A 46732-nucleotide genomic window follows, 5' to 3' on the forward strand; every position below is an offset into this window, starting at 1 on the left:
CTAGATACTTTATGTCCCGGACTCTTTTAATTTGTAATCATTAAGGGTAAATATAATATATAGTGAGATAAGGAGTTGTGAAATTAATGAAACAATCAACGAAAAGAGTTATCATGACGGGCGTTATTGGCGGATTATTAAGTGGTGCAGTTAAAATGGGATGGGAAGCACTCATCCCTCCTAGAACGCCACAACGTGAAGAAGAACCACCACCAATGACATTACTGCATAAATTGAATTTACCTGACAATGTTAAACATGCTACGTACCGTTATAACGAGAACGATATACCTATAACTGTCATGGGTGTTCATTATGGCTTTTCAATTGCAAATGCTATGGTATATGGATTACTTGCTGAAAAGTGTCCAAAAGTGGCGACATTAAGAGGTACATTCTTCGGTATTTTGATTCATATTGCTTTTCATGAATATATACTGCCTAAATTAAATCTAACACCACAAGTTAAAGATTTACCTAAAGAAGAACGCATTTCAGAATTATTAGGTCATATTGTTTGGATGAATACGATTGATTTAATACGAAATAGTCATCGATAAATAAAAAAGGAAGCGCGTGATAGTCACGCGCTTCCTTTTTGATATAATTGATCTTATCAATGGTTAGAAGTGCTTGAGGATGTTTCTGAAGTAGTTTGACGCTTTGTTTCTATGCGTTGTCTTAATTTTTCTCCCTCAATTTTACCCACTTTCGCATAATGGCTATGAGCAAAATGCATTTGAATAATTAAAAAAGTTGCACTTATAGCCCAATATACACTTAACGCTGATGCTGAATGTAATGATGCATAAGTAATAAATAAAGGGGATAAGACCATCATGACATAATAAGATCGACGTTCATTTTTAGGATAATGAATTGAGTTGACAAGAGGTTGTATAAAATACATCACAGCTGCAATGATGGTCATGATTATGTCAGTATGCATTAAATTAAACCATAAAAAATGAGGATGCTGAGTAATACCACCACTTGTTGGATATTTAATTGACGTATATAGTCCGAGAAGAATTGGAATTTGAATTAAAATTGGAAATGTGCCAATTAAATTTTTAAAAGGATTGATTCCATACTCATTATATTTTTTCATTAATAATTTATTTGCTGCACGTCGTTCTTCAGGCGATTGAGCTTCTTTAATTTTTTCTTGAATTTTATTAATTTCTGGTTTTACGACCTCTGTTTTGCCACGAATAACATGAATATTTTTTACTTGAATACACATGAGTGGCATCAGTATTAAACGCAATATAAATACAATGACGATAATAGCTAAACCATAGTTTTCATTGAATGCATGTCCTAAGACATGAAGTAAAGCATCCATCGGTTTTACAAATACAGTATAAAATAGGCCGTGTTGTTCTTCTTTATGAGAATAGTCACAGCCTGCAAGCATTATTAAGGCCATCAGTAATAAGAACCATTTCTTTTTCATATTTAAACTCCTATACACTGGTCTTTAATAATCTTAGTCTTAGTGATATAAGCTTAACATAATAATGAAGAAAAGAAGAAATACATGTTTTAATAGATTATATTGGTCGTTTGGATTGCGTTATGATGTTTAGGATAAAATAACTCCATAGACTTGTCAGTAATAAGACGAAGCTAAATAATGTTATTTTCGCTTGTAATGGTAACCATGACATCATAAAACACCAATCAGAATTTGATAATAAGAGTGTTGGAAGTAAGTGGAGAATCGCTAAAATAAGTGTAAAAGTTAACAGCATCATACTTATTTTGATGAGTAATCCACGAGACATCGTTTTAAAATGAATAGACTTAAATTTAAAAATTAAACGATAGATTATTAGAAAAACACTTGCTACAGCTATTAGCAAAATGATAGTGATGATGATAAATAGGATATTCCACTGATTAATAAGATATTGTAACGTTTTAATATGTTGACCATTACTCATTTGTGTATTGAGATGCTGTGCAAGTTCGGCTACATTTTTTGAATAGCTATTAGCAAGGACTACAATGCCATAATCTTTTTTTGGATTTAAAATAATATATGAAGAATAGTTTTCAAGTGTGCCAGGATGATATACAATTGTTTCTGAATGATTATCATCAATAAACCAACCTGTTGCATAGTGAACGTCTTGAGAATTATCTATTGCTTTAACTTTAGGTTGATGTGTTAGTTGAACTAATGATGCTACCTTTTTTGGCGGATTAAGTTGAAACTTCAACCAAGAGGCTAAATCTTTCGTGTTAGTCATCATATAGGCAGCTGGATTATCTCCTAAATTAAATTCAGGACTATCAGCATAAGCTTTTCCTTTTTTGGTTACATACCCTTGAGCATCATTGTTCTTTTTCATATTACTTTCCTTTACAGTTGATTGTGTCATATGTAATGGAGTGAAAAGATGTGTGTTTAAGTAAGTCGCATATGATTGATGTGAAGCCTTTTGAACAATCAAACCTAAAATATCATAATTCATATTGGAATATTCAAATTGCTTGCCAGGTTTAGCATCTAAGTTACGTCCTTTGATACTATGAACAAGGCCTTCTAGACTGTTTGTGTCTTTTGTGATTTTGTCATCATTTGTGATGTCTCCTGAAATACCACTTGTTTGAGCAATCAATTGATCTACTGTGATATCTACTTTTTTATGATTATATTTCATATAGAAACCTGAAATATAATGACTGACTTTATCATTGAGATTGATTTTATGTGCCTCAACAAGTTGCATTATTGCATAACCCGTAAATGCTTTGGTATTTGAAGCAATTTCAAAACGCGTATTTGGTGTGACTTTGGATTTCTTTTTAATATTTGAAAAACCATAGCCTTTATTAAGAATCGTCTTATTATTTTTTACAATAAGAATGGACATTCCTGGAATATGATCGTCTTTCATTTTATTAACAATCATGTTATCGATATAACTTTGTGACGATGGACTAAACATTGAATAACTAGGTTTTAATTTAATAGCTATGGAAAGAATAATGATTCCTACTAATAAAATCATCCCAATCATGATAAAATTTTTTCTCATTTTCCCTTACTTCCTTACTTAATACTCCTTAAAATTAAACCTCTAAAAATAGTATAGCAAGTTTAAACTTAAACCGCTCTATACAAATATTAAATACTGTTGATACCTCTTTATAACTATTAAAAAAAGATATACTCTAAAAATATAATTGTAAAAAGTTACTTAAAATGTAATTTATACTATATTATTTCCACGTAAATGTATACTTTTTCACTAAATAGGAGTATATTTTATCCATTAAAAATGAATATAAAAAGAGGTAAGGATGGATTATGTTCACTCAATTTAAAAGACTTATTATTGGTAAGCCAAAAAAAAATAGAGACTTAAAAAATGAAAAAATAAGTAACTTTAAGGCTTTAGCAATTTTATCTTCTGACGCATTATCTTCAGTAGCTTATGGTCCAGAACAGATTTTAATTACTTTATCTATGGTTGGCGCTATTGCATCTTGGTATACATTACCTATTGCGGCTGCTGTTTTAGTGCTACTTGCAGCATTGATTCTATCATATCGTCAAATTATATATGCTTATCCTAAAGGCGGAGGAGCGTATATGGTTTCTAAAACAAATTTAGGAGAAAAATGGGGATTGCTTGCAGGTGGCTCTTTATTAGTAGACTATATTTTAACCGTCGCAGTAAGCATTTCATCAGGTGCGGATGCTTTTGTTGCAGCATTTCCAGGGTTATATCACTATAAAGTATTCATTGCATGTTTATTGGTACTATTTATTCTAATAATGAATTTACGTGGTTTAACAGAGTCAGCAACTGTGCTCTCTTATCCAGTTTATTTATTTATAATTGGATTAATAGTCATGATTGTTATTGGAACATGGCAAGTGGCAACCGGACAAGCAGAACCTCATATGCAGGCGACAGTAGGAACCGCAGTGCCAGGTGTCACATTATTTTTATTACTTAAAGCATTTTCTTCAGGTGCATCATCTCTAACAGGTGTAGAAGCCATTTCGAATGCAGTAACAAACTTTAAAGATCCTGGATCTAAAAATGCAGTTAAAACGTTAATTACTATGGGAATGATATTAGCTTTCTTACTTGTAGGTATTGTGGGATTAGCATATTGGTATGGTATTATGCCACAGACTGAAACAACTGTATTATCTCAACTTGCAATGAATATTTTAGGGCATAATGTAGGATATTATTTTGTACAAGTAACGACTGTCATGATTCTTGTCCTAGCAGCTAATACTGGATTCACAGCTTTTCCAATGTTAGCTGCAAGTATGTCAAAAGATAAATATATGCCACGTATGTTTAACGTAAGAGGAGACCGTTTAGGTTATTCAAATTCAATTATTACATTAGGCATTTGTGCAATGTTGCTTATTATCTTTTTCCATGGTAAAACTGAAAATCTTATTCCTTTATATGCAGTAGGTGTGTTTATTCCATTTACACTAGCTCAATATGGAATGGTTTTAAAATGGATTCGTGGTCGTGAAAAAGGATGGTCTACTAAACTTATTGCAAATGCTATAGGGGGTACTATTACTTTTATCGTATTTATGATTTTCTTAATTACGAAATTTAACCAAGTATGGCCAATCTTAATTTTTTTACCGATTGTTGTATATATATTTACGCGTATTAATAGACATTACAAGGATATTGCTGAGCAACTTAGCACAACTAAAATTGTTCAAGATATGCCAGTGGTCGATAAAAATCTAGCGATTGTACCCGTTAATACGATCACTACAGCATTAAATAAATCTATTTATTATGCACATATGATTGCAGATGATGTGATTGCTGTACATGTATCTTTCGGAGATCAAACTGATAATTTATTTATTGAAAAATGGAATAAACAATATCCAGATATTAGACTAGTGACGTTACACTCAGAATATCGCAGTGTCATTCGTCCGATTTCTCGATTTATCGATAAAATTAATAAAAAAGCGAATGATCAAAACTATGTCATCACAGTGGTTGTCACTGAATTTATTCCTAAAAAACCATGGCATAACTTTTTACACAATCAAACGAGTTTGCGATTAAAAATGCATTTATTCTATCAAAAAAATGTTATTTTAGCGACGGTTCCTTATAAATTACAAAAGTAGAAGAAAATAAAAAGAACTCGAGAGATACAGGTCTCTTGAGTTCTTTCTATATATTAATGATTTAATTCCTTGGCAAGTACAATTTCATTATAGTTAATATTTTCACGTAATTGTGCGGCAATTTCATTTGTAACTTTATTTCTAGAAATCAATTCATCTAAAATTTGACGTTGAGTATACAATGCATCTAATTTGGCATCATATTGTTGTTGAGTATTTAATTCATACATGAATTTATTTTCCTCACTTTGACGTTTTCGATTATGATGTTGTCTTAACTTACGTGATAATGCATAATATTGGTTGATAATTAAACTGACTTCGAGAACATTTGTGCTATTTTGTTCTTCTTGAAGTCTTAAAGTCACCTGACGATTAACAATACGTATGATGTGTTGTACTTTTTTAAAGTTATGTCTTAATTCTTTTCTGTCAGTATAGCGTTGTTGTTCAAATGATGATTGATTCACACTTTTACGTGAATCTTTTCGCGCTTTAAATCTAAGTATGATTAACTTACTAAAACGATTCAATTTCTCAATAAAAGACATTTCTCTAAATGATTGTGTCAATTCCATTACTTTGCGATAATCACTTAAATCTTTTTTAGTAATACGCTCCTGTTTAATTAACTGTTGAAGCGTCTCAGTTTCAACATCTTCTGCAATGTCTCTTAATCGATGTAATTCTTTCGTATTTTTATCATCACTTTCCATGTCGATTAAAAATGATAATTCATTAAAATATTGATTCAGAATAGGTCGATAATCAATATCTTTGTGTGTATCTGCTTTTTCTTTTAATGTGCGAATAACATGTTGAATCATGAAAATTTTAGCTGATTGATAACTCATACCTTTGAAGTGTGATTGTTGTTCGGATGGCGTAATGAATGGAAGGATCATTTGTGCAAAAATTAAACTGATAAGTACCATCATTGAAGCAATAAAGAGTAAATCATTTCTATGATCAAAGTTCTGATTGCCGTTAATAATGAATGGTAATGTTAATGCCATTGACAATGAAATCGTTCCATGAATGCCACACAAAGTCATAATAAATGCATAACGACTCCGTTTTGGTGGTTGTGTTTCTTCTTCGTCATCGAGATATGCTTCAACATTTTTCGGATAGTAAAAATCTTTGAACAAAACATAGACCCAAATAAATCTAAAGATATAGATGGCAAATGCTATAAGGAATGCTACCACAATTAGAAAAACTAAATTTTGTGGTTCATTACGTACAATTTCCAAAATAACTTCTGGCACAATATATCCTAAAACGACGAAGACAAAGCCATTTAATGCATAACTTAATGTATTCCAAATTTGATTATAGTTCATTTGTAATTCAGTTTGGGCGCGAATGAGACGATCTCGTTCTAAACCATGAATCAACCCAGCTACCACAACTGCAATAATCCCAGAAGCATGAACTTCTTCAGCAATAAAATAAATGACAAAAGGAGTAAGTAATTGGATGAAAGTCAATGTATTACTATCTTTTAAACCTTTATTAGAAGTGAGGTAAACACGTAAACTGACGACTAAAGCGCCAATTATTGCACCTACTAAAATACCAAGAAATGTTGAGAGTAGAAATTGACCAATTGCATTTATAGCTGAAAAACTACCTGTCACCAGAGCAGTCACTGCAATTTTAAAAGAAATAATACCTGCAGCATCATTTAATAGAGACTCTCCTTCTAAAATTGCCATAGACCCCTTGGGTAATACTTTACCTTTAGTAATGGCTGATACAGCAACTGCATCTGTCGGACATAAAATAGCTGCAATAGCAAAAGCAGCTGGCATCGGTAAATTAGGCCAAATCCAATGAATGAAAAAGCCAACCCCAATCACAGTTGTAAATACTAATCCCATGGCCATAAGCACGACAGGTTTTCGGTATTCTAAAAGCTTTTCTCTAGAAACATGTGTCCCTTCCACAAATAAGAGTGGGGCAATGACAGCCATCATAAAAACTTCTGGTTCAAATTTAAAATGTAGTGGAATGGGTAAGATGAATAGCGCTACACCTAAGGCAATTTGAATGAAAGCTGTTGGAATGTTGGGGAAGCGATGATAAATAATAGAACTAATGATAACGGCAAGTATAAATAATAAAAAAGCTTCTAACAATTCCATATGTATTGTGACTCCTTTCTTTTTTAAATACTTAATATTTTACCATGATTAAAAAATAATAAGAAATTTTAGTATATGTCATTCTTAAGACATAGAAAAGCGAAACTGAATTCAGTTCCGCTTAATAAAATATCTAATGATTGATTGATTCTCGAGGTTGCTGACGTGTTTTTTCAGCTAAATATTCAGCATTTTTCTTATACTTTTTATAGAACAAGAATAAGAATATAAACCAAACTGGTGAAATAAATATGGCTACTCTCGTATCAGCACTAAAGAACAATAACACAAATACAAACAAGAAAAATGCAAGAATAACATAAGCCAGTGCTTTACCGCCTAGAAGTTTAAATTTATTGTGTTTATGTTCTTCAGGATTTTTTCGTACATATATAATGTAAGAAATAATAATCATTGCCCAAACAACTATAAATAATACAGTTGAGAGTGTAGTGACATAAATAAATAATTGAATTGCATCTGGAAAGATAAAATTTAATAATGCGGCTAAAAGTAATGTCCCAGAAGATACAAGCATTGATAAGTAAGGCACACTATGATGATTTGTCTTACTTAACATTTTGGGTCCTAGTCCTTGTTTAGATAATCCAAATAAAATACGACTATTTGAATAAATACCACTGTTCGTTGCAGAAGCGGCTGCTGTTAATACGACAAAGTTAACAAGTCCTGCTGCAAAAGGTAAGCCAATCATACTAAATAACATTACAAATGGACTTGCATCAGGGTTAATCTTATTCCAAGGAATCACTGACATGATCACAAGTAAGCTTCCCACATAGAATAATAAAATTCTAACAGGTACATTATTAATTGCTTTTGGAATCACTGTGCGAGGATCCTTAGTTTCTCCAGCTGTAACACCTATTAGTTCAATACCGATAAATGAGTAGACAGCAATTTGGAATGACATTAAAAATCCAGCTGGTCCATTTGGAAAAATACCACCATGATTTACAAGATTACTAAAAGACGCATGTCCATATGACGTTTTAAATGAAAAGAAAATCATAACTAAGCCAACGATAATCATAGCAATAATAGTAATAATTTTTATAATAGAGAACCAAAATTCTAACTCTCCAAATAATTTTGCACCAAGCATATTAAATGAAATAAGTAAGAGTACGATAAATAATACAGTTAGCCAGTGAGGAACGTTTGGAAACCAAAAACTAAAATATTGTCCCATTGCCGTTAAATCAGACATACTTGAAACAATCCAAGATAACCAATATGTCCAACCAATGACAAAACCACCGAATGGTCCCAAATATTCGTTGGCAATATCTACAAATGAATTGAAACGTGTATTACTAAGTAATAATTCTCCAAGTGCTCTCATGAAAGCAAATAACACTATACCAATAATTAGATAGGTGATTAGTAGGGATGGCCCTGTTAACGAAATCGTTTGTCCAGAACCTAAAAATAATCCTGTGCCAATAGCACCACCAATTGCAATTAATTGAATGTGTCTATTACTTAATTCTCTTTCTAACTGTCTTGCCATAGACTTCCCCCTCAGAAAGCCACACGATAATTACGTAAGCGCTTTCTTTAAATTTTAAAAACTTGTTTAACAAAGTGGAAAAGAGTGAAGATCAATTTGTAATTAATTAGAATATTCAGATTTTTAAAAGTTTACTTTTTTAAATTTTGTTAAATATGTAACTTTGTTAAAAGTTAATTTTATTATACTCTTAATTTTCAAAAAAACAAATGTGTGTATACAACTATGAAAAACAGAATAATTTATATTTATAATAATCTATGGCATAATAGATAAAATTTAAAAATGTATTAGAGGAGTAGAGGAATGAGAATCGGAGCGATTTCTGATCTACATATAGACAGACATCCTAAACTAAAATCAAATGTATATCTAGAAACATTGATTAAAGTAGTTCAACATAGAGAGATTGACTTACTATTAATTGCAGGAGATATTTCGAATTATTTTAGAGATAGCTATCAATTTATTAAAGATTTAAAAACTGCTTTACATATTCCCATATTATTTGTTCCAGGAAATCATGATTATTGGAAAGCAGAGGATGGAACGACATCTCAAGATATTTATGATTTTTATAGAACAAAGCCAGAGTGTTTGTTGGATCATCCATATGTAATTAATGATAATTGGGCTATTGTAGGCCATACTGCTTGGTATGATTACAGTTACGCTGATAAAAAGTTTGAAGAAACTCGATTAAAAAAAGGGAAATATTATGGGGCCACTTGGCAAGATAAAGTGAAAATCGATTGGGATGAAGATGATACGATTTTATCCAAAAAGGCGGCTAAGCATGTTAAACAAGAATTGGAGCAACTTCAAGATAAACAAATTATTTTAATGACACATATTGTGACACATTCTAAATTTGTAGTACCTACCCCTCATCGTATTTTTGATTTTTTCAATGCATTTATAGGTACATCAGATTTCGACCGATTATATCAACAGTTTCCGATTAAATACAGTATTATGGGGCATGTTCATTTTCGTAAATCTTTAGTAGAAAATAATATAACCTTTTTATGTCCTTGTTTAGGTTATAAAAGAGAATGGCGAACAGCAGATATATATTCAGAAATGAATCATGCATTAATAGACTTTGTAATAGAATAAAAAAGAGCAAGAAACGACGTTCAGAAGACAGTCGCTTTTTGCTCTTTTAATTTATGGTTTTACATAGATACATTTTTTACCAGGGGCGTTAAAGCTACGCTCCATGAATTCTTTTTTAATTTTTATAATCTGGAAGCGATTAGGTACTAATGCAGGCACAATTATTTTTCTTAAAAAGTGACTCCATAAAGGATCAATATAATAGTAATGTGTGTCGTCATATCCAATAAGTAATGTAACGTGAATGTTAGACACAAGCTGACGCGTGTGGTTATCAAATTTAAACGTTTTACGTGAAGGTTTTTGACCTAAGCTTGTATGATACATAAGAATCGGTTGTCCTTGATCAATCACAGTTTCTAATTCTTCTAAATTCGTACCAGTGCCATCTACGATACGTGAATCAAATGTTTGTAAATATGGAACATAAGCAGAAGGGAAAATCGTTTGGTGATGACCAAACTTAACAAGTAAATGGTGACCAACATAGCCTTTATAGGGATTATTTGGATGCGTAGGCCAATGTTTCATAATATCAGTAGCTTTAATATTATGATGATTATATTGTAATAACATAGCTGCAGAAACGCCTTCACAACCCATAATCATAGGGATTGGAAAAAGTTGACTTTTAGGCGTAACTGATAATAATTTTTTATTCATTAACGTTCTCCTTTATGTCAGTAAAACATTGTTTTAAAGTAAATTTATTATATACCTTGATTAGAGTAGCGTATAATCATTTGAATTCTTTGTATTAACAAAATGTGGGTCAACATATTTAAGACAATAAGAAGAATGTTGATATAGTAATTGATGTTAAAAATTCAAACCCAAAAGTGATTAAAGATATCATGCTTAAAATGTATCTTATTCATATACTAATTTTTAATATGCAACAGAAAGATTGAACAGTTAATATAAAATAAAATTGGGAGTTATGCATTTAAAAATGAATATATGCAAACTCCCAAGTATTATTTTATTTTGCGGCATGAACAATATCATTTATGTTATGTTTATTGCGTCAAAAATCTTTATTGCACATTATACCGATAGATAACATTAAAGGACCTGCTTTCTTTTGATTCTGTAGATATGGGTTTAGTCCTTAAGATGTCATAGCTTCTTATTTAATCTGATTGTGTTAAAAAAGTAAGTCAATCTTATTTTTCTAGGATGCATGTTATCGTTAATACAAATTAAAATTTATTAAATAATACGTGATTTTCAAGATGTACATGTTCATGTGTTTCACGTTCTAAATGTTCAAGGCGTGTGTAGACTAAACGCCAAGTATTACATGCTTCACTAGGTGGCTGATACTGATTTGTTAAATCGCTCATTTCTTCTAATAGATGTCCAGTTTGAGTATGATCTTCAACTAAACTTTCAATAACCTGATGCGCATTCTTAACTTGTTCACCACGTGCAATTTTAATGAGTAATGGAAAATCATGATTATCTTCTTTATCCATATGTTCAAGCATACCATCACGATACTGGCGATATAACTCTTGTAATTGAAGTAAATATGGATGGTTTGGTCCATGAACTTTTGCAATTTTAGTGACATAAGGTGAAAGGTTTTTAAATTCTTCATGCATTGTTTCATGGTAACGTGATTGAATATATTGAATTAAGGAAGGGACATCTAAATATTTAACGTTGATATTTCCTGTTGAATGTACAGGTAAATGATTAATTTCTTCTATAATTGTATCGACATTTACTTTTTTATTTTTTACTGCATTTTTAATTGAGATATTTCCACCACAACAAAAATCTATTCCGTATTTTCTGAAAACATCCGAACTTAATGGAAAATCAGTAACGACATTAGCAACAATTGAATCTTTAGTGACCATAAATAAATCCTCCTTATTTAACTATAGTTTATTATAGTAAATAATAATCATTTTCAATTAGAGAAGAATAAGTTGTCATGTATTTGTTGAAAAGTCATTACAAATTTGTGAATGTTAAAAAATACTTGAGATATAATAATTGTCTCAAATATTTTTTAACATATTAGCAGTCGATGTTTATATTAAAAATGGATGCTAGATTACGTTTATTAATATAAGAATATATTAGATACGTTGATATTTTTTAAAATATAAAAATTGAAGTAAAACTATGAGAATTGCTGTGATAACAATTACTGTGAGATAAGGCATTACATTATACTGTCCTTTAAGACCAACTAAAGGAGACACTAGACCACCAAGGATAAATTGGAATAAACCTAGTAAACTAGAAGCATTTCCACTTCCACCAGTACGTTCTTCCATAGCCATTGAAAATCCTAAGGGGCCGATTGAAGTGACAGGACAAACATTTAAAAAGAAAGCGACTAATAAGAGCCACAATGGACCTTGTAATATCAAAGTAAATACAACGAGAAGTACACCAATAAGTTGAATGAAAGTCAAATAAATTAAGATTTTAAAACGATGTATACGTTCAACAAGCAAAGCAACGATTTGACTCACAACAATTAAACCAATGCCATTGATTGCAATCATTACGCTAAATTGTTGAGGCGTCATATGGTATATTTTCTGAGTGATAAACGGAGAAGCAGATGAAAAACTAAATAACATAACATAAGTTAATCCTTGTAAAAACATTGGAATAATAAATCTTGGTCGTTTAAGCAAACGTCCAAAGTCAGAAAATATATGTTTGAAATTGGCAGTAACATGCTCAGAATGATGTGTGGTCGGCATATTGAAAGTAACGCCACATAACATGATTATGCTAATAGCTGTTAAAATAACAAAGATAATTCTCCATGAGCCAAGAGAAAGCGATAAACCTCCAAGTAATGGCATTAAAATAGTTACTATACCATTTACAACCATAAGAGAAGCAAGAAATTTAGCTAGAGTATTTCCTTGGTAATAATCTCCTGCGAAAGCTTTAGCGATAACAATAATACCTCCGGCAGTTAATCCTTGTACCAAACGTATCAATAAAAATAGTGGAAATGTTGTAATAAATATCGCACCACATGAAGCTAAAACGAATACACTAAGAATTATTAGTGCAATTTTTTTTCGACCGAATACATCTGATAAAGGTCCGAATATAAACTGTCCAAGTGCTAGGCCAATCATTGCAAAGGATAGGGTAAGTTGTATGCTTGACGTTGATGTATTAAATTGTTGCTGAACTGCTGGTAAAGCGGGTAAATACATATCTATAATCATTGGACCAAATGCTGTCATTGTTCCTAGAACAATGAGTAATAGCATCGGCAATTTAGTATGTGTTGAGTTATGCATAATTGTACTCCTTGAAAAGATTTGCAATGTACATTATATAGGTTTTTGAGAAAATATGTAATTTCAAATATAAAAAGCTCTAAAAAGATTGATTTAATCAATCTTTTTAGAGCTGAAATTTGTCACAATACATAAGAATATTAATTATTATTACCAAGAATACTGTTTAGTTTTTTCTTGATATCATCTACTTTATTATTGACATCATCTAATAGCGCATTCACTTTGTTTTCATTTGCGTTGTTTTGTTGTGCATTATTTGCTTCTTTTAACTTATTAACTTGGTCTTGATAAAATTGAGTTAATTTAGAGTCTTCTTTAGTAATCTCATTATTTTTTAATTTATCAATTTGAGATTGTATTTGTCTAAGACGTGATTCAGTGTCTATTTTATCTTTAATATCATTTTTTGCATCTTCAACTTGTTTCTTGATATTATCGCTTTGATTTTGAACTTCTTGTTGATAATTTTTAGATACATCATTTGTTGCATTATACGTATGTTGTTTATTGTCCGATTCCTTTTTATGATCAATATAAGATTTAGTCGCAAAAATGCCAATAATTAAAAGAAGAATTGCAATAATAGCGATTAACCAACGTTTTGATTTTTTATTTTTTTCATTCTCTTCTTCTAGTAATTGTTCACGTCTAAAGTCACGATCGTTATAGTAACGGTTAGCATTTTCATCATAATCGCCCTGATTTTGATGATGATACTCTTGACGAGGTTCATTTCTTCTGTAATTTTCTTCACTTTGACGTCTCTGTTGACGTTGTTGATACTCGCGACTTTTTTGATTACGTTGTTGATATTGATCATCGTATTGATATGAATCTTTGTATTTTTCAGTACGTTTCATAGATTTCACCTCTTTTTAATCATTTAACTTAATTAATCGAGCAATATTTTCAGCAGTTTGTGTTAAGAATCGTTCTCCATTTTCTAATAAATAGGGGAGTTCTGATGGCGTTTCTATAATGCTAAACACAGTATCAATTCCATGTTGATATACGGCTTGATAATTTTTTCCTAAACTACCGCATATACCAATAACAGGTAAGTCGAATTGTTTGGCTGCTTTTGCCACTCCGATAGGTGTTTTACCATAAATCGTTTGTACATCTATTTTTCCTTCTCCTGTAATAACTAAATCGGCATCTTTAATGCTTTGAAGAAATTGCGTTTCTTTTAAGACAATATCGATGCCATTAGATAATGACGCATTGAAGAAAGTGAGAATACCAGCTCCTAATCCACCGGCAGCTCCAGCACCAGGTATATCTTTAACACTGATATGATATGCTTTCTCTATCATATCATGATAATTTGCGAGTGCGGAATCCAACTTTGGTATCATCTTTTCAGTTGCTCCCTTTTGTGGTCCGTAAATATATGTTGCACCATTAGAACCTAATAAAGGATTTGTAACATCACATGCCACTTCAAAGGTAACGTCGTTTAATCTATAATCTAATTTTGACGCATCTATATGAGTTAAATGAGCAAGAGCGCCACCACCAAGTTCAATTTCTTCATTATCAGAGTTTAGAAATTTTACGCCAAGAGCGGTCAGCATACCACTACCACCATCATTTGTTGCACTCCCCCCTATGCCTAATATAATTTTAGTCACATTATGGTTTAGAGCATCTTTAATTAATTCGCCAACGCCAAATGTTGTAGTAATTAAAGGATTACGTTCATCTGTACGAATTAAATCTAATCCTGAAGCTGCTGCCATTTCAATAATAGCCACATGATTATCTCTCGAACGAGCATAAGATGCAGTCACTTCTCTAAAAAGTGGATCATGTACTTTAATGCTATGAATTGTCGCATCTAATGCTTCTATTAAAGCTTCGGTTGTACCTTCGCCACCATCTGCCATAGGGATAACCTCTGTTTTAAGCGCATCACCGAATATATTTTTAAAACCCTGTTCTATAGCTAATCCAGCTTGTTTAGCAGACATACTCTCTTTAAATGAATCTGGCGCAATAACCATTTTGTTTATGTTCAACGAGATCACTTCTGATTAAAATTATAAATAAAAAACTAAATTAAAATGATTTAATGTTTAAAATATAAAAAAAGTATATAATGGTATTTAATTAAATAGAATTGATTAAACACTATAATGTAACATTATTGTAGTGGAGGAGTAGTGTAAATGTCTAACTTTAAACAACACGAATTTTACATCTGGGTCATAGGGTTATTATTATTTTACGGTTACTTAGGTTTAATTATTCCTTTACATGGAATCGATTGGTTTTTTGGAAGTCATCAAGGCATAAGTACCTTTTATCATCATTTTGATAATTTGAATGGACGTTATATTAGTAATTTAATTGAACTTGTAGCAGTGCGTTCGGTAATATTACGTATGATTATGTATTCAATAATATCAGTAAGCATTATTTTATTAATACTCAAATTGATACGCCAAACATTTTCAATCCGTCATCTCATGCTTGCAACTATGTTATTGCTTATTATACCTAATTCAGTTTTTTCAGAGAGTTATGGAAGCTTTGGCTACTTTTTTAGTTATGCTTTTGGAATGATATGTGTTCTCTATAATTTGTATTTTATAAGTCAAATTTTATTTATAAAAGATGAACTAAAAATGTACAATGTCATTTTATTTTGGATCAGTTGTTTCAGTGGGCAATTATTTGCTGAATCATTAACTTTTTTCGTTAATTTGGCTTTATTCACGACATTAATTGCTTATTTTGTGTTAAAACGTAAAATTAACTTTAATTTATTAATAGGGTTTCTATTATCATTATGTGGTACATTAATCATGTTGATTAACCAGACGTACATTAATTATCTAAGTGACATTCAAGCAATGAGAGCACACATTGATGGCTTAGGTTATGTTCATAAATTAAGAGTTACAATATTAAATGACCTTCCACGTTATATGTTTTTTAATCATATTATCATAGTGTCTATGATTGCGATTGTTATAATTGGGTTACTTATAAAAAATACTCGCTTTCAAACGTTTTCTAAAATCAGACAAATGATATTAATGATTGGTATACTTGTATTGCCTATATACAAGATATTTATTTTTGAACCCTTTAATTTTAATCAAACAACTTTGATTACAAGTTATGGTCTAATTAATTTCTTATTATGTTTTAGCTTTTTCGTCAGTATAAGTATGGCTAGTTTTATTATAGTTACAGATAGCTACTATCGTATTATTTTAATAGTTGCTTTTATTTCTATTATTTTAAGTGCTATACCTATCTTTTTCATTTCAGAGGTAACGTCTCAACAGTTCTTTATTGTATATATAATGTGGTGTGTGATATTGATTACTTTAGTTACTGAATTACATACTTTAAAACAAAGCTATGATAATATTCTTAAAATTTGTGTAGGATGTTTATTATTCGTATTTATTGCTATTTTTACGATTGTGCATTTTAAATATGAAGCTAGATTAAATAATATTCAAACTCAAATTCAACAACATAGAAATGAAATTATTGTAAAACATTTGCCATTTGAGACATATTTCTATGAAATGACTCCAACTGAAGAAATCGAAAAGGAAAATTTCAAAGAGTACTATCAAATTTCAAATAATAAACAACTTAAAATATTGCCGTTTGATATTAATGTAATAGAAGACAGAGGAGATTAACTATGAAGTTAAAACAAACGCACTATGAAATAATTAAATTCGTCATAGTGGGTGGGATTAATACACTTGATTATTATTTAGTGTATCTCATTTTACTAAAATTATTACACATTCACTATATGGTGAGTCATATTATTGGATTTATAGTAAGTTTTATTATTTCTTATTATTTAAATTGTTATTTCGTTTATAGAGTTAAACCAACCCTTAAGAAATTTTTAAGTTTTCCATTAACACAAGTAGTAAATATGGGAATGCAATCTTTGTTTTTATATATCTTTGTAAGATGGTTTAATTTCCCTTCTGAAATTGCACCGTTTGTAGGACTTATCGTTACAATTCCGATTACTTTTATATTATCTAAATGGATTTTAAAAGACTAAAATTTAAAAAAGAGCTAGAATTGTGTACTTCTAGCTCTTTTTTTTATAAATAGGAAATTAGGTTTGACTAAAAAATTAATTAGCTTATTTTTATAAAAATGATAGAAATAAAAAAATATTGTAATTCAAATTTTGATAGTACATACTAGTAATACTAAGTGTTTAAGGTGGTTAACTAGATATGACCCAAAACGAAAATCTTAAATTGGCGCAAAGAGGCGCTTATTTAAGTTTAGTTGTTTATATCGTTTTATCTGTTGCAAAATATATTACTGGATATGTGTACGATTCGGCAGCTGTAAGAGCAGATGCATTGAACAATATGACTGATATTGTTGTATCTATCGCTGTTATTGTGGGGTTAAAGATTTCAATTAAGCCAGCTGATAAAAATCATCCTTATGGTCATTTGAAATCTGAAAATATTTCAACGCTTTTCGTATCATTCATTATTATGTTTGTAGGTATCCAAGTAGTGATTGAAAATGCACCTCGAATGTTGACAAATGAACACCATATTCCAAATTTTATTACGATTATTATTAGTATGATGAGTGGTGTCATTATGATTGGTGTTTATGCTATTAATCATAGACTTGCAAAACAAACTAAAAGTAGCTCATTAGACTCGGCCTCAAAAGATAATTTATCTGACGGTTTAGTCAGTATTGGTACTGCTATTGGATTATTATTTACACAATTTGGTCTACCTATTATTGATGTGATACTTGCTACTGTATTAGGATGTTTAATTATTTATACTGGGTTTGGGATATTTAAAGATTCAATTTTTGCATTGAGTGATGGATTTAAGGAACAAGATTTAGAAGAATATCGAAGTCTTGTTCAAGAAGTTACAGATGTAAGAGAAGTAAAAAATGTAAAAGGACGTTATCACGGCAGTAGCATTTTTTTAGATGTAACGATTGTAGTTGATGCAAATTTATCATTACAAGAAGCGCATGATATTTGCGATAGAGTAGAAACACATTTAGAACATAATGGTATATCGTCTGTATATGTTCATCCAGAACCAAATACATTAAATGAGAAATAAAAAAGAGCGGGAGTATACTCCTGCTCTTTTTTGATTCAATTTACCACCAACCATTTGATTCTCTAAAACGTATCGCTGCTCCAATTGATCCATAACGTTCTTTTGCATATTGAATCATGCCTTTAGTTTGGGTTTCCACTGATCCATACCCCCATGATTGGTTAGTTTGGCCTAATCCATGGTATTGACCATTTGATGCATTAGGGTTACCGCCGGATTCAGGAAGTACAATTTTCTCCCACATTTCTTCTGTGCCTCCAGCAGCTAAGAAACGTTGATATACTGATTGTGTACGACTTGAAGTACTAGAAGTTGTCGCGTTTGAACTTGATATATTTAAATTAGATGTATGACTTTGATGATATTGGTATTGATGTTGTTGAGAAGGGGATGTTGATACCTCTTCTGCGTGTGCCTGGCCACTTTCTAATCCAGCGGCACCTAATGAGAGCATGGTCATTAATGCAAAAATTGATTTTTTTATGATAAAAAACTCCTTTGTGATTTGGATATTAATGTTCGAATTAAAACATTGCATCCCAATAAATCTAGATGTTGACTACGGTATGTTCACTATAACAGTTAATTTAATGACATAGGTTACTGTCATATCAAGAATCATTATCAAATATGAACACGAAGTAACAAATATCTCAAACGTTTATCATATATTCCGAATTAAATTATAAGTAGTCCTATTATGAAAAAAAGTGAAATAGTTCTATAATAATGGTGTAAAGATAAATAGATATTAAATTAAATAATGAGGAAAGTATTTATAATTCAATCGTTATACTCATTAACTTTCTATTAACCTAAGGAGTGTTATATTATGCCAAAATTAATTTTATGTCGCCATGGACAAAGTGAATGGAATGCGAAAAATTTATTTACCGGTTGGGAAGATGTTCAACTGTCAGAACAAGGGAGAAATGAAGCCATCACTTCAGGTAAAAAATTAAAAGAAAACAAAATTGAAATTGATGTTGCTTATACTTCTTTATTAACAAGAGCATTGGAAACGACTCAATATTTATTAGCTGAATCTGACCAAGAATGGATTCCCGTTCATAAAAGTTGGCGCTTGAACGAACGACACTATGGAAAATTACAAGGGTTAAATAAAGATGATGCCCGTAAGGAATTTGGTGAAGAACAAGTTCATCAATGGAGACGTTCTTATGATGTATTACCGCCAGCACAAACTGAAGAACAACGTCAATCTTATTTAAATGATCGTCGTTATCGTCATTTAGATCATCGTATGATGCCTTACTCTGAAAGTTTAAAAACAACATTAGAGCGTGTCATTCCAATTTGGACTGATCATATTTCACAACATTTATTAGATGGGGATACTGTACTTGTAGCAGCACATGGTAACTCTATTCGAGCATTAATTAAATATTTAGAAAACGTATCAGATGAAGACATTATAGGCTATGAAATTAAAACTGGCGCACCGTTAATTTATGAATTAGATGATGATTTAAAAGTAACTAATCATTATTATTTATAAAAGTGTGAGCAAGAATTTTTATTTATTGTAATATAGTAGATACAATAAAAGGCTAAAGCATTAAAGAAGTGCTTTAGTCTTTTATTAATGTAGTGGAGTAAGATTGTTTGTAAAAATAGTTAAACGGTTTTAACTAACGTCGATATTGCTTAATCATCTTTAATGCACGTTTGCGTGTTTTAATATTAGAACTTTTTAAGTTGCGACGTGCAGTTTGTAAATCTTGTTTCATAAATAGTCCTCCTTTTTATAAAGAATAAAGGAAAAGATGGTTTATGTAAATAGTAATTATTACGATTTATAAAATAAAAATAAGGAGATGATACCATGTCGCATAGTAAAAAGTTAATTATGATTTTCACTATGCTATTAGGTGGTTTTTTTGGTTTATTAAATGAAACCTTGTTGACCACAGCATTACCGAGAATAATGAAAGATTTTCATATTGCATATTCTCAAGTACAATGGCTCACAACAGCCTTCTTACTAACAAATGGAGTAGTTATTCCATTATCTGCATTTATTATTCAACGTTATACAACAAGACAGGTCTTCTTAACTGGAATTATTATATTCTTTCTAGGCACTTTACTAGGAGGATTTAGCCCTAATTTCACTACTTTATTAATTGCAAGAATTATCCAAGCATTAGGTTCTGGTATTATGATGCCACTAATGATGACGACTATATTAGATATATTTGAACCGCACGAACGTGGAAAATATATGGGGATGTTTGGATTAGTGATTGGTTTAGCACCAGCGATTGGACCTACATTATCTGGATATTTGGTTGAATACATTAATTGGAGAGCATTGTTTTATGTTGTAGCTCCAATTTCAGCAGTGACTTTTATACTTGCTTTAATTTTTATTAAAAACGTTGGAGTAAAAGTAAAAGCGCCCATTGACATGCTATCCATTATCTTATCTATTATCGGATTCGGTGGTATGTTATATGGGGTAAGTTCTATTTCTCAGAAAGGTTGGAATGACCCAGTCGTTCTGAGCACTATTATTTTAGGCATTATTTTTGTAGTTTTATTTATTTGGAGACAAGAACGACTTGAAACCCCTCTATTAAGTTTTAAAGTATTTAAAAATAGTCAATTCGCAGTGGGTATTGCTATTATGGCTGTAACGATGATTTCAATGATTGGATCTGAAACGGTCTTACCTATGTTTGTACAAAATGTGTTGCAACGTACGCCTGTTGATTCTGGTTTGATATTGTTACCCGGAGCAATTGTAATGGCAATCATGTCCATCATATCTGGGCGTTTATATGAAACGTTTGGAGCACGAGTACTTTCAATGATAGGTATGATTATTGTAACGATTACGACGTCCTACTTTGTAGTGATGGATGAGCATACGTCAACAATTGTTTTAGCAACTATTTATGCGATTCGTATGATTGGTATTGCTTTAGGGTTAATGCCTGTAATGACGCATACAATGAACCAACTAACTCCAGAATTAAATGCTCATGGATCTTCAATGACAAATACGATTCAACAAGTAGCGGGTTCTATTGGTACAGCTGGTTTAGTAACAATTTTAAGTGTAGCAAGTCAGCATTTTAAACCGACACCAAGTGATTATCAAGGAATGGCTAAAACAGAGATGATGAAACATATTCAAACAGACGCAATGATACATGGTTATCATTCTGGCTTTTTATTTGCAGTGATTATCACAGTCGTTAGTTTATTATTAACTTTTTTACTTAAACGAAAAAAAGATATAAATGAAGAAAGTTATTAACCTCATATCTAAACATTCTATTTTATTTAATAGTTTAAATAGTTATTGACTATTCATAGTGATGAGATTAGAATTAATTTATTCTGACTAATTTAATAGGAATATGGAGGAGTTATTAATGAAAAGACTTTTATTTGTAGCTTTGACACTTATTTTTGTATTAGCCGCATGTGGTAATAGTGATTCATCTGACAAAAATAGTGATTCAAAATCAAGTAGCAGTAATAGTGATAAAAAAACATTACGTGTAGGAACTGAAGGGACTTATGCACCTTTTACTTTTCACAACAAAAAAGATCAGTTAACTGGTTATGATATTGATGTAATTAAAGCTGTTGCGAAAGAAGAAGGATATAAACTTAAATTTAATGAAACATCTTGGGATTCAATGTTTGCTGGTTTAGATGCAAAACGTTTTGATGTCATTGCAAACCAAGTGGGTATTAATAAAGAAAGAAAAGAAAAATATAAATTCTCTAACCCTTACACTTATTCAAGTGGTGTCTTAGTTGTTCGTGATGATGAGAAGAATATTAAATCATTTGATGATGTTAAAGGTGAAAAATTAGCGCAAACATTTACTTCTAACTACGGAAAACTTGCTAAAGATAAAGGTGCTAACATCACTAAAGTAGATGGTTTCAACCAGTCTATTGATTTATTATTATCTAAACGTGTGGATGGTACTTTTAATGATAGCTTATCTTATTTAGATTATAAAAAACAAAAACCTAATGCTAAAATTAAAGCAATCAAAGGTGATGCAGAACAAAATAAATCAGCATTTGCATTCTCTAAAAGTGTTGATGATAAAGTTGTTTCTGATTTCAACGATGGTTTGAAAAAACTTAAAGAGAATGGTGAACTAGCAAAAATTGGTGAGAAATGGTTCGGTGAAAATGTTTCTGAGCCTAAATAGTCAACAACAACACGCATTAGATGCAGCAACTCAAGCATTTGGACCCATGTTGGAAGGTTTAGTAAAATACTCTATTCCAATTACAATTGTGACATTTATTTTAGGTTTGATTATCGCTTTGTTTACGGCGTTAATGCGTATTTCGTCTAGTAAAGTATTAAGAGGAATTGCACGTGTATATGTATCTATTATTCGTGGGACACCAATGATTGTACAACTCTTTATTATCTTTTATGGTATTCCAGAACTTGGACGTCTAATTACTGGAAATGCGGAGGAACAATGGACATTGTCTTCTGTTGTTTCAGCGATTATTGGATTGTCTTTAAATGTAGGTGCATATGCATCTGAAATTATCCGTGGCGGTATTATTTCTATTCCAAAAGGCCAGACAGAAGCGGCATACTCTATTGGAATGAATTATCGTCAAACGATTCAACGTATTATTTTACCTCAAGCGATTCGTGTTTCAGTTCCAGCTTTAGGTAACACATTCTTAGGATTAATTAAAGACACTTCATTATTAGGATTTATCTTAGTAGCTGAAATGTTCCGTAAAGCGCAAGAAGTTGCTTCTACAACATACGAGTACTTTACAATTTATATTCTCGTAGCTGTGATGTATTGGGTTGTTTGTTTTATTATTTCAGTCATCCAAGGCTTCTATGAATCATATATTGAAAGAGGGTATAAGGCATGATTGAGTTATCCAATATTCATAAATCTTTTAATGATAAAGAAGTAATTAAAGGTATTGATTTGAATGTAAAAAAAGGCGAAGTTGTCACATTAATTGGTCGTTCCGGTTCGGGTAAGACTACATTATTGCGTATGATTAATGCGTTAGAGATTCCGACTGAAGGCAACGTTACTGTGAATGATAAAACTTATACTGCTAAAGATAAGAAATCTCAAATTGAAGTACGGAAACAATCAGGGATGGTATTCCAAAGTTATAATCTTTTTCCACATAAAACAGCTTTAGAAAATGTGATGGAAGGTTTAGTAACTGTAAAGAAAATGAGTAAATCAGAAGCTAGAGATAGAGCATTAGGCTTACTTGAAAAAGTAGGTTTAACACATGTTAAAGATCAACGTCCTCATGCACTCTCTGGTGGTCAGCAACAACGTGTGGCGATTGCGAGAGCGTTAGCGATGAATCCTAAAGTGATGTTATTTGATGAACCTACATCTGCACTTGATCCTGAACTTGTGAATGATGTGTTGAAGGTTATTAAAGAATTAGCAAATGAAGGCATGACGATGGTGATAGTTACTCATGCAATGCGTTTTGCAAAAGAAGTATCTAATAAAGTTGTATTTATTCACGACGGAGAAATTGGTGAAGAAGGGTCTCCTGAAGAATTATTTAATCATCCTAAAACTGATGAATTAAGACGTTTTTTAAATGTAATTAATAAAAATTAAAAAAGAATCGTCGTTTAAGATATTTCATCTTGAACGACGATTCTTTTTATTGAATAATGCTTTCTTTCTTCAGATAAATAGACTTTAGAAATGTTTATTATTTTAAACTGATAGTAAAACAGTAAGCTCAAATTGAAGTACTTTATTCTCATATTGATTAAATGTCATAACTTCAACGGTTAAACTACCAAATTGTTTTTTTAATTTTTTATCTAAAACTTTAACTTTTACATATAAGTTATCATTTGGATAGACAGGTTTAATAAATGTTACATTATTTAAATGAGTCCCTGCTATGATGTCTTCTTCATATTTATTTTCTTCAATCCAAAGTTTAAAAGAAAGAGAAAGGGTATGCATACCTGATGCTATAATCCCATTATACATTCCTTGGCCTGGTTTTTTCTTATCTAGATGCATATATTGAGGATCAAATTGATGAGCAAACTCTAATATTTCTTCCTCAGTTATTTTGTAATGTTTACTAGTGAATGTATCCCCTATAGAAAACATATTGTATTTCATAGTTATATGCCTACCTTAAAGTATACTTATAATGCAATGATTATCTTCTATTTTTAATCCATTGTTGAGTATGATAAAGAACAGGTTTAATTGGCTTAATGAAGTCACCAATATATTCATAAACACCAGCATTAAAGCCTTTTTTGAACTGTTGAACACCATAATCTTCAGCATTTTCACTAAAGTCTCCAGTAATACCATAGAAGTTGTAACGGTCAATGTTATGCTCTTTAGCAAATTTAATCATTTCCCACTGTAAACGATAGGCCCCCATATATTCATTATATTTTGGATTAGAACCACTAGATAAATAATATACTTCATGTTCATTGTAGATATATAATGCAGCTGCTAGATTTAATACTTCACCTTCTGCTGCAATTTTATCTTTTGTTTGGTTTATTTTACGTTCATTGCTATCAAATTGTTGTTGAAGTTGATTGCGTTTATTTTTGTTCTTTTTAGAGTTAGGGCTTTCTTTTAAAGCTTCTTCAATTTCAGTAAGTTGTTTTGTTAAATCCTCATGTTTATGTTGTAGAGTAGACAAATAATCTTTTAAATCGATATAAGCTAATTTTAGCATGGCATGATCTTTATATGTTTTTTGCATTTCATAGAAATAAGGCTCATCTCTAAATTTAAAGCCATGTTTTTCTTCAGCCATTTGGAACAGTTCGAAGAAAGTATGTGTGTCTTCCATAGGTAATGTTTTAACTTTTACGCCCATTTCATACGTCTTTTTAATATTACGACGTGTTTGATAGTCCATTTCTTTTAATAATTGGTCTTCAGTTTTATCTTTAAGATCAAGTACAGACAACCAACGAATTTGACTCATTGTACTATAACCTATAGACCAACCTTGATGTTTATATCCTAAGTCTTCAAGTGTTTTAATCACTGCACGATTATCGTAGCTTTTTAAAATTTCTCCATCTGCATTACGTAGGTTTTCTAAAATATATGGATCTACTAAAACAAATAGACAATTTTGTTTTTTTAAATATTCTGTTAGTGATTTGAAAAAGAAGTGAACCAGTTTGATATTGCTATAATCCATTACTGGACCACGATGTGTGTAAAAATATTTATAAAATTTTAATGCGCGTGCTTCAGTCATTAATGTTGCTGCAATGACATCTCCACTATCATCTTTAACACCTACAACATGTACATCATGTTTCATCTCATTTCTATTATCCAAGTGTATTCGAGATTGTGTATAGTGAGAAAAATGTTCGGATGTGAATTTTTCAAATTCTTCAGGTGTTAAACTTACGAATTTCATGATTATCTACTCCTCTGTATTTTTAAGAATTCTAAACTATTTTATCAAATTAGTTCTATTATTACACACATTTAGTAAATTAATTTACTCGTACTTTAGTATTAGATAATAATTATTTTTTAAAATATATAACTATAAAACTTAAAATATAATATTTTTTAATAGTCTAGTTTATATTGCAAAACCACTGTATGATAATCAGTATAAGCATAGTATAATAGTAAGAGTTATATTAGGTTAGATTAGAAAAAGTAGGAGTGAACATATTTGAAAAGATTGATTTTATCATTAAGTGTATGTGTCATATTGCTAGCGGGCTGCGGTAATGATGAATATGCTAATAAAATAGATAAAGCTGTAAAACTACAAGATAAAAAACAAGAACGACTTGCTAGGAATGAACAAGGCGATGTGGTAAAACACTTTGATAAAAAAGACGCTAATATATATGTGTATGAAAAAGGTAAATATGTTGTATTAGCATATAGACCATTAAGTAATAACGATGAAATGCATTATTATACATATCAATTTAAAGACAAGAAGGCAACTTATTTAGAGCACTTTGATACGAAACAATATATTAGTACACATGATTCGGATTATAAGGAAGAAAATCTTAACTAATTGAAACAATCTTAAGGAGTATATATGAAAAAATTGATTTTTATTGGAGCTGGGATCATATGTTTAATCATTATCGTTGTCGCTTGCTCTCGAAATAAAAAAGAAACAACCCCAGCTCATACGAAAAATGGAAAAATTTTAATTGTAGAATATGGAGACTATAAATGTCCTTATTGCAAGAAAATTGAAGATAACGTCATGCCTATCATAAAAAAAGATTATATTGATACAAATAGAGTGGAATATCAATTTATTAATGCAAGTTTTCTTGGAAAAGATTCATTAATGGGCTCTAGAGCAGGGAATGCTATTCAATCTATTGCACCAAAAGAATATCTTACATTCCAAAAAAATATATATGCTCATCAACAAGAAGAAAAAAAACATTGGATTACTGAAACATTACTAGATAAAGAAATTGACCAATTAAATATTTCTCAAAAACAAAAAGATCGCATAAAAAAAGAATATAAAACTAAAAATAGCGATGCTTGGAAGGAAGCAGAAAAACAGAAAAAGTTAACAAAAGAAAATCATATTCAATCTGTTCCAACAGTTTTTATCAATGGTAAAAAAGTAGAAGACCCTTATAAAGTTAAAGAATGGAAACAATATTTATAGCATAATACAAAAGACCTAACTTAGTGTTGTTTAAATATTAAATTAGGTCTTTTAATTATGTTTTTATATAGTTTATGAAATATTTAAAAATCTTACATTTAAAATCATTATTTTTATAAAAAAAGGGAATAGAGATAAAAGAAATAAAGTTAGAACAATTAATTTACTTTAATTAAGTCGTTTAGTTTGTCATTTTCATTAGATTTATTTAATATACTGAGTATAATAATTATATTAAAGTAGAAGATAGATAAAATGAATACTATTAGTTTTATCATTTCACTATTGGAGGGAAAATAAATGGCTAACTTTAATTTAGATCCAGTTCATTCAGGTGTGAATTTCTCAATACAACACCTTGTAATTAGTAATGTAAAAGGACGTTTTAACGATTTTGATGCAGATATTACAGGTGACTTTCATGATTTAAGTTCTTTAAAAGGCACTTTTACTGTTCAAGCTAATTCTATTGATACTAAAGTAGAAGATCGTGATAATCATCTTAAAAGTGAAGATTTCTTAAACGTTGAACAATATCCTGAAATTAAATTTGAAATTATTAGTGTTGATGACCATTCAGTTACTGGTAATGTAACAATTAAAGATCAAACACAAAAAGAAACATTCGATTTAGATTATAAAGGTATTAGCTTAAACCCACTTAATAATAAAAATACAGCAGGTTTAGTTATTACTGGCGAACTTGATCGTGAAAAATATGGTGTTACATTTAACCAACCATTAGAAACTGGTGGTTTCTTATTAGGTAAAACATTAAATGTGGAATTCGATTTAGAATTTCCTATTGAAGAATAATAAAGTTAAAAAACAGGCAGAGTTCTAACTTTGCCTGTTTTTTTATTGTCTTAAAATATAATAGTTGTTAAATTATAGAAATCACCATTTTAGAAATTAGGAGAGATAACGATGTCAATCGATGTAAAAGAAAATAAAATAATTTTTAAAAGAACATTTAAAGCTCCTATCAATGATGTATTTGATGCCTATACAAATCCATCGTTATTTGAGCAATGGTTTCATCCTCAAGGCGCTAAGACAAAAGTATATCGTTTTAATACTGAAGAAGGCGGGGAAGCCTTCTTTGCAATAGAAACCTCAGAACAGACAAGCTATACATTAACAGAATATCGAAAAGTGGATCGTCCGAAGTATCTTGAATACTTTGATTACTTTGCTACACCTGAGGGAAAAAAAGATACGCGTTTACCTGGTATGCATATTTCAATCAATTTTAACTCAGATAATAAACAAATGACTACTATTACGTCTACGTCAGTGTTTCCAACTAAAGAAGCAGCTCAACAAGCAGTAGGTATGGGAATAGAAGCAGGTATGAATTCAACATTAGATCAACTAGAAGTCTTACTTAATGAATAAATCGTCACGAGGATGTCAAAATTAAATTGAACTTTTAAGTTATAATAATATTGAAAAGAGGATGATATAGTATGAAAGAAAGATATTTAAAAGTGCTGGGATTATTTTCAATTAGTACTTTAATTCCAACATTATTAATTAATTCAAAGTGTTTAAATAATGGCGTCATAAAATATATTTTAAGAACGGCATTAGGCTATGGTATTTTTGCTTCAGGATTACGTTATTTTTCAAAATTAAAAAAAGCACATTAATATCATGACAAGAGCAAGATATGGAAAATAAACCTCCATATGTTGCTCTTTTTTAATCTTCTCTATTCAAAATGCACTTCACTATATATAATATAAAATTATAAATGAATTAAGGAGAGGGAATATGACAAGTAACCATACAACAATTGAAGATACATATACTACAAAAGATCTTATTAAAGCGGCTGTAAGACAGGTACAAATGAAAGAAGTTATGGCAACTCAAACACCTGGACGATATTTACTAAAGTCAATGATGTCAGGATTTTTATTAGCTATTGTTACAGTATTTATGTTAGCAATCAAAACACAGTTTGCAGGAACAAATGATGGACTTGTTAATTTATTAGGAGCAATCTCATTTAGTTTAGCTTTAGTTCTTATTGTTCTAACTAATTCAGAATTACTTACTAGTAATTTTATGTATTTAACTGTCGGATGGTACTACAAAGTAATTGCAGTTAAAAAAATGTTATACATATTCTTATTTTGTTTTATTGGAAATATTATAGGTGGGTTTATTTTATTCTTATTAATGAAGGGTACACATGTGATGACACCTGAAATGGTTGCAAGTCTAAGTAAAACAGTACATTTAAAAACGGTAGAATCAACTTGGTTAAATATTCTTATCAAAGGGATATTCTGTAACTTCTTTATTAATATTGGTATTTATGTTTCAATGCTTTTTAAAGAAGGTTTAGCGCGCGCATTTTTCATTGCTGTTGGTGTGATAGTATTTGTATTTATGGGATATGAACACGTTGTATTTAATGCTGGATTATATGCAGGAATGATTTTTTATAATAGTGATGCATTATCATGGATAGATGTGCTAAAAAATATCGTATTTGCTTTTGTAGGTAACTATATTGGTGGAGGTATTTTTGTAGGGCTTGTTTATGCCTATTTAAACGGAAAAAGAGACAGTATAAAAGCATAGTAAGACGATCAAAGAGCGGAAATATCGAGAGACATTTCCGCTCTTTTAATCCCCAACATATTGACTTAATATTCAGAAAATCTTATTATTTTAATCAACATTAAAATAATAAGGGGGAAACCATTTGGTTGCGAATATTCTAGTAGCTCATGGCATGAGAAAAGGAGATCAAAATAAAGCACTCGGTGAATTTATAGATAGTTTATTACAAGATGAAACTTACGCTTATGAGCTTGCTTTTATTGAAAGTGAAGAAAAAAGTGTTGAAAATACGATTATTAATTTAATAGAAAAAGGGGAAACGCAATTTAAAGTTGTACCTTTACTTATATTTTCAGCCATGCATTACATTGTAGACATTCCAGAGATGTTAAGAAACATTAAACAAGCACATCCAAATATAATATATGAAATTAGTGCGCCTCTTGGTACGCATCCATATATGGTGGATTTAGTAGAACAACGTATTAATGATGTGGATATGAATAAAGAGTCAGATGTGGCAGTTGTATTGATTGCACATGGTAGCTTTTCTTATACTAAAGCACATGATGAACTAAAAGAATTGAGTACTAAGTTAAAGCAAGACAAACCTATATATTGCCGTACGTTATATGGAGATATTACGTTTAAAAATGATTTAGATCAACTTTCAAGACAATATCGTCATCTTATTGTGGTTCCAATGTTTTTATATGATGGACGTTTAGTTAATAAAGTAAAAGGTCTTATATCAGAGATGGATATTGCTAATGAATTGCACATGACTCCGTCTATTAATTTCGACCCTATTTTAAAATCGATTATTCGAGAGCGATTAAAAGAATTAACAGTATAGTAACTACATACATCTTTCATTATATGAGTGCTAAATCCTCACTTATGTAATGGAAGGTGTTTTTTATTAGGGAAATCCCCGATTTTACATTTAAGTGTGAAAATAATCACAAATTCAAAAGAATATGGTATAAAATAGCCTTGTAAAGAATAGTGAGTGCAAAACTATTTGAATTTAATAATAATTAAATGTAATAAAAGGGGCATTGATATGGCTAAACAAAAACTCGTAATGATTGGTAATGGTATGGCTGGTTTAAGAACAATTGAAGAAATTTTAGAACGTTCAGATTCTCAATTTGACATTACAATTATCGGTAAAGAACCTTATCCTAATTATAATCGAATCATGTTATCCAACATTTTACAAAAGAAAATAACAGTTGAAGAAACGATTATGAATGATTATGACTGGTATAAAGAACATCATATTGAACTAATTGTAGATGATCCGGTTGAAAAAGTAGATAGACAATCCAAAACTGTTACGACTTCTAAAGGTATCACTGTAGCTTATGATATCTGTATCTTTGCGACTGGTTCAAAAGCTTTTGTTTTACCTATACCTGGATCAGAATTACCAAGTGTCATCGGTTGGCGCACAATTGAAGATACTGAGCGTATGATTGAAATTGCTAAAACAAAAAAACGTGCCATTGTTATTGGTGGAGGTCTTCTTGGATTAGAATGTGCAAGAGGATTAATGGATCAAGGTATGGATGTAACAGTTCTTCACTTAGCAGAATGGCTGATGGAAATGCAATTAGACCGTAAAGCTGGAGATATGTTAAAAGCTGATTTAGAACGTCAAGGCATGCATATTGAACTACAAGCAAATTCTAAAGAAATTATAGGAACAGATGATGTAGAAGCTATTAAGCTAGCTGATGGTAGAGTAATAGAAACGGATTTAGTCGTTATGGCTGTTGGTATACGTCCATTTACCGAAGTAGCTCGTGAAGCGGGATTAGAAGTGAATCGAGGTATCGTTGTTAATGATTACTTGCAAACATCTGATGAACATATCTATGCCGTGGGTGAATGCGCGGAACACAACGGTAAAGTATATGGTTTAGTTGCACCTCTTTATGAACAAGGTAAAGTGCTTGCTGATTATTTAACAGGTAAAGAGACTGAAGGATATAAAGGTTCTACAACATTTACGTCTTTAAAAGTATCAGGTTGTGATTTATATAGTTCAGGACAAATCGTTGAAGATGAAACTGTACACGGTATCGAAATCTTTAACAGTGTAGATAATATTTACAAAAAAGTCTATCTAAGTGATGGTCGAGTGGTAGGTGCCGTTTTATATGGTGATACAGATGATGGTTCAAGATTTTATAGTATGATGAAAAAACATGAATCACTAGAGGACTATACACTAGTGTCACTGCTTCATAAAGGCGGAGAAGAAAGTGGAACTTCAATAGCAGACATGCCTGATGATGAAACAATTTGTGGTTGTAATGGTGTAGATAAAGGTACGATTGTCAACGCAATTACAACAAAAGGGTTGACTACTGTAGATGAGGTTACAAAAACAACCAAAGCAGGAAATTCTTGTGGTAAGTGTAAAGGACAAATTGGAGAAATACTAAAATGTACATTAGGTGATGAATTTGTAGCTGCTAAACCAACTGGTATTTGTGCATGTACTGATTTGACACGTGATGAAATTGTTACTCAAATTAGAGCTAAAGGTTTAAAAACATCAAAAGAAGTTCGTCACGTACTTGATTTTAAAGATAAAAATGGTTGTCCAAAATGTCGCCCAGCTATCAACTATTATCTAAATATGGTATATCCTCATGAACACCAAGATGAAAAAGCATCAAGATTTGCGAACGAACGTTATCATGCAAATATTCAAAATGATGGTACTTTCTCAGTGATTCCACAAATGCGTGGTGGTGTCACAGATGCTGACCAATTAATTCGTTTAGGTGAAGTAGCGAAAAAATATAACGTGCCTCTTGTTAAAGTAACAGGGTCTCAGCGTGTAGGGTTATATGGTCTTAAAAAAGATGAGTTACCAAAAGTTTGGAAAGATTTAGGTATGCGCTCTGCCTCTGCATATGGTAAGAAAACGCGTTCTGTGAAAAGTTGTGTTGGTAAAGAATTCTGTCGATTTGGTACACAATATACTACACGTTTAGGTATTCGATTAGAAAAAACATTTGAATACATAGACACACCTCATAAATTTAAAATGGGTGTTTCTGGTTGTCCAAGAAGCTGTGTAGAATCAGGTGTTAAAGACTTTGGTGTCATTTCAGTAGAAAATGGCTATCAAATTTATATTGGCGGTAACGGTGGTACAGAGGTAACTGTAGGTCAATTACTTACTACTGTTGAAACAGAAGATCAAGTGGTACAACTTTGTGGTGCGCTTATGCAGTATTACAGAGAGACTGGAATATATGCTGAACGAACAGCACCATGGCTTAAACGACTAGGATTTGATCATGTTAAGGAAGTGCTTTTAGATGAACAACGTCAAAAAGAACTTTTTGATAGAATTATGGATGCAAAACAAGCACTTGAAGAAGAACCTTGGGAAGCTATTGTTGAAAATAAAGAAGCACAAAAAATATTTGAAGTCGAGAAAGTGTGAGGATGAGTGTAATGGAAAAAGTTAAAGTAACAACTATGGATGAGTTAACACCATTAATTGGTAAAAAGGTTATCGTTAAAGATAAACAAATCGGTATATTTTTAACAGAAAATGGAGAAGTGCATGCTATTAATAATGTGTGTCCACATAAAGAAGGACCGTTATCTGAAGGTACTGTAAGTGGAGAATATGTTTATTGTCCACTCCACGATCAAAAAATTGATTTGAATACGGGTGAAGTGCAAGAACCTGATACAGGTTGTGTTGAAACATATCAAGTTGAAATTCAAGATGGAGACGTATTTATATGTCTCTAGTCACTAAAAGTGAATTTGGAAAAGTATATTTAATTGGAGCTGGTCCTGGCAATCCTAATTTGCTAACTAAACAAGCAGAACGATTAATTCGTCAAGCAGATGTTATTTTATATGATCGTCTTGTCAATCCATTGATATTACAATATGCAAAGCCAACTACTGAAATCATAGATGTTGGAAAAAAACCTTATACTAAACATATTCAACAAGAAGGTATCAATTTAAAAATAGTAGCAGCAGCGAAAAAGTATAAAATTGTTGTACGTTTAAAAGGTGGAGACCCAGCAGTGTTTGGCCGAGTAACTGAAGAAATAGACATTTTAAAAGAACATCAGATTGCTTATGATATTGTACCTGGGGTAACTTCTGCGAGTGCAGCGGTAGCTTCATTAGACTTAGGTTTAACGATGCGCTCAGTAGCACCAAGTGTTACATTTTCCACAGGTCATTTTAAAGATGATATTGATCAAGACATGGATATACGTAATTTAGCTAATGGTGGTACTTTGGCAATTTATATGGGAATTAAACGATTAAATGATATTATTAATCAAATTAGAAGATATACTAAAGAAGATTATGATATTGCTATCATTTTTAATGCTACGTGTTATAACGAAACCATAGTGGTTGGTAAACTAAGCACTATTGAACATCAATTATCTAAGCTTAATATGAAACATGATCCAGGAATTTGTATATTAGGCCATATCATTAACTATATGGATGACGAAAAGATTATACACTCAAAACAAACAATAGATGAAACATTGTACGTTATTAAAGGGAATAAAGACTTAGCCCTTTCAAAAGCAGAAGACTTATCTCAACAGTATTTAAAATGCTTAATTCAATATGATGAAACTTATCATTCTTCACAAAAGTATTTATATGAATCGATCATAACGCAGCACCAAAATATTAAATATATTGAAGTGTAGTTCTTTACGCTTCGAATGTCATAAGTGAGATAACACGATATTTAAAACGTGTGTTATCTCACTTTTTTTAGGGATTCTTTTATATGAAATAGGTAATTCCCTAATATAAAAACCATGTGAAAAAATGTACAATTTAAATGAAATTTCTTTAAATAACATTGGACATAAGTAACGTATTACCTTTGCAGGTAGGAGGATTTATATAAATGGGAAAATTCGGATTAAACTTTTTCAAACCAACTGAAACGTTTAATGGAAATTGGTCAGTTTTAGAAAGTAAAAGTAGAGAATGGGAAAAAATGTATCGTGAAAGATGGAGTCACGATAAAGTAGTAAGAACCACACATGGCGTAAACTGTACAGGATCATGTTCGTGGAAAGTTTTCGTTAAAAATGGTGTGATTACGTGGGAGAATCAACAAATTGACTATCCAAGTTGTGGTCCAGATATGCCTGAATTTGAACCTCGTGGATGTCCACGTGGCGCGTCATTTTCATGGTATGAATACAGCCCACTTCGTGTAAAATACCCTTACATTAGAGGTAAACTATTAGATCTATGGACAGAAGCACTTGAAGACAATAATGGAAATCGTATCGCCGCATGGGCATCTATCGTTGAAGATGAAAAGAAAGCTAAATTATATAAAGAAGCACGTGGTAAAGGTGGACATGTACGTGCAAGTTGGAAAGATGTAACAGATATTATCGCAGCACAAATTCTTTATACTATTAAAAAAGATGGTCCGGATAGAATCGCTGGTTTTACACCTATTCCAGCAATGTCGATGATTAGTTATGCATCTGGTGCGCGTTTTATTAATTTATTAGGCGGGGAAATGTTAAGTTTTTATGATTGGTATGCTGATTTACCACCTGCATCTCCTCAAATTTGGGGTGAACAAACTGATGTACCTGAATCAAGTGATTGGTACAATGCTTCTTACATCATTATGTGGGGCTCTAACGTTCCACTTACTCGTACGCCTGATGCCCATTTTATGACTGAAGTACGTTATAAAGGTGCAAAAGTGATTTCTGTAGCACCAGATTATGCAGAAAATGTTAAATTTGCTGATAATTGGTTAGCACCTAATCCAGGAACAGATGCCGCAGTTGCTCAAGCTATGACGCATGTCATCTTACAAGAATTTTATGAAGATAAACCAAGTGATATGTTTGTTAATTATGCAAAGCAATATACAGATATGCCATTTGTATTGATGCTGGATGAAGATGAGAATGGTTATAAGGCAGGACGATTTTTACGTGCAAGCGATTTAGGTATAAAAAGTGAAAATGGTGAGTGGAAACCAGTTATTCACGATGCGATTAGCCACAAACTTGTGGTTCCAAACGGTACAATGGGTCAACGTTGGGAAGAAGGCAAACAATGGAATTTAAAACTTGAAACAGAAGATGGAAGTAAAATTGATCCAGCTTTATCTGTTGCAGAAGAAGAATATGAGTTACAAACCATTCAATTCCCTTACTTTGATAGTCAAGGAGACGGTATTTTCGAACGACCTATCCCAACTAAAAAAGTTAAATTAGCAGATGGTAAAGAAGTACGTATTGCTACAGTATATGATTTAATGGCTAGTCAATATGGTATTAAACGATTTGGTCATGAGTTAGAAGCTAAATCTTATGAAGATAGTGAATCTAAATATACACCTGCATGGCAAGAAAACGTTACAGGTATTAAAAAAGAATTAGTGACACAAGTCGCAAGAGAATTTGCACAAAATGCTATTGATACTAAAGGACGTTCGATGATTATTATGGGTGCTGGGATTAACCACTGGTTCAACTCTGACACCATTTACCGTGCTGTATTGAATTTAGTTCTATTATGTGGATGCCAAGGTGTTAATGGTGGAGGTTGGGCTCACTATGTTGGGCAAGAAAAATGTCGTCCAATTGAAGGATGGAATACTGTAGCTTTCGCTAAAGATTGGCAAGGTCCACCACGTTTACAAAATGGTACAAGTTGGTTCTATTTTGCAACTGATCAATGGAAATATGAAGAATCTAATGTAGATAAATTGAAATCACCACTTGCTAACAACATTAAACATCAGCATCCAGCAGATTATAATGTGACAGCAGCACGTTTAGGTTGGTTACCTTCATATCCACAATTTAATAAAAACAGTTTGTTATTTGGTGAAGAAGCAAAAGATGCGGGCGATGATTCAAATGAAGCTATTTTAAAACGTGCGATTGAATCAGTGAAAAATAAAGAAACAGAATTTGCTATTGAAGACCCAGATTTAAGAAAAAATCATCCTAAAACATTATTTGTTTGGAGATCTAACTTAATTTCAAGTTCAGCTAAAGGTCAAGAGTACTTTATGAAACATTTACTTGGTACACGTTCAGGATTAATGGCTGAACCGAATGAAGATGATAAACCAGAGGAAATTAAATGGAGAGAAGATACAGTAGGTAAATTAGATTTACTTGTATCATTAGATTTTAGAATGACTGCAACGCCTTTATATTCTGATATTGTGCTGCCAGCAGCAACTTGGTATGAAAAACATGACTTATCTTCAACCGACATGCATCCATTTATTCATCCATTTAATCCAGCAATTGATCCATTATGGGAGTCACGTTCTGACTGGGACATTTACAAAACATTGAGTAAAGCAATTTCAGAAATGGCTAAAGATTATTTACCAGGTACATTTAAAGATGTGGTAACTACACCACTTGCACATGACTCTAAACAAGAACTAGGTTCTGAATACGGTATCGTTAAAGATTGGTCTAAAGGTGAAGTAGAAGGTATTCCAGGTAAAACTATGCCTAACTTCTCTATTGTAGAACGTGACTATACTAAAATTTATGATAAATACGTTACATTAGGACCTTTACTTGAGAAAGGTAAAGTAGGGGCACACGGCGTTAGTTTTAGCGTTAAAGAAGAATACGAAGAGCTAAAAAGTATGATTGGTACGTGGAATGATGACGATGAACATTCTGTTAGAAACGATAGACCACGTATTGATACTGCACGTAAAGTAGCTGATGCAATTTTAAATATCTCTTCGGCAACGAATGGTAAATTATCTCAAAAATCATATGAAGATTTAGAAAATCAAACTGGAATGGAATTGAAGGATATTTCAAAAGAACGTGCATCTGAAAAAATTTCGTTCTTAAATATTACAGCTCAACCAAGAGAAGTTATCCCAACAGCAGTATTCCCAGGCTCTAATAAAAATAATCGTCGTTATTCTCCATTTACAACAAATATTGAAAGACTTGTACCTTTTAGAACGCTCACTGGAAGACAAAGTTACTATATCGATCACGAAGTATTCCAGCAATTTGGTGAAAGCTTACCAGTATATAAACCAACACTTCCACCAATGGTATTTGGCGCAAGAGATAAAAAGATAAAAGGTGGACAAGATGCACTTGTTCTACGTTATTTAACACCTCATGGAAAATGGAATATTCATTCAACATATCAAGATAATGAACGTATGTTGACTCTATTCAGAGGAGGTCCAGTGGTTTGGCTATCTAATGAAGATGCTGAGCAACATGGTATCAATGATAATGATTGGCTTGAAGTTTATAACAGAAATGGTGTTGTAACTGCAAGAGCGGTAACGTCACACCGCATGCCGAAAGGTACAATGTTTATGTATCACGCTCAAGATAAGCACATTGAAACACCAGGTTCTGAGATTACTGATACTCGTGGGGGATCACATAATGCACCTACAAGAATTCACCTAAAACCTACGCAATTAGTTGGAGGATATGCACAAATTAGTTATCACTTCAATTACTATGGACCAATTGGAAACCAACGTGATGTGTACGTCGCAGTTAGAAAAATGAAGGAGGTAAATTGGCTTGAAGATTAAAGCGCAAGTTGCAATGGTATTGAATTTAGATAAATGTATTGGGTGTCATACATGTAGTGTGACATGTAAAAATACTTGGACAAATAGACCGGGTGCAGAATACATGTGGTTTAATAATGTAGAAACCAAACCAGGTGTAGGTTATCCAAAACGTTGGGAAGATCAAGAGCACTATAAAGGTGGTTGGGTATTAAATAAAAAAGGTAAACTTGAGCTTAAATCAGGTAGTAAGTGGTCTAAAATTGCCTTAGGTAAAATCTTCTATAATCCAGATATGCCGTTAATCAAAGATTATTATGAACCATGGACTTATAATTATGAACATTTAACCACAGCTAAAGAAGGTAAACATTCACCAGTAGCAAAAGCACATTCATTGATTTCAGGAGATAGACTAAATCTTGAATGGGGACCAAACTGGGAAGATGATTTAGCTGGCGGACATGTAACAGGACCAGAAGATCCAAATATTCAAAGAATTGAAGAAGATATCAAATTCCAATTTGATGAAACATTTATGATGTATTTACCTCGTCTATGCGAGCATTGCTTAAATCCTAGTTGTGTTGCTTCATGTCCTTCAGGGGCTATGTATAAAAGAGATGAAGATGGTATTGTTTTAGTCGATCAGGAGGCATGTCGTGGATGGCGCTACTGTATGACAGGTTGTCCTTACAAAAAAGTATATTTCAACTGGAAAACAAATAAAGCTGAAAAATGTACATTCTGCTTCCCAAGAATTGAAGCAGGAATGCCAACTGTATGTTCAGAAACATGTACAGGAAGAATGAGATATTTAGGCGTTTTATTATATGACGCTGATCGTGTACACGAAGCGGCTTCAGCTGAAAATGAACAAGATTTATATGAAAAACAACTTGATATCTTCTTAAATCCATTTGATGAAGAAGTGATTGAACAAGCAGAAAAAGATGGTATCAGTTATGAATGGATCCAAGCTGCTCAAAATTCACCTGTGTATAAATTAGCGATTGAATATAAATTGGCATTTCCATTACATCCTGAATTTAGAACAATGCCAATGGTATGGTACTGCCCGCCTTTAAGTCCAATTATGAGTTATTTTGAAGGTAAAAATTCAGGTCAAAATCCAGATATGATTTTCCCGGCCATCGAAGAAATGCGTTTACCTATTGAATATTTAGCAAACTTATTTACAGCAGGTAAAGTAGAGCCAGTAAAAGAAGCGTTACAAAAAATGGCAATGATGAGAAGTTATATGCGTGCTCAAGTCACAAACAAACCATTTGATACTTCTAGATTAGAACGTTTAGGTTTATCAGAAATTCAAACAAAAGAAATGTATCGTCTATTAGGTTTAGCTAAATATGAAGATCGATTTGTTGTACCATCTTCACATAAAGAAACCTATTTAGATACGTATCACGCTCAAGGTAGCCAAGGATATGGCGGTGAATATTTCGGAGATAATTGTGAAGGCTGCGGTGTTCCAGTAGGTTCAACGTCAGGAAAATCTGGTCAAGAGATTTATAATGAGAATTTCTATGGAGGTATTTTCCGTGATTAATCTAACACAATTTAAATACTATCAAGAAAGTTTTGGATATCTTGCACAACAACTTAATTTTCCAGAAAAATTAACATTTCATCCTAATACATTTGAAGAAACGATTCATCCTTCGCATCCAGGATATGCAGATTTAATGAAATATCGTGAAATTATGTACCAATTTACTTTATCTGAAATTAAAGCAATTTATACGGATACATTTGATTTCAATAAAACATCACCACTTTATATGACTTACAATAAATTTGATACTCAAAAAGAAAGAGGTCAAATGCTCGCAAAACTAAAAGTACTTTATGAAATGTTTGGATTAAAAATGGTAGATAATGAATTATCAGATTATCTACCATTGATGTTGCAGTTTTTACATGTAGCAAGTTGGCATAATGATCCTCGTGCAGAAGGCAATATTGAGTTAGTGATTATGATTATTGAAGATGGTACATATGAAATGGCAAATCAATTAGCTAAGGAGAATAATCCTTACGCTTATGTGATTCGTGCATTACGAGAAACATTAAAAGCTTGTTTAGACATTCCAAAAGAGGTGACACATCATGCTTAATCAATTTCTTTGGATTATTTACCCATATTTATGTGTGGCAATTTTTATCGTTGGTCATATTGCTCGATATAAATATGATCAGTTTTCATGGACTGCAAAATCGAGTGAGTTTTTAGAAAAAAAACAACTTAAATGGGGCAGTCTGTTATTTCACTTAGGAATTATTCCAGTATTTTTTGGTCATGTGGTGGGGTTAGCTATTCCAGCAAAATGGATAGATGGACTTGGCATAAGCGAAAGTACATATCACTTTGGAGCTGTTTATATTGGTAGTATTTTTGGTATAATGACTCTAATTGGAATGTTACTTTTAACAGCAAGACGTTTAACGATTAATAATGTGAGAAAGTTAAGTTCAGCTTCTGATATTTTCGTAAATTTCTTATTAATATTGATTATATTTATGGGATGTTTCTCAACTTTAGTTACTAATGCAATGGTAACTGACTTTGATTACCGTCAAACGATTTCTATATGGTTTAGACACTTATTTACATTCTCACCCAATGCAGCACTAATGACAGGCGTTCCATTATCATTTAAAATTCATATCTTATTAGGATTTACAATATTAGCTTGTTGGCCATTTACACGTCTTGTACATGTATGGAGTATTCCATTAGCATATACAAATAGACGTTATATTGTATATAGAAAACATAAAGCACCTCGTGCACATTAAATATAAAAGGAGTACGATATATGATTCCGGAACCTTTGTTTGAACCGGTACATTTTCAGCAGGAACTTGACACACTTAGAAAAAAAGTAAACTGTGATTTTGCTGCTGTTGCACTATATGAAAACCACGAACCTTCTGGACCTATTAAATGGCAATATGTTTCAGGTAATTTAAACAGTCGTTATAAATTGATTGTTTTGAGAAAAGGCAGAGGCTTAGCTGGGACAGTCATGAAAACAGGAAAGCGAATGGTTATAGAAAATGTTTCCAAAACAATAACACCAGAAGAAAAAATTAAGTACCCTATTTTGATGAGTGAAAACTTAAACGCGCTCGTTGCTATACCATTATGGCATGAACAGCATGTTGCAGGCGTGTTATTATTAGGACAAAGAGGTAGTAAAACATTGCCTAAAGTGATTAATCAATTAAATATTAAAGGCCGTTTGTGGGAATTTAATGAAGAAATCTAGGTGATATATGTGTTAGAGTTATATAATCTGCAAATGGAAGACTTACTAAAAAAATATTATGAAACTACAAATGAAAAAATTGTTTTTGTAAATAAAGAAGGAAAAGTCATTGCAATGAATGACGCCGCTGAAGAAATTATTTCAAAAGATAATAATTATAGTGCGATGACAAATGCGATTTGTGATCGTTGTGAAGGGTATTCAAATGAATTTGAACTTCAAAGTTGCAAAAATTGTTATTTAGACACATCTAAACCAAACGATATCAATTTTCAAGTGTTTATGAAAACAGTAGATCATAAAGTTCGACCATTTACAGCTTCTTATCAAGCGATTGATGAAGATAATGAGATATATGCATTTACACTTCAAGATATTTCGCCGCAAATTGAAAGACAAGAAAAAATGTATCAACGTCAGATGATGAGAAAAACAATTTCCGCGCAAGAAAATGAAAGAAAACGTATTTCTAGAGAACTACACGATAGTGTTGTACAAGAAATGCTAAATATTGATGTTGAACTCAGATTGCTGAAATATCAAAAAGAATCCTCAGAACTTGTCCAACAATCACAACGTATTGAGGGATTAATGTCTAAATTGATTGATGATATAAGACATCTATCAGTTGAATTAAGACCCTCATCTCTAGATGATTTAGGCTTGGAAGCGGCTTTTAAATCATATTTTAAACAATTTGAAAATAATTATGGTATGCAAATTGTATATCAATCTAACATTCAAGATAAAAGATATGATAGTGAAGTAGAAACGGTGGTTTATCGTGTGGTACAGGAAGCGGTATTTAATGCATTAAAATATGCAGGCGTAAGTTCGGTAGATGTCTTTGTCCAGGAGGTTGGACGTTTATTAATGGCTGAAGTGATTGATCATGGTCAAGGTTTTGATCCGAATTCTCAACCACAAGGTACAGGACTAGGATTGTATGGTATGAATGAAAGAGCAGAGCTTGTAAACGGAAAAGTGAATGTAGAAACACATTTAGGAAAAGGAACGATTATCACTTTAGAAGTGCCACTCTAGAGAGCGTAAGGGGACTGACTTATAATTGAAAATAGTAATTGCAGATGATCATGCAGTAGTAAGAACAGGTTTTTCTATGATATTAAACTTTCAAGAAGATATGGAAGTTGTAGCTACGGCTGCTGATGGAGTAGAAGCATATCAGAAAGTGATGGAATACAAACCGGATGTATTAATTATGGATTTAAGTATGCCACCTGGTGAGTCTGGCTTAATTGCTACTAGCAAAATTTCTGAAAGTTTTCCTGAAACAAAAATATTAATTTTAACAATGTATGATGATGAAGAATATCTATTTCATGTTTTAAGAAATGGTGCTAAAGGATATATTTTAAAAAATTCACCAGATGAACAACTGATTTTAGCAGTACGAACAGTGTATAAAGGTGAAACGTATATTGATATGAAACTAACGACGTCATTAGTAAATGAATTTGTAAATGTTTCTAATCAAGATGAAAAAGCAACCAATGATCCTTTCAAAATACTTTCTAAAAGAGAATTAGAAATATTACCATTAATTGCAAAGGGATATGGAAATAAAGAAATTGCTGAAAAATTGTTTGTATCCGTTAAAACAGTTGAGGCACATAAAACGCATATTATGACTAAATTAAATTTAAAATCTAAACCAGAGCTTGTAGAATATGCGCTTAAAAAGAAACTTTTAGACTTTTAAATATATTGAATAACTTAAATAATGACACTTATATTATATTTCACCAACACATGATATTCATGTGTTGGTTTTTCTTTGTCTTATTATTTAAATATAGGGGGATTATTAGAGAGTATAAGGGAAACTCCTTATGTTCATATTTTCACAAAGTGATTAAAATTTAACTGTAATCAGTAATTAATCACACAAATTGGCTATATTGATATGTGATTTAATTATCGATAATAGAAAATAAAACATTGATGAAGGTGAAAAAATGAATAAAACTAAGGGTGGTTTTCAACTTACGTTACAAACTTTAAGTCTTGTAGTTGGATTCATGGCTTGGAGTATTATTTCTCCATTGATGCCATACATTTCACAAGATATTAAAATTAATCCAGGACAGTTATCAATTATTTTAGCGATACCAGTTATCCTAGGATCGATTCTTCGTGTACCATTTGGTTATTTAACAAATATTATTGGCGCTAAATGGGTATTCTTTTGTAGTTTTATTATATTATTATTTCCTATTTTCTTCTTAGGACAAGCCCAATCGCCTAGTATGTTAATGGCGTCTGGATTTTTTTTAGGAGTAGGAGGAGCCATTTTCTCTGTAGGTGTCACTTCAGTTCCTAAATATTTTTCAAAAGACAAAGTAGGATTAGCAAATGGTATTTATGGAATGGGGAACATTGGTACAGCAATTTCATCATTCTTAGCACCTCCTATTGCAGGTATTGTAGGATGGCAAACAACAGTAAGAAGTTATCTTATTATTATCGCTATTTTTGCAATATTAATGTTTTTCCTTGGAGATGCTAAAGAACCTAAAGTTAAAGTGCCTTTAGGCGCTCAAGTTAAAGATTTATCTTCAAACTACAAACTATATTATTTGAGTTTATGGTACTTTATTACATTTGGTGCTTTTGTAGCATTTGGTTTATTCTTACCTAACTATTTAGTTAATAATTTCGGAATAGATAAAGTAGATGCAGGTATTCGATCAGGAGTATTTATCGCATTGGCAACATTCTTACGACCTGTGGGTGGGATTTTAGGAGATAAATTCAACGCGGTTAAAGTCTTGATGATAGATTTTGTTGTGATGATTATCGGTGCAGTTATTTTAGGTATTTCAAGTCATATTGCCTTATTTACTATAGGTTGTTTAACAATTAGTATTTGTGCTGGATTAGGAAATGGACTTATCTTTAAACTTGTGCCATCTTACTTTGCTAAAGAATCTGGTACTGCAAATGGAATTGTTTCTATGATGGGAGGATTAGGTGGTTTCTTCCCACCACTTGTTATCACGTATGTTACTTCATTGACAGGTTCAAGTCATTTAGCATTTATTTTACTAGCTGTATTTGGAATACTTGCTTTTATTACAATGGGTCATCTTTACAAAAAAGAATACGCAAAATAAATAAACAACGTAGTGCACTAGCACTACGTTTGTTTATTAAATTATGCTAAGTATCTATGTTTTCAATAATCTAATGTAAAATGAAATATGAATACAACGTACTTTGTTTGATGAGAGGTTGAAGAAAAAGCACAAGCTGAAACTGCCCTCTAAGAGAGTAAGGCAATAATACGATACGAAGAATTATAAATAAGCCAGTAAATGAATGTCTCATCACTCATTTACTGGCTATCTTGCTGAGAGTTATATCTCAACTTCTTTTATTTATTCTACTGTAATTGTAGTACCTTCGTCTTCTTCATTAATCTTCTTAGGTAAAATCACCACTAAAACACCATCTTCATAACTTGCTTTGATTTGATCTTTATTAATATCTTCGAATTCAAAGCGTCTTACCAATTCCCCACTTGAGCGTTCACTTAATTGAACACTACCAGTTTGCTCAGATACTTGTTTAATTACTTTAATCGTTAAAGTAGCATGTTCATATTTAAGATGAATGTCTTGTTTCTTTACGCCAGGTAATTCGGCTTCTAGAACATATTGATTTTTTTGACTGTAAACATTTGTTGGGAAGCTTTTAGTTGAAAATTGGTTAAATACTTGTTCACCTAAATCACGAAATACATCTCTTGGATTATTTTTAAAAATAGCTTGATCAAAAAACTCTCTATTATTCATATATGAAATCTCCTTTTCAGAGTGATATGTCATAAAATATATTGAAATTTTACAATATCATTATATAAATAGAGATACTACACGTAAAGTAAAAGCAATTTGAAAGTTTGAAGAATTAAAAAGTGAAAGATGTGGAATAAAGAAACATGACAAAAGACGTCAATATTATGTATTAGTTAAAAAATAAAAGAAAGAAGGCACAATAATTACTTAGCTTTTGTCATGTGTATTAACTATTCAGCTTTAGAGCCGAAGTTCTCTGAAATAATATGTCTTAAGCTACTAGCAAGGCCATCCGCTTCATCGTCAGAAATATCAAAATCATTAAACACTTGATTAGAAATTTGCTCTAATACTGGTTTAATGTCTCTACCATTTTGAGTTAATGAAATTTGTAAATTACGTTCATCTTCTTTTTCTCGCATGCGTTGTACGTAACCTTTTTTCTCTAATTTTTTTAAGAGAGGCGTTAAAGTTCCAGAATCTAAGAAGACACGTTGACCAAGGGACTTAATATTTATTTTTTCGTCGTTTTCAATAGCCATAAGAACCATAAAACTTGTGTATGTTAAATCATACTCTTTTAGATAGTGAGTATATTTTTTAATTACCTCTTTTGAAGTAACATAAAGTAAAAAACATAACTGTTTACTTAAATAACTGTCCTTTACATACATATTTTTCCCCCCTCAACTTATTTAAAGATAGTATGAACAATACCTATTGTCAAGACTATATCCAGAGTATTATATAAGTTTTTTAATAAATTTAAAAACAAATTTAACTAAATCTACATATAAATTTAGAATGTTGATTTATTTCAAATTCTAAATTAAATTATTAGTATATTTTGTTACAAAAAAGAGGTATCACTTTAAAAAAGTTACTATTTCATTCATAATTATTTAAATGATAAAAGAAGCTATTTTATTGAGTAAGAGGATGAAGGAGTGCTCTGATGAGTAAGAAGCAAAAGATTATTAGAATTATTATTATATTAGCTATTTCTCTTGTAGTAGCTATTGCGTTCTTCTTTGGAACGAAAGCGTATCAAGGGCATAAAAATGTGCAACTTGTAGACAATTATATAGAACAAAAACATTTGAAAGATAAAATTAAATCAGAAAAAACATTATATAGTGCTAAAAGAGGCGTTTATTATAAACAAGTAGTGTTTAAAGACGAACCTAATTTAACATATATCATTCAGCCAATTGGTACACGTAAAGGTATTTTAGTTGAAGGATTTGATACGGAAACCAAGAAAAGTATTAAAGGTGCAAAACATAACTATTTCAACCAAAATTATAAGCCATAATATATAATCAATACGTAGAACCAGAGATATTAATGATGATTACTACTCAAAAAAGAGGCTGGGACATAATTCCTAACAAA

45 protein-coding genes are annotated in these 46732 nt (G+C 31.4%); 30 read left to right on the top strand and 15 right to left on the bottom strand.

Annotated features, from left to right (window positions below; genetic code table 11):
• Window positions 1–86: 86 nt before the first annotated feature.
• Window positions 87–560 carry a DUF1440 domain-containing protein gene (locus tag HMPREF2561_RS05795; RefSeq protein ID WP_070468501.1) on the top strand — a complete coding sequence of 158 codons (474 nt, stop codon included), beginning with the start codon at window positions 87–89 and terminating at the stop codon, window positions 558–560.
• Window positions 561–616: 56 nt separating this feature from the next.
• On the opposite strand, the gene yidC is transcribed toward HMPREF2561_RS05795, so the two are convergent.
• Window positions 617–1459 (bottom strand): membrane protein insertase YidC, encoded by an 843-nt coding sequence (gene yidC / locus HMPREF2561_RS05800; RefSeq protein ID WP_070468503.1) that lies wholly within the window; start codon window positions 1457–1459, stop codon window positions 617–619.
• A gap of 97 nt (window positions 1460–1556) precedes the next feature.
• Window positions 1557–3050, bottom strand: a complete 1494-nt coding sequence (locus HMPREF2561_RS05805; RefSeq protein ID WP_070468505.1) for a serine hydrolase domain-containing protein — start codon at window positions 3048–3050, stop codon at window positions 1557–1559.
• A gap of 272 nt (window positions 3051–3322) precedes the next feature.
• On the opposite strand from HMPREF2561_RS05805, the gene HMPREF2561_RS05810 reads away from it, so the two are divergent.
• A complete protein-coding gene (locus HMPREF2561_RS05810; protein ID WP_017174985.1) occupies window positions 3323–5149 on the top strand; it encodes an APC family permease in 1827 nt (608 codons plus the stop codon).
• Window positions 5150–5202: 53 nt separating this feature from the next.
• Here HMPREF2561_RS05810 and HMPREF2561_RS05815 read toward each other — a convergent pair whose 3' ends face one another.
• Window positions 5203–7299, bottom strand: a complete 2097-nt coding sequence (locus tag HMPREF2561_RS05815; RefSeq protein ID WP_070468507.1) for a cation:proton antiporter — start codon at window positions 7297–7299, stop codon at window positions 5203–5205.
• Window positions 7300–7432: 133 nt separating this feature from the next.
• Complete coding sequence (locus HMPREF2561_RS05820) at window positions 7433–8833, bottom strand: amino acid permease (RefSeq protein WP_070468509.1); 1401 nt, start codon at window positions 8831–8833, stop codon at window positions 7433–7435.
• 306 nt (window positions 8834–9139) lie between these two features.
• On the opposite strand from HMPREF2561_RS05820, the gene HMPREF2561_RS05825 reads away from it, so the two are divergent.
• Complete coding sequence (locus tag HMPREF2561_RS05825) at window positions 9140–9952, top strand: metallophosphoesterase (protein WP_070468510.1); 813 nt, start codon at window positions 9140–9142, stop codon at window positions 9950–9952.
• 51 nt (window positions 9953–10003) lie between these two features.
• Here HMPREF2561_RS05825 and HMPREF2561_RS05830 read toward each other — a convergent pair whose 3' ends face one another.
• The 5 genes from HMPREF2561_RS05830 to HMPREF2561_RS05850 all read right to left on the bottom strand — a co-directional run bounded on the left by HMPREF2561_RS05830 (window position 10004) and on the right by HMPREF2561_RS05850 (window position 15266).
• Window positions 10004–10615, bottom strand: a complete 612-nt coding sequence (locus tag HMPREF2561_RS05830; RefSeq protein ID WP_017174981.1) for a C39 family peptidase — start codon at window positions 10613–10615, stop codon at window positions 10004–10006.
• Window positions 10616–11154: 539 nt separating this feature from the next.
• Window positions 11155–11820 (bottom strand): iron-sulfur cluster repair di-iron protein ScdA, encoded by a 666-nt coding sequence (gene scdA, locus HMPREF2561_RS05835; protein ID WP_070436313.1) that lies wholly within the window; start codon window positions 11818–11820, stop codon window positions 11155–11157.
• A gap of 225 nt (window positions 11821–12045) precedes the next feature.
• Entirely contained in the window at window positions 12046–13242 is a 1197-nt protein-coding gene (locus tag HMPREF2561_RS05840) for a putative multidrug effflux MFS transporter TcaB (protein WP_002488760.1), read from the bottom strand.
• 140 nt (window positions 13243–13382) lie between these two features.
• On the bottom strand, window positions 13383–14105 hold the full coding sequence (locus HMPREF2561_RS05845; protein ID WP_002488783.1) for a hypothetical protein: 723 nt from the start codon (window positions 14103–14105) through the stop codon (window positions 13383–13385).
• Window positions 14106–14120: 15 nt separating this feature from the next.
• Window positions 14121–15266, bottom strand: coding sequence for a glycerate kinase (locus tag HMPREF2561_RS05850; RefSeq protein WP_019834816.1), 1146 nt, complete (start codon window positions 15264–15266; stop codon window positions 14121–14123).
• A gap of 150 nt (window positions 15267–15416) precedes the next feature.
• Between HMPREF2561_RS05850 and HMPREF2561_RS05855 the strand changes: the two genes are divergently transcribed.
• The 3 genes from HMPREF2561_RS05855 (at window position 15417) to HMPREF2561_RS05865 (ending at window position 18353) form a co-directional block, all read left to right on the top strand.
• Window positions 15417–16913: a hypothetical protein gene (locus tag HMPREF2561_RS05855; protein WP_017174978.1), complete on the top strand. Its 1497-nt coding sequence runs from the start codon at window positions 15417–15419 to the stop codon at window positions 16911–16913.
• A gap of 2 nt (window positions 16914–16915) precedes the next feature.
• Window positions 16916–17296 carry a GtrA family protein gene (locus HMPREF2561_RS05860; RefSeq protein WP_017174977.1) on the top strand — a complete coding sequence of 127 codons (381 nt, stop codon included), beginning with the start codon at window positions 16916–16918 and terminating at the stop codon, window positions 17294–17296.
• 181 nt (window positions 17297–17477) lie between these two features.
• Window positions 17478–18353, top strand: coding sequence for a cation diffusion facilitator family transporter (locus HMPREF2561_RS05865; protein WP_017174976.1), 876 nt, complete (start codon window positions 17478–17480; stop codon window positions 18351–18353).
• 40 nt (window positions 18354–18393) lie between these two features.
• Here the strand turns inward: HMPREF2561_RS05865 and HMPREF2561_RS05870 are convergent, their stop codons facing one another.
• Entirely contained in the window at window positions 18394–18837 is a 444-nt protein-coding gene (locus HMPREF2561_RS05870; RefSeq protein WP_017174975.1) for an aggregation-promoting factor C-terminal-like domain-containing protein, read from the bottom strand.
• Window positions 18838–19185: 348 nt separating this feature from the next.
• On the opposite strand from HMPREF2561_RS05870, the gene HMPREF2561_RS05875 reads away from it, so the two are divergent.
• Window positions 19186–19872 (top strand): 2,3-diphosphoglycerate-dependent phosphoglycerate mutase, encoded by a 687-nt coding sequence (locus HMPREF2561_RS05875; RefSeq protein WP_017174974.1) that lies wholly within the window; start codon window positions 19186–19188, stop codon window positions 19870–19872.
• A 133-nt stretch (window positions 19873–20005) separates the two neighbouring features.
• On the opposite strand, the gene HMPREF2561_RS10745 is transcribed toward HMPREF2561_RS05875, so the two are convergent.
• Complete coding sequence (locus HMPREF2561_RS10745; protein ID WP_017174973.1) at window positions 20006–20104, bottom strand: putative metal homeostasis protein; 99 nt, start codon at window positions 20102–20104, stop codon at window positions 20006–20008.
• A gap of 95 nt (window positions 20105–20199) precedes the next feature.
• Here HMPREF2561_RS10745 and HMPREF2561_RS05880 point away from each other — a divergent pair, with 95 nt between their 5' ends.
• The 4 genes from HMPREF2561_RS05880 to HMPREF2561_RS05895 all read left to right on the top strand — a co-directional run bounded on the left by HMPREF2561_RS05880 (window position 20200) and on the right by HMPREF2561_RS05895 (window position 23986).
• Window positions 20200–21639, top strand: coding sequence for an MDR family MFS transporter (locus tag HMPREF2561_RS05880; RefSeq protein WP_070436312.1), 1440 nt, complete (start codon window positions 20200–20202; stop codon window positions 21637–21639).
• Window positions 21640–21757: 118 nt separating this feature from the next.
• A complete protein-coding gene (locus HMPREF2561_RS05885; protein WP_070436311.1) occupies window positions 21758–22558 on the top strand; it encodes a transporter substrate-binding domain-containing protein in 801 nt (266 codons plus the stop codon).
• Window positions 22539–23258: an amino acid ABC transporter permease gene (locus HMPREF2561_RS05890; RefSeq protein ID WP_049434406.1), complete on the top strand. Its 720-nt coding sequence runs from the start codon at window positions 22539–22541 to the stop codon at window positions 23256–23258. The genes HMPREF2561_RS05885 and HMPREF2561_RS05890 overlap by 20 nt, the downstream gene beginning before the upstream one ends.
• A complete protein-coding gene (locus tag HMPREF2561_RS05895; RefSeq protein WP_070436310.1) occupies window positions 23255–23986 on the top strand; it encodes an amino acid ABC transporter ATP-binding protein in 732 nt (243 codons plus the stop codon). The genes HMPREF2561_RS05890 and HMPREF2561_RS05895 overlap by 4 nt, the downstream gene beginning before the upstream one ends.
• 102 nt (window positions 23987–24088) lie before the next feature.
• Here HMPREF2561_RS05895 and HMPREF2561_RS05900 read toward each other — a convergent pair whose 3' ends face one another.
• Together HMPREF2561_RS05900 and HMPREF2561_RS05905 are read right to left on the bottom strand one after the other, a co-directional pair.
• Window positions 24089–24511 carry a MaoC/PaaZ C-terminal domain-containing protein gene (locus HMPREF2561_RS05900; RefSeq protein ID WP_070468512.1) on the bottom strand — a complete coding sequence of 141 codons (423 nt, stop codon included), beginning with the start codon at window positions 24509–24511 and terminating at the stop codon, window positions 24089–24091.
• A gap of 40 nt (window positions 24512–24551) precedes the next feature.
• Window positions 24552–25799 carry an aminoacyltransferase gene (locus HMPREF2561_RS05905; RefSeq protein ID WP_070468514.1) on the bottom strand — a complete coding sequence of 416 codons (1248 nt, stop codon included), beginning with the start codon at window positions 25797–25799 and terminating at the stop codon, window positions 24552–24554.
• Between the two features lie 267 nt (window positions 25800–26066).
• On the opposite strand from HMPREF2561_RS05905, the gene HMPREF2561_RS05910 reads away from it, so the two are divergent.
• The 18 genes from HMPREF2561_RS05910 to HMPREF2561_RS05995 all read left to right on the top strand — a co-directional run bounded on the left by HMPREF2561_RS05910 (window position 26067) and on the right by HMPREF2561_RS05995 (window position 44653).
• Window positions 26067–26426: a DUF4467 domain-containing protein gene (locus tag HMPREF2561_RS05910; RefSeq protein WP_017174967.1), complete on the top strand. Its 360-nt coding sequence runs from the start codon at window positions 26067–26069 to the stop codon at window positions 26424–26426.
• Between the two features lie 24 nt (window positions 26427–26450).
• Window positions 26451–27047 (top strand): thioredoxin domain-containing protein, encoded by a 597-nt coding sequence (locus HMPREF2561_RS05915; protein WP_049382396.1) that lies wholly within the window; start codon window positions 26451–26453, stop codon window positions 27045–27047.
• Window positions 27048–27347: 300 nt separating this feature from the next.
• Window positions 27348–27863, top strand: a complete 516-nt coding sequence (locus HMPREF2561_RS05920; RefSeq protein ID WP_019834820.1) for a YceI family protein — start codon at window positions 27348–27350, stop codon at window positions 27861–27863.
• Between the two features lie 111 nt (window positions 27864–27974).
• Window positions 27975–28445, top strand: coding sequence for an SRPBCC family protein (locus tag HMPREF2561_RS05925; RefSeq protein ID WP_019834821.1), 471 nt, complete (start codon window positions 27975–27977; stop codon window positions 28443–28445).
• Window positions 28446–28516: 71 nt separating this feature from the next.
• Window positions 28517–28699 (top strand): hypothetical protein, encoded by a 183-nt coding sequence (locus HMPREF2561_RS05930; protein ID WP_002448340.1) that lies wholly within the window; start codon window positions 28517–28519, stop codon window positions 28697–28699.
• 124 nt (window positions 28700–28823) lie between these two features.
• Window positions 28824–29642: a formate/nitrite transporter family protein gene (locus HMPREF2561_RS05935; RefSeq protein ID WP_002448547.1), complete on the top strand. Its 819-nt coding sequence runs from the start codon at window positions 28824–28826 to the stop codon at window positions 29640–29642.
• A 124-nt stretch (window positions 29643–29766) separates the two neighbouring features.
• The gene (locus HMPREF2561_RS05940) at window positions 29767–30480 is read left to right on the top strand and encodes a sirohydrochlorin chelatase (RefSeq protein ID WP_070468516.1); all 714 of its coding nucleotides are present in this window, start codon (window positions 29767–29769) and stop codon (window positions 30478–30480) included.
• 210 nt (window positions 30481–30690) lie between these two features.
• Window positions 30691–33096 carry a nitrite reductase large subunit NirB gene (gene nirB / locus HMPREF2561_RS05945; protein ID WP_070468518.1) on the top strand — a complete coding sequence of 802 codons (2406 nt, stop codon included), beginning with the start codon at window positions 30691–30693 and terminating at the stop codon, window positions 33094–33096.
• Window positions 33097–33098: 2 nt separating this feature from the next.
• Window positions 33099–33413, top strand: coding sequence for a nitrite reductase small subunit NirD (nirD, locus tag HMPREF2561_RS05950; protein ID WP_029376759.1), 315 nt, complete (start codon window positions 33099–33101; stop codon window positions 33411–33413).
• The gene (gene cobA, locus HMPREF2561_RS05955) at window positions 33404–34354 is read left to right on the top strand and encodes a uroporphyrinogen-III C-methyltransferase (RefSeq protein WP_017174960.1); all 951 of its coding nucleotides are present in this window, start codon (window positions 33404–33406) and stop codon (window positions 34352–34354) included. The genes nirD and cobA overlap by 10 nt, the downstream gene beginning before the upstream one ends.
• A 206-nt stretch (window positions 34355–34560) precedes the next feature.
• Complete coding sequence (locus HMPREF2561_RS05960; protein WP_019834827.1) at window positions 34561–38244, top strand: nitrate reductase subunit alpha; 3684 nt, start codon at window positions 34561–34563, stop codon at window positions 38242–38244.
• A complete protein-coding gene (narH, locus tag HMPREF2561_RS05965) occupies window positions 38234–39793 on the top strand; it encodes a nitrate reductase subunit beta (protein ID WP_061815423.1) in 1560 nt (519 codons plus the stop codon). Before HMPREF2561_RS05960 ends, narH begins: the two co-directional genes overlap by 11 nt.
• Window positions 39786–40361, top strand: a complete 576-nt coding sequence (gene narJ, locus HMPREF2561_RS05970; protein ID WP_002448445.1) for a nitrate reductase molybdenum cofactor assembly chaperone — start codon at window positions 39786–39788, stop codon at window positions 40359–40361. Before narH ends, narJ begins: the two co-directional genes overlap by 8 nt.
• Window positions 40354–41043 (top strand): respiratory nitrate reductase subunit gamma, encoded by a 690-nt coding sequence (gene narI / locus HMPREF2561_RS05975; protein WP_070468520.1) that lies wholly within the window; start codon window positions 40354–40356, stop codon window positions 41041–41043. Before narJ ends, narI begins: the two co-directional genes overlap by 8 nt.
• Before the next feature lie 20 nt (window positions 41044–41063).
• Complete coding sequence (gene nreA / locus HMPREF2561_RS05980) at window positions 41064–41516, top strand: nitrate respiration regulation accessory nitrate sensor NreA (protein WP_017174957.1); 453 nt, start codon at window positions 41064–41066, stop codon at window positions 41514–41516.
• Between the two features lie 33 nt (window positions 41517–41549).
• Window positions 41550–42560: a sensor histidine kinase gene (gene nreB, locus HMPREF2561_RS05985; RefSeq protein WP_221413217.1), complete on the top strand. Its 1011-nt coding sequence runs from the start codon at window positions 41550–41552 to the stop codon at window positions 42558–42560.
• Window positions 42561–42585: 25 nt separating this feature from the next.
• Window positions 42586–43239, top strand: a complete 654-nt coding sequence (gene nreC / locus HMPREF2561_RS05990; RefSeq protein ID WP_002448626.1) for a nitrate respiration regulation response regulator NreC — start codon at window positions 42586–42588, stop codon at window positions 43237–43239.
• Window positions 43240–43495: 256 nt separating this feature from the next.
• A complete protein-coding gene (locus tag HMPREF2561_RS05995) occupies window positions 43496–44653 on the top strand; it encodes a nitrate/nitrite transporter (RefSeq protein ID WP_017174955.1) in 1158 nt (385 codons plus the stop codon).
• 264 nt (window positions 44654–44917) lie between these two features.
• Here the strand turns inward: HMPREF2561_RS05995 and HMPREF2561_RS06000 are convergent, their stop codons facing one another.
• Together HMPREF2561_RS06000 and HMPREF2561_RS06005 are read right to left on the bottom strand one after the other, a co-directional pair.
• A complete protein-coding gene (locus HMPREF2561_RS06000) occupies window positions 44918–45334 on the bottom strand; it encodes an Hsp20 family protein (protein ID WP_049382388.1) in 417 nt (138 codons plus the stop codon).
• Window positions 45335–45567: 233 nt separating this feature from the next.
• Entirely contained in the window at window positions 45568–46011 is a 444-nt protein-coding gene (locus HMPREF2561_RS06005; protein WP_049382387.1) for a MarR family winged helix-turn-helix transcriptional regulator, read from the bottom strand.
• 281 nt (window positions 46012–46292) lie between these two features.
• Between HMPREF2561_RS06005 and HMPREF2561_RS06010 the strand changes: the two genes are divergently transcribed.
• Window positions 46293–46652 carry a DUF3139 domain-containing protein gene (locus HMPREF2561_RS06010; RefSeq protein WP_049382386.1) on the top strand — a complete coding sequence of 120 codons (360 nt, stop codon included), beginning with the start codon at window positions 46293–46295 and terminating at the stop codon, window positions 46650–46652.
• Window positions 46653–46732 lie beyond the last annotated feature (80 nt).

It is taken from the genome of Staphylococcus sp. HMSC069E10, assembly GCF_001809205.1.
Lineage (GTDB): Bacteria > Bacillota > Bacilli > Staphylococcales > Staphylococcaceae > Staphylococcus > Staphylococcus hominis.

Excerpts from the sequence above, each read along its gene's own strand:
- HMPREF2561_RS05795 (WP_070468501.1), top strand. The coding sequence starts at position 87 with ATGAAACAATCAACGAAAAGAGTTATCATGACGGGCGTTATTGGCGGA.
- yidC (WP_070468503.1), bottom strand. The coding sequence starts at position 1,459 with ATGAAAAAGAAATGGTTCTTATTACTGATGGCCTTAATAATGCTTGCA.
- HMPREF2561_RS05805 (WP_070468505.1), bottom strand. The coding sequence starts at position 3,050 with ATGAGAAAAAATTTTATCATGATTGGGATGATTTTATTAGTAGGAATC.
- HMPREF2561_RS05810 (WP_017174985.1), top strand. The coding sequence starts at position 3,323 with ATGTTCACTCAATTTAAAAGACTTATTATTGGTAAGCCAAAAAAAAAT.
- HMPREF2561_RS05815 (WP_070468507.1), bottom strand. The coding sequence starts at position 7,299 with ATGGAATTGTTAGAAGCTTTTTTATTATTTATACTTGCCGTTATCATT.
- HMPREF2561_RS05820 (WP_070468509.1), bottom strand. The coding sequence starts at position 8,833 with ATGGCAAGACAGTTAGAAAGAGAATTAAGTAATAGACACATTCAATTA.
- HMPREF2561_RS05825 (WP_070468510.1), top strand. The coding sequence starts at position 9,140 with ATGAGAATCGGAGCGATTTCTGATCTACATATAGACAGACATCCTAAA.
- HMPREF2561_RS05830 (WP_017174981.1), bottom strand. The coding sequence starts at position 10,615 with ATGAATAAAAAATTATTATCAGTTACGCCTAAAAGTCAACTTTTTCCA.
- scdA (WP_070436313.1), bottom strand. The coding sequence starts at position 11,820 with ATGGTCACTAAAGATTCAATTGTTGCTAATGTCGTTACTGATTTTCCA.
- HMPREF2561_RS05840 (WP_002488760.1), bottom strand. The coding sequence starts at position 13,242 with ATGCATAACTCAACACATACTAAATTGCCGATGCTATTACTCATTGTT.
- HMPREF2561_RS05845 (WP_002488783.1), bottom strand. The coding sequence starts at position 14,105 with ATGAAACGTACTGAAAAATACAAAGATTCATATCAATACGATGATCAA.
- HMPREF2561_RS05855 (WP_017174978.1), top strand. The coding sequence starts at position 15,417 with ATGTCTAACTTTAAACAACACGAATTTTACATCTGGGTCATAGGGTTA.
- HMPREF2561_RS05860 (WP_017174977.1), top strand. The coding sequence starts at position 16,916 with ATGAAGTTAAAACAAACGCACTATGAAATAATTAAATTCGTCATAGTG.
- HMPREF2561_RS05865 (WP_017174976.1), top strand. The coding sequence starts at position 17,478 with ATGACCCAAAACGAAAATCTTAAATTGGCGCAAAGAGGCGCTTATTTA.
- HMPREF2561_RS05875 (WP_017174974.1), top strand. The coding sequence starts at position 19,186 with ATGCCAAAATTAATTTTATGTCGCCATGGACAAAGTGAATGGAATGCG.
- HMPREF2561_RS10745 (WP_017174973.1), bottom strand. The coding sequence starts at position 20,104 with ATGAAACAAGATTTACAAACTGCACGTCGCAACTTAAAAAGTTCTAAT.
- HMPREF2561_RS05880 (WP_070436312.1), top strand. The coding sequence starts at position 20,200 with ATGTCGCATAGTAAAAAGTTAATTATGATTTTCACTATGCTATTAGGT.
- HMPREF2561_RS05885 (WP_070436311.1), top strand. The coding sequence starts at position 21,758 with ATGAAAAGACTTTTATTTGTAGCTTTGACACTTATTTTTGTATTAGCC.
- HMPREF2561_RS05890 (WP_049434406.1), top strand. The coding sequence starts at position 22,539 with ATGTTTCTGAGCCTAAATAGTCAACAACAACACGCATTAGATGCAGCA.
- HMPREF2561_RS05895 (WP_070436310.1), top strand. The coding sequence starts at position 23,255 with ATGATTGAGTTATCCAATATTCATAAATCTTTTAATGATAAAGAAGTA.
- HMPREF2561_RS05900 (WP_070468512.1), bottom strand. The coding sequence starts at position 24,511 with ATGAAATACAATATGTTTTCTATAGGGGATACATTCACTAGTAAACAT.
- HMPREF2561_RS05905 (WP_070468514.1), bottom strand. The coding sequence starts at position 25,799 with ATGAAATTCGTAAGTTTAACACCTGAAGAATTTGAAAAATTCACATCC.
- HMPREF2561_RS05915 (WP_049382396.1), top strand. The coding sequence starts at position 26,451 with ATGAAAAAATTGATTTTTATTGGAGCTGGGATCATATGTTTAATCATT.
- HMPREF2561_RS05920 (WP_019834820.1), top strand. The coding sequence starts at position 27,348 with ATGGCTAACTTTAATTTAGATCCAGTTCATTCAGGTGTGAATTTCTCA.
- HMPREF2561_RS05925 (WP_019834821.1), top strand. The coding sequence starts at position 27,975 with ATGTCAATCGATGTAAAAGAAAATAAAATAATTTTTAAAAGAACATTT.
- HMPREF2561_RS05930 (WP_002448340.1), top strand. The coding sequence starts at position 28,517 with ATGAAAGAAAGATATTTAAAAGTGCTGGGATTATTTTCAATTAGTACT.
- HMPREF2561_RS05935 (WP_002448547.1), top strand. The coding sequence starts at position 28,824 with ATGACAAGTAACCATACAACAATTGAAGATACATATACTACAAAAGAT.
- nirB (WP_070468518.1), top strand. The coding sequence starts at position 30,691 with ATGGCTAAACAAAAACTCGTAATGATTGGTAATGGTATGGCTGGTTTA.
- nirD (WP_029376759.1), top strand. The coding sequence starts at position 33,099 with ATGAGTGTAATGGAAAAAGTTAAAGTAACAACTATGGATGAGTTAACA.
- cobA (WP_017174960.1), top strand. The coding sequence starts at position 33,404 with ATGTCTCTAGTCACTAAAAGTGAATTTGGAAAAGTATATTTAATTGGA.
- HMPREF2561_RS05960 (WP_019834827.1), top strand. The coding sequence starts at position 34,561 with ATGGGAAAATTCGGATTAAACTTTTTCAAACCAACTGAAACGTTTAAT.
- narI (WP_070468520.1), top strand. The coding sequence starts at position 40,354 with ATGCTTAATCAATTTCTTTGGATTATTTACCCATATTTATGTGTGGCA.
- nreA (WP_017174957.1), top strand. The coding sequence starts at position 41,064 with ATGATTCCGGAACCTTTGTTTGAACCGGTACATTTTCAGCAGGAACTT.
- nreB (WP_221413217.1), top strand. The coding sequence starts at position 41,550 with ATGGAAGACTTACTAAAAAAATATTATGAAACTACAAATGAAAAAATT.
- HMPREF2561_RS05995 (WP_017174955.1), top strand. The coding sequence starts at position 43,496 with ATGAATAAAACTAAGGGTGGTTTTCAACTTACGTTACAAACTTTAAGT.
- HMPREF2561_RS06000 (WP_049382388.1), bottom strand. The coding sequence starts at position 45,334 with ATGAATAATAGAGAGTTTTTTGATCAAGCTATTTTTAAAAATAATCCA.
- HMPREF2561_RS06005 (WP_049382387.1), bottom strand. The coding sequence starts at position 46,011 with ATGTATGTAAAGGACAGTTATTTAAGTAAACAGTTATGTTTTTTACTT.
- HMPREF2561_RS06010 (WP_049382386.1), top strand. The coding sequence starts at position 46,293 with ATGAGTAAGAAGCAAAAGATTATTAGAATTATTATTATATTAGCTATT.